Source organism: Paenibacillus glycanilyticus NBRC 16618, assembly GCF_004000805.1.
Classification (GTDB): Bacteria; Bacillota; Bacilli; order Paenibacillales; family Paenibacillaceae; genus Pristimantibacillus; species Pristimantibacillus glycanilyticus.
On sequence record NZ_BILY01000028.1, the window covers coordinates 1 to 57007 of the forward strand.

The 57007-nt window shown below is 53.0% G+C and carries 54 protein-coding genes and 2 riboswitches (1 of these 56 cut by a window edge); of the genes, 17 read left to right on the forward strand and 37 right to left on the reverse strand.

What is annotated here, in order from left to right; translation table 11 throughout:
* The 4 genes from PGL01S_RS20460 to PGL01S_RS31295 form a co-directional block, all read right to left on the reverse strand.
* A partial coding sequence (locus PGL01S_RS20460) for a peptidoglycan-binding domain-containing protein (protein ID WP_164775532.1) occupies positions 1-546 on the reverse strand: 546 nt, incomplete at its 3' end.
* 165 nt (positions 547-711) lie between these two features.
* Positions 712-1530: a GNAT family N-acetyltransferase gene (locus PGL01S_RS20465; RefSeq protein ID WP_127496430.1), complete on the reverse strand. Its 819-nt coding sequence runs from the start codon at positions 1528-1530 to the stop codon at positions 712-714.
* 123 nt (positions 1531-1653) lie between these two features.
* The gene (locus PGL01S_RS20470) at positions 1654-2172 is read right to left on the reverse strand and encodes a DUF3231 family protein (protein WP_127496431.1); all 519 of its coding nucleotides are present in this window, start codon (positions 2170-2172) and stop codon (positions 1654-1656) included.
* Positions 2173-2174: 2 nt separating this feature from the next.
* Positions 2175-2651 carry a WGxxGxxG family protein gene (locus PGL01S_RS31295; RefSeq protein ID WP_127496432.1) on the reverse strand — a complete coding sequence of 159 codons (477 nt, stop codon included), beginning with the start codon at positions 2649-2651 and terminating at the stop codon, positions 2175-2177.
* A 183-nt stretch (positions 2652-2834) separates the two neighbouring features.
* Between PGL01S_RS31295 and PGL01S_RS20480 the strand changes: the two genes are divergently transcribed.
* Both PGL01S_RS20480 and PGL01S_RS20485 read left to right on the forward strand, forming a co-directional pair.
* Entirely contained in the window at positions 2835-3539 is a 705-nt protein-coding gene (locus PGL01S_RS20480; protein WP_164775533.1) for a glycosyltransferase family A protein, read from the forward strand.
* A 74-nt stretch (positions 3540-3613) separates the two neighbouring features.
* The gene (locus PGL01S_RS20485) at positions 3614-3898 is read left to right on the forward strand and encodes an alpha/beta-type small acid-soluble spore protein (RefSeq protein ID WP_127496434.1); all 285 of its coding nucleotides are present in this window, start codon (positions 3614-3616) and stop codon (positions 3896-3898) included.
* Between the two features lie 30 nt (positions 3899-3928).
* Here the strand turns inward: PGL01S_RS20485 and PGL01S_RS20490 are convergent, their stop codons facing one another.
* From PGL01S_RS20490 to PGL01S_RS20505, 4 genes are all read right to left on the reverse strand, one after another.
* Entirely contained in the window at positions 3929-4351 is a 423-nt protein-coding gene (locus tag PGL01S_RS20490; RefSeq protein ID WP_127496435.1) for a DUF1284 domain-containing protein, read from the reverse strand.
* 65 nt (positions 4352-4416) lie between these two features.
* Positions 4417-4743, reverse strand: coding sequence for an MGMT family protein (locus PGL01S_RS20495; RefSeq protein WP_127496436.1), 327 nt, complete (start codon positions 4741-4743; stop codon positions 4417-4419).
* Between the two features lie 93 nt (positions 4744-4836).
* Positions 4837-6390, reverse strand: coding sequence for a DHA2 family efflux MFS transporter permease subunit (locus PGL01S_RS20500; RefSeq protein WP_127496437.1), 1554 nt, complete (start codon positions 6388-6390; stop codon positions 4837-4839).
* Between the two features lie 159 nt (positions 6391-6549).
* Complete coding sequence (locus PGL01S_RS20505; protein ID WP_373864167.1) at positions 6550-7944, reverse strand: aldehyde dehydrogenase; 1395 nt, start codon at positions 7942-7944, stop codon at positions 6550-6552.
* A 93-nt stretch (positions 7945-8037) separates the two neighbouring features.
* On the opposite strand from PGL01S_RS20505, the gene PGL01S_RS20510 reads away from it, so the two are divergent.
* Positions 8038-8688, forward strand: a complete 651-nt coding sequence (locus PGL01S_RS20510) for a lysoplasmalogenase (RefSeq protein ID WP_307719642.1) — start codon at positions 8038-8040, stop codon at positions 8686-8688.
* A 29-nt stretch (positions 8689-8717) separates the two neighbouring features.
* Here the strand turns inward: PGL01S_RS20510 and rlmN are convergent, their stop codons facing one another.
* Positions 8718-9788: a dual-specificity RNA methyltransferase RlmN gene (rlmN, locus tag PGL01S_RS20515; RefSeq protein ID WP_127496439.1), complete on the reverse strand. Its 1071-nt coding sequence runs from the start codon at positions 9786-9788 to the stop codon at positions 8718-8720.
* 346 nt (positions 9789-10134) lie between these two features.
* A riboswitch (cyclic di-AMP (ydaO/yuaA leader) is annotated at positions 10135-10330 on the forward strand.
* A gap of 109 nt (positions 10331-10439) precedes the next feature.
* A riboswitch (cyclic di-AMP (ydaO/yuaA leader) is annotated at positions 10440-10625 on the forward strand.
* A 121-nt stretch (positions 10626-10746) separates the two neighbouring features.
* Here rlmN and PGL01S_RS20520 point away from each other — a divergent pair.
* The 6 genes from PGL01S_RS20520 to PGL01S_RS20545 all read left to right on the forward strand — a co-directional run bounded on the left by PGL01S_RS20520 (position 10747) and on the right by PGL01S_RS20545 (position 18177).
* A complete protein-coding gene (locus tag PGL01S_RS20520) occupies positions 10747-11166 on the forward strand; it encodes a hypothetical protein (RefSeq protein ID WP_127496440.1) in 420 nt (139 codons plus the stop codon).
* Between the two features lie 141 nt (positions 11167-11307).
* Complete coding sequence (gene kdpF, locus PGL01S_RS31620) at positions 11308-11385, forward strand: K(+)-transporting ATPase subunit F (protein WP_201003172.1); 78 nt, start codon at positions 11308-11310, stop codon at positions 11383-11385.
* Between the two features lie 27 nt (positions 11386-11412).
* Entirely contained in the window at positions 11413-13092 is a 1680-nt protein-coding gene (gene kdpA, locus PGL01S_RS20530; RefSeq protein WP_127496441.1) for a potassium-transporting ATPase subunit KdpA, read from the forward strand.
* A 45-nt stretch (positions 13093-13137) separates the two neighbouring features.
* Positions 13138-15147, forward strand: a complete 2010-nt coding sequence (gene kdpB, locus PGL01S_RS20535) for a potassium-transporting ATPase subunit KdpB (RefSeq protein ID WP_244935681.1) — start codon at positions 13138-13140, stop codon at positions 15145-15147.
* A gap of 24 nt (positions 15148-15171) precedes the next feature.
* Complete coding sequence (gene kdpC, locus PGL01S_RS20540; RefSeq protein WP_127496443.1) at positions 15172-15774, forward strand: potassium-transporting ATPase subunit KdpC; 603 nt, start codon at positions 15172-15174, stop codon at positions 15772-15774.
* A gap of 75 nt (positions 15775-15849) precedes the next feature.
* A complete protein-coding gene (locus tag PGL01S_RS20545) occupies positions 15850-18177 on the forward strand; it encodes a histidine kinase (RefSeq protein WP_127496444.1) in 2328 nt (775 codons plus the stop codon).
* Here PGL01S_RS20545 and PGL01S_RS20550 read toward each other — a convergent pair.
* Both PGL01S_RS20550 and PGL01S_RS20555 read right to left on the reverse strand, forming a co-directional pair.
* Positions 18149-18838 (reverse strand): NAD-dependent epimerase/dehydratase family protein, encoded by a 690-nt coding sequence (locus tag PGL01S_RS20550; RefSeq protein WP_127496445.1) that lies wholly within the window; start codon positions 18836-18838, stop codon positions 18149-18151. The genes PGL01S_RS20545 and PGL01S_RS20550 overlap by 29 nt on opposite strands.
* A 112-nt stretch (positions 18839-18950) precedes the next feature.
* The gene (locus PGL01S_RS20555; protein WP_127496446.1) at positions 18951-20003 is read right to left on the reverse strand and encodes an NAD(P)/FAD-dependent oxidoreductase; all 1053 of its coding nucleotides are present in this window, start codon (positions 20001-20003) and stop codon (positions 18951-18953) included.
* A gap of 225 nt (positions 20004-20228) precedes the next feature.
* On the opposite strand from PGL01S_RS20555, the gene PGL01S_RS20560 reads away from it, so the two are divergent.
* The 3 genes from PGL01S_RS20560 to PGL01S_RS20570 are packed head-to-tail and all read left to right on the forward strand — an operon-like array spanning position 20229 to position 23228.
* Positions 20229-21206 carry an iron-hydroxamate ABC transporter substrate-binding protein gene (locus tag PGL01S_RS20560; protein WP_127496447.1) on the forward strand — a complete coding sequence of 326 codons (978 nt, stop codon included), beginning with the start codon at positions 20229-20231 and terminating at the stop codon, positions 21204-21206.
* A 4-nt stretch (positions 21207-21210) separates the two neighbouring features.
* Positions 21211-22224 (forward strand): FecCD family ABC transporter permease, encoded by a 1014-nt coding sequence (locus PGL01S_RS20565; protein WP_127496448.1) that lies wholly within the window; start codon positions 21211-21213, stop codon positions 22222-22224.
* Positions 22221-23228, forward strand: coding sequence for a FecCD family ABC transporter permease (locus tag PGL01S_RS20570; protein WP_127496449.1), 1008 nt, complete (start codon positions 22221-22223; stop codon positions 23226-23228). The genes PGL01S_RS20565 and PGL01S_RS20570 overlap by 4 nt, the downstream gene beginning before the upstream one ends.
* 48 nt (positions 23229-23276) lie before the next feature.
* Here PGL01S_RS20570 and PGL01S_RS20575 read toward each other — a convergent pair whose 3' ends face one another.
* Positions 23277-23990, reverse strand: coding sequence for a helix-turn-helix transcriptional regulator (locus PGL01S_RS20575; protein WP_127496450.1), 714 nt, complete (start codon positions 23988-23990; stop codon positions 23277-23279).
* Between the two features lie 119 nt (positions 23991-24109).
* Here PGL01S_RS20575 and PGL01S_RS20580 point away from each other — a divergent pair, with 119 nt between their 5' ends.
* Entirely contained in the window at positions 24110-25543 is a 1434-nt protein-coding gene (locus tag PGL01S_RS20580; RefSeq protein ID WP_127496451.1) for an MFS transporter, read from the forward strand.
* Positions 25544-25570: 27 nt separating this feature from the next.
* Here the strand turns inward: PGL01S_RS20580 and PGL01S_RS20585 are convergent, their stop codons facing one another.
* The 10 genes from PGL01S_RS20585 to PGL01S_RS20630 all read right to left on the reverse strand — a co-directional run bounded on the left by PGL01S_RS20585 (position 25571) and on the right by PGL01S_RS20630 (position 35166).
* Positions 25571-27427: an LTA synthase family protein gene (locus PGL01S_RS20585; protein WP_127496452.1), complete on the reverse strand. Its 1857-nt coding sequence runs from the start codon at positions 27425-27427 to the stop codon at positions 25571-25573.
* 25 nt (positions 27428-27452) lie between these two features.
* The gene (locus PGL01S_RS20590) at positions 27453-28115 is read right to left on the reverse strand and encodes a TetR/AcrR family transcriptional regulator (RefSeq protein ID WP_127496453.1); all 663 of its coding nucleotides are present in this window, start codon (positions 28113-28115) and stop codon (positions 27453-27455) included.
* Positions 28116-28228: 113 nt separating this feature from the next.
* Entirely contained in the window at positions 28229-28966 is a 738-nt protein-coding gene (locus PGL01S_RS20595; RefSeq protein ID WP_127496454.1) for a hypothetical protein, read from the reverse strand.
* A gap of 19 nt (positions 28967-28985) precedes the next feature.
* Positions 28986-29660, reverse strand: a complete 675-nt coding sequence (locus tag PGL01S_RS20600; RefSeq protein ID WP_127496455.1) for a polymer-forming cytoskeletal protein — start codon at positions 29658-29660, stop codon at positions 28986-28988.
* A gap of 19 nt (positions 29661-29679) precedes the next feature.
* Positions 29680-30309, reverse strand: a complete 630-nt coding sequence (locus PGL01S_RS20605; protein WP_127496456.1) for a YhbD family protein — start codon at positions 30307-30309, stop codon at positions 29680-29682.
* 150 nt (positions 30310-30459) lie between these two features.
* The gene (locus tag PGL01S_RS20610) at positions 30460-31713 is read right to left on the reverse strand and encodes an MFS transporter (RefSeq protein ID WP_127496457.1); all 1254 of its coding nucleotides are present in this window, start codon (positions 31711-31713) and stop codon (positions 30460-30462) included.
* A gap of 2 nt (positions 31714-31715) precedes the next feature.
* On the reverse strand, positions 31716-32147 hold the full coding sequence (locus PGL01S_RS20615) for a MerR family transcriptional regulator (RefSeq protein ID WP_127496458.1): 432 nt from the start codon (positions 32145-32147) through the stop codon (positions 31716-31718).
* Between the two features lie 219 nt (positions 32148-32366).
* Entirely contained in the window at positions 32367-33335 is a 969-nt protein-coding gene (locus PGL01S_RS20620) for a quinone oxidoreductase family protein (RefSeq protein WP_127496501.1), read from the reverse strand.
* 109 nt (positions 33336-33444) lie between these two features.
* The gene (locus tag PGL01S_RS20625) at positions 33445-34149 is read right to left on the reverse strand and encodes a hypothetical protein (RefSeq protein WP_127496459.1); all 705 of its coding nucleotides are present in this window, start codon (positions 34147-34149) and stop codon (positions 33445-33447) included.
* A gap of 15 nt (positions 34150-34164) precedes the next feature.
* The gene (locus PGL01S_RS20630) at positions 34165-35166 is read right to left on the reverse strand and encodes a phosphotransferase (protein ID WP_127496460.1); all 1002 of its coding nucleotides are present in this window, start codon (positions 35164-35166) and stop codon (positions 34165-34167) included.
* A 146-nt stretch (positions 35167-35312) separates the two neighbouring features.
* On the opposite strand from PGL01S_RS20630, the gene PGL01S_RS20635 reads away from it, so the two are divergent.
* Positions 35313-36164 (forward strand): pentapeptide repeat-containing protein, encoded by an 852-nt coding sequence (locus PGL01S_RS20635; protein ID WP_127496461.1) that lies wholly within the window; start codon positions 35313-35315, stop codon positions 36162-36164.
* Between the two features lie 30 nt (positions 36165-36194).
* Here PGL01S_RS20635 and PGL01S_RS20640 read toward each other — a convergent pair whose 3' ends face one another.
* The 8 genes from PGL01S_RS20640 to PGL01S_RS20675 form a co-directional block, all read right to left on the reverse strand.
* Positions 36195-37013: an SDR family oxidoreductase gene (locus PGL01S_RS20640; protein ID WP_127496462.1), complete on the reverse strand. Its 819-nt coding sequence runs from the start codon at positions 37011-37013 to the stop codon at positions 36195-36197.
* Positions 37014-37123: 110 nt separating this feature from the next.
* Positions 37124-37705, reverse strand: a complete 582-nt coding sequence (locus PGL01S_RS20645) for a TetR/AcrR family transcriptional regulator (RefSeq protein ID WP_127496463.1) — start codon at positions 37703-37705, stop codon at positions 37124-37126.
* Between the two features lie 205 nt (positions 37706-37910).
* On the reverse strand, positions 37911-38963 hold the full coding sequence (locus tag PGL01S_RS20650) for a hypothetical protein (protein ID WP_127496464.1): 1053 nt from the start codon (positions 38961-38963) through the stop codon (positions 37911-37913).
* The gene (locus PGL01S_RS20655) at positions 38960-40735 is read right to left on the reverse strand and encodes an HSP90 family protein (RefSeq protein WP_127496465.1); all 1776 of its coding nucleotides are present in this window, start codon (positions 40733-40735) and stop codon (positions 38960-38962) included. Before PGL01S_RS20655 ends, PGL01S_RS20650 begins: the two co-directional genes overlap by 4 nt.
* Before the next feature lie 187 nt (positions 40736-40922).
* Positions 40923-41780 (reverse strand): M15 family metallopeptidase, encoded by an 858-nt coding sequence (locus tag PGL01S_RS20660; protein WP_127496466.1) that lies wholly within the window; start codon positions 41778-41780, stop codon positions 40923-40925.
* An 85-nt stretch (positions 41781-41865) separates the two neighbouring features.
* Positions 41866-42963: a sensor histidine kinase gene (locus PGL01S_RS20665; RefSeq protein ID WP_127496467.1), complete on the reverse strand. Its 1098-nt coding sequence runs from the start codon at positions 42961-42963 to the stop codon at positions 41866-41868.
* Positions 42947-43657: a response regulator transcription factor gene (locus tag PGL01S_RS20670; protein ID WP_127496502.1), complete on the reverse strand. Its 711-nt coding sequence runs from the start codon at positions 43655-43657 to the stop codon at positions 42947-42949. Before PGL01S_RS20670 ends, PGL01S_RS20665 begins: the two co-directional genes overlap by 17 nt.
* A 430-nt stretch (positions 43658-44087) precedes the next feature.
* Positions 44088-45263, reverse strand: coding sequence for a YhgE/Pip domain-containing protein (locus PGL01S_RS20675; RefSeq protein ID WP_127496468.1), 1176 nt, complete (start codon positions 45261-45263; stop codon positions 44088-44090).
* 176 nt (positions 45264-45439) lie between these two features.
* Here PGL01S_RS20675 and PGL01S_RS20680 point away from each other — a divergent pair, with 176 nt between their 5' ends.
* The gene (locus PGL01S_RS20680) at positions 45440-46057 is read left to right on the forward strand and encodes a TetR/AcrR family transcriptional regulator (protein ID WP_127496469.1); all 618 of its coding nucleotides are present in this window, start codon (positions 45440-45442) and stop codon (positions 46055-46057) included.
* Positions 46058-46098: 41 nt separating this feature from the next.
* Here PGL01S_RS20680 and PGL01S_RS20685 read toward each other — a convergent pair whose 3' ends face one another.
* Positions 46099-47448 (reverse strand): phosphotransferase, encoded by a 1350-nt coding sequence (locus PGL01S_RS20685; RefSeq protein ID WP_244935678.1) that lies wholly within the window; start codon positions 47446-47448, stop codon positions 46099-46101.
* 340 nt (positions 47449-47788) lie between these two features.
* On the opposite strand from PGL01S_RS20685, the gene PGL01S_RS20690 reads away from it, so the two are divergent.
* On the forward strand, positions 47789-48853 hold the full coding sequence (locus PGL01S_RS20690) for an LLM class flavin-dependent oxidoreductase (protein ID WP_127496470.1): 1065 nt from the start codon (positions 47789-47791) through the stop codon (positions 48851-48853).
* Between the two features lie 47 nt (positions 48854-48900).
* Here the strand turns inward: PGL01S_RS20690 and PGL01S_RS20695 are convergent, their stop codons facing one another.
* The 4 genes from PGL01S_RS20695 to PGL01S_RS20710 all read right to left on the reverse strand — a co-directional run bounded on the left by PGL01S_RS20695 (position 48901) and on the right by PGL01S_RS20710 (position 54120).
* A complete protein-coding gene (locus PGL01S_RS20695) occupies positions 48901-49443 on the reverse strand; it encodes a TlpA family protein disulfide reductase (RefSeq protein WP_127496471.1) in 543 nt (180 codons plus the stop codon).
* Between the two features lie 15 nt (positions 49444-49458).
* Complete coding sequence (locus PGL01S_RS20700) at positions 49459-50154, reverse strand: cytochrome c biogenesis CcdA family protein (protein ID WP_127496472.1); 696 nt, start codon at positions 50152-50154, stop codon at positions 49459-49461.
* Positions 50155-50221: 67 nt separating this feature from the next.
* Positions 50222-53305: an S-layer homology domain-containing protein gene (locus PGL01S_RS20705; protein WP_127496473.1), complete on the reverse strand. Its 3084-nt coding sequence runs from the start codon at positions 53303-53305 to the stop codon at positions 50222-50224.
* Between the two features lie 50 nt (positions 53306-53355).
* Positions 53356-54120, reverse strand: a complete 765-nt coding sequence (locus tag PGL01S_RS20710; RefSeq protein ID WP_127496474.1) for a hypothetical protein — start codon at positions 54118-54120, stop codon at positions 53356-53358.
* Between the two features lie 431 nt (positions 54121-54551).
* Here PGL01S_RS20710 and PGL01S_RS20715 point away from each other — a divergent pair, with 431 nt between their 5' ends.
* Entirely contained in the window at positions 54552-55919 is a 1368-nt protein-coding gene (locus PGL01S_RS20715) for a dicarboxylate/amino acid:cation symporter (RefSeq protein ID WP_174806582.1), read from the forward strand.
* A 58-nt stretch (positions 55920-55977) separates the two neighbouring features.
* On the opposite strand, the gene PGL01S_RS20720 is transcribed toward PGL01S_RS20715, so the two are convergent.
* Positions 55978-56772, reverse strand: coding sequence for an aminoglycoside phosphotransferase family protein (locus tag PGL01S_RS20720; RefSeq protein ID WP_127496475.1), 795 nt, complete (start codon positions 56770-56772; stop codon positions 55978-55980).
* A 20-nt stretch (positions 56773-56792) separates the two neighbouring features.
* On the reverse strand, positions 56793-57007 hold the final stretch of the coding sequence (locus PGL01S_RS20725) for a sterol desaturase family protein (RefSeq protein WP_127496476.1). It continues 430 nt past the right edge of the window; only the last 215 of its 645 coding nucleotides appear in the window; its start codon lies beyond the right edge, outside the window; the stop codon is at positions 56793-56795.

Sequence of the window (57007 nt, forward strand, 5' to 3'; positions counted from 1 at the left end):
TGCTCCTGCTCCGCCGCCTGCACCGCCGCCACCGCCTGCTCCTGCGCCGCCGCCTGCACCGCCGCCACCGCCTGCTCCTGCACCGCCGCCTGCTCCTGCTCCGCCGCCAGCTCCTGCGCCACCGCCTGCTCCTGCGCCACCGCCTTGGCCAACGCCAAGACCTCTAGCTTTGCCGACACCTTTGGCGCTTACCTTTTTGCCGTATTTAGCCGTGTTGTACGAGTAAGTAATCGACTGGAATGTTTTTGCATCCACCGAGCCAGTCACCGGGAGGCCATGCGTTTTTTGATAATGCTTGACGCCTCTTACGGTTGTATTGTCATAATAACCGTTGATTTTGCCGGAATAGCTGCCGATTCCCTTAAGCATCCCTTGAATAACGTAGATGTCCGGTCCTTTGGCTCCTTTGCCGACCGCAAGAGTCGTTCCGGCACCGCCAAACATAAGTGCAGCAGACAAAACAACCGCACCCAGGATTTTTCCGGCCTTTTTAGCCTTCCCTTTATTCTCGTCCTCGCGGGAAGACAACATCCAATCCCATTTCATTTGTTACTACACCTTCCTATTCTCATTGAATTGTATTTCCACGCCTTACTATTCCCCAATTCAAAATTTCATACGGCACCTTTCGATATAAAAAATAACGGAAAGCTACCGCGCTGCCCGGTAACAACAGCAAACCCTCTCCGCTTAAGCCGGAGAGGGTTTGCTTTAGGATACGAACTTAACGTCGGCTACCTTGCCGCTTTCTACAAAGCCGATATTCTGATACACCTTATTGGAATCGGGGTTGGTCAAATCCGCATACAGCATGGGGATCCGGTTTTCTTGCACGATCAGGCCGCAGCAGGCGGCAACCGTCGCGCTCGCATACCCCTGCTTGCGCAGCTCCAGCGGCGTATAGACATAATTAATACGGGCATGGCGCGGAGAGCGGTGAGCGATATGCGCCATCGATACCGGCCTTTTATCAACAATCCATATGTATAAATTGCCTGTTGCAATCGTATTTTCCGCCGTTGGCAATTGGCTAGCCGGATGGACCTTGTAACCGTATGCGCTTTCCGCAAAGCCGGCCATGAAATCCGCGATTAGCGGAGCGTCCGAGGAAACGGTCAGCCGCAGTTCTCCCTCTACTTCCGCCGGATACCGGATGTCCGGACAATAATAAGCTTCCATCCCCATTTTGTACTCGGGGCGCACACGGTAGCGTACAGCGTACAGCTCCGCAAACAGCTTGGCATGCCTAGGCTCCGCCGTAATTCCGCGAAGCGAATATCCGGTAAGCTTCACCAGGCCTTTGAAGAGAAGGAGTCTTTGTTCCTCCGTAAGCGCCTCATCCACCCACAGCCAGGCATTATGACCAGGCGAACCGGCAAAAATCACGGAGCCCCCCGCGGCTCTATAGATAACCGAATGGCTCATCTCGCATATCCGGTGCAGCAAATTCATCTTTACCTCGTCTGGAATAAATAAGGGTGATCTTAGAGCATCCATAGCCTGCTCGCCAGGCTGCAATCTCTCCCACATCGCGAATTCTCCTTTCTTATATGGTTCGCGTCCAAAGAAATTCTTCCCAGTCTATATGTATCTGTTGTATTCGTCAATCCTGCAAAAAGCCCTGCTCGCTGAGCAGGGCTTTTTGCTTAATTTTTAGGCATGAACAGGCTCGGGGCGCTTCAGTTGGAGCGGTGGCGGGATCAGCCACCCTTTCTTTTTGGACATCTCCAAAATACGCAAGCCCAAGGCTGCCTTTGTCATGTGGTATTTGCCGAACAGCGCGCCAATATCTTCCCTAATCGAGATACCCATTGCCTGGCTGCAAGCCACAAGACCCGCCGACAGACCGCCGGCAATGCCAAAGGCGATTTCGTTATCCGCAAATCTTGCTCCCGCGGGAATATCTTCAAGCTTTACCTGCGGCCTTTCGGGCATCCCCGGAGCAGGCGTTATCCCGTTATGGGTAAGCAACGCGTCCAACTCAGTCGACTCCAGCCTTGACTGGTCAATAAGGTCCTCCAGGATCTTTTTGAGATCCTTATCGCCGGCATGGCTTAAATAAGCCTGACAGCAGGAAACGGCGCTTTTGGCCACCATAGACGCCTGCCATACGGCATAGATCTCACCGTAGTGCATCGGCTCGTCTTTTGGATTACCACTTAAAATCCCCATGCTTACGTACGCTCGCGATCACGGCTTCTAAGACCGAACAATCCGGCCAAACCAAGCAGACCAAGCCAGCCCCAGTCGTAATCGCGGTCGTTCGTGTTAGCCAAGGTGCGGTAATTGCCGTTTGTTAAGGCGCTTGTTCCCATACCTGTACCTGTAGTGCTTGTCGTGCTGTAGCTGTTCATTCGGTTTGTATTGCCAATGAAGCTGTTCCGGTTCGGATTATAACCGTTATTGGTGCTGTAGTTATTAGTGCCGAAGCCGTTCGTACCGTTCATTGTTCCGTTATAGTTGTTCGTACGGTTGGTTGTCGTGCTGTTGCCATCCGTTCCGTAAGTTCCGTAAGTCGTGGAACCGTAATGCGTGCTGCGGAAGTTGTCCGTTGCGACCTCATCTTTGGCTGACGCGGCAAAGGCTGGGACGGAAGCGGCAGACATAAGAATAGTTGCGGCGCACAGCGTGGAGAACAATTTCTTTTTCATTGGCGAAAACCTCCCTCGGATATTTGGTACATCCATAAGTGTGCTGTGCGGAAGGCGCGGATATTCTGCCAGATTTTTAACTGGAGGGAATGCGGCCTATATCCAAACCATTCCTTCCGAATACAGTAATCTCATATGCAAATGAGAGTTTATAAAATAAGGCTAGGAGGGGACAAGGGCGAGATGACCAAAGCCATTATTGTAGAAATCGAATTTAACAACCGCTCGAACAAGGGCGGTGTTTACAGGATTGGGCTAACCCCTCAATGGATTAAGTACCGGATGTCCATCTTTATGAAATATACGCTTCGAAGCCTGCTCAAGCAGACGAACCAGAGCTTCCATGCTTTTATCCGTTACACGGAGCGGACTAAGGGAATTATCCGTGCTGAGCTTGCGAAATATCCGAAACTGCCGCCGAATATTCGATTCGTAACCGATAAGCAATACGGAGAAAAGCTGCGGAGAACGGTCGGCGCAAGTTCTTCTTTCTACCTCGTTCGCCTTGACTGCGATGATACGTATCACCGCACCATGATTGACCAGCTTCATAAATACAAGCCAAAGCAAGGTACGCGGGCATTGATTAACCAGGCCGGCTACATTTATGACAGCGTGCGGCACCGGATGGCAACGGTTAGCAAATCCTCCCCGCCCTTTTATACGTGGATTTACAATTCCGAGCAATACTTTGGCGGCTTCCGATATAAGACGGACGGGCACGGCGGAGTCATTAAACATAGGCACGAGGTTCTGACCAAGTCAGGCAAACGGAATTACATGGTTGTCGTGCATAAAAAGAACACGTTAAATCAGAGGCTTCTGAACAGGCATACCTTTATTTCCAACAAGGCAAAAGTGGATGCCATTCTAGGCAAGTTTATTTAATGCTTCTCCTTCATAAATGCCGAGGCTGCAGGGAAAGGTAATACCGACAAATTACGATGAGGCGGTGCGGCGAAATGGGAAGACGAAGCAGAAGATTACTTGTTCCTGAAGCAGGGGCGGCCATGCAGACCTTAAAGGCAGACGTGATGCGCCAGGAAGGCTACGCGGTTGACGAGAACAGACCGGATGACGTGAAATACGAAGTAGCTAGCGAAATGGGAATCCGGATGAACCGCAATGGCGAGAACGGGAATATGAAAACCGAGGATGCCGGCCATGTCGGGGGAAAAATCGGCGGTGCCATGATCCGGGAAATGATCCGGATGGCGCAGGAGAAATTAGCAAAGCGGCAGCCTTAAGCTGCCGCTTTATTTTTTGCCTGAATGAGGTTAAGGCAACGGTCTTAGCATTTTGGCCCGCCGGATATGGGCAACCCCTTCCTGACATAAACCGTATGGCTCCCATGGACAATCGTAGCAAAGCCTGTGAATGTCATCCGGTTGAACAACGGCAGCAATGTTCCCGATCAGCTCCTCCCAGCTTAATCGATTGCCGGCCGCCAGCCCAAGCTCGCCTAATATTTCGCTGTCTTTCCGGTATACGCTTGGGTTATGGCAATGGTTCGGCTGGTCGGATGGAAAGGCCGCGCAGATCTTATCCGGGCCTTCGATAATTTCTATGATCGTCTTCGGGTCGTTCCGCAGCGTTTCATAAACGGCTGTCATGTTCGTGCAGAAGCTTTCCGAATATCCCTTGCCGCGGTATCCAAGCAAACAAAACAGATGATGCCCTCTTAACGCGATGCTTTGCATGGGAACTGCTCCTCCCCTTCATATGTTAACCCAATTTTACCACAAAGGTTAACATATGGGGAGAGTTATCTATCGGGAGGAATATCCGGTTCATGCCTGTATTCCTCCAGGTCAATCATTCCGTTAATCCCTATATACACGCCTTCGGCCTCCAGCATATGCCTCTGCAGCATCCGTGATTCGTCTTCCTGGATAGCGATTTCTCCTTTGGCGTTCACCACCCGATGCCAGGGAAGCTGATGGGCGCTGCTCAAGGAATGCAGGATACGCACGACCTGTCTTGCCCCGCGGCTGCTGCCTGCCAATCCCGCGATTTGCCCGTAGGTCATCACTTTCCCTTCCGGGATCCTCTTAATAATATCGACTACTCTCTGCGTATAAGGCTGTAACATAAGCGTTTGTCCTTTCCCCGTATACTCAAAAAGGATCAGTTCCACTAGCGTTGGCTAATGAAACTGACCCTATTCTCGGTTAATTGAATTCCATTATCCCATATGAAGCCCTTCGAGAGCCGCTTCCGGCTTGTCGGCCTGCGCGCTCTCTCCGGAATTTTTCTTGCCTCTGCGCAGCAGAAGCCCCAGCAAGGCTCCGGTTATAGCCACAAACACCATAATGCCGAAGGTGTAGTCAAACGCATCGACCGCCAAGGCGAGGAGCTGCTGCAGCTGCTCCGGACTCGCCTGCGCGGCGCCGCTTCCCGCGGTCTGATTCGTCAGCGCTTCGGGCGGCACGTTCGCTTCAACCATAAGCTTTGCAATCCGCTTCGTCAGAATTGTGACGAGCAGCGCTACCGCCAGCGAGCTGATTACCTGCTGCATCGCGCTCGTAAGCGAAGTAACCCGGCTGACCAGCTCCCGCGGCGTCTTGTTGATCAAATGGGAATTAAGCGGCATCATCATAAGCCCCATTCCCGAACCGGCCATGATAAGCGGCAGCAGCAGATCCTCTCTTCCCGTATGAATGTCGAGATTCGAGTATTGGAAGATTGCTCCGGAAACAAGGCTGAGCCCGATAACCACCAGCCAGCGGACCCCGATCCGGTCGAATAAATACCCGCCGATCGGCATCATGCAGGCTGAAGCCAGCGCTTGCGGGAACAAGGTAAGGCCGGTATCAAAGGCGCCGTAGCCGCGGCCCTGCTGAAGAAACTGAGGCAGCAGGAAAATCGCGCCAAACAGCGAGAACTGGACAATCCACTGCACCACAATGCCGAACGAGAAATCAACCGAGCGGAACACCCGAAGATCCAGCAGCGGATGCTTCGCGCGCAGCTCTACGAAAATAAAGACGATTAACGCGATGCCGCCAACGATAAGGCCGGTGAGCGTTTTGTCCGAGGTCCAGCTTTCGGCGCCCTGGTTAACGCCATAGGATAAAGCGGCGAAAGCGAGCGGCCCCAGAATCATGCCCGGAATATCCAAGCCGGCAAGCTTCTTGGTTGCCAGCTTCGGCAGACTCCATAGCCCAAACAATACGCTGATAATCCCTACCGGCAGATTGATTAAGAAGATCCAGCGCCAGGAATGGTATTCGACCAGCCAGCCGGACAGAATGGGGCCAATCGCCGGCGCCAGAAGGATCGGCACGCCAAGCATGCCCATGACCTGCCCCACCTTATTGGGCGGACTCAGCCGGTAAACGTACGCCATCGCAACCGGCAGCACGAATCCGCCGCCAAGCCCTTGAATAACTCGGAACATAATCAACGTCTGCGGGTCGTTCGGCAGCGCGCATAGGAGCGAGCCAATCGTAAAGAGAATAACCGAAGTCAGAAAAACCGTCTTGGCGCCGAACCGGTCGGACAGCCAGCCTGCAAGCGGAATGACGGCGGCTTGCGCCAACATATACCCCGTTACGGTCCATTGCAGAGTGGGAAGCTGCGTATGGAAATCCTCCACGAGCTTCGATAAAGCTACGTTCATAGCCGTTGTATCGAGAATAACCATAAAACAACCGAGAATAATCGCGACAAGCGGAAGCAGAATGCTTTTCATGCTGAAATCCTGCTCCTGCGGGTTATCCGTTAACCGTTGTTCCATCCGTATAACCTCCTACATGGAATACCCCATTACGCCAAGGTTGAGAAGGACAACGGCAGTCTGTAATGGTAGTGTGCAATCCCATGTTACTGAGCAAAATAGGCGAAGTCAATCGAATTTTTGGTAAAAAATGCATAAAACGTTTTCAGCTTTATTCCGCTATTTCATCAGCCGCCGGATGATCGAAAGTCCGCCCTTGGCCGACGGATAACGGAAGGCGAAATCGAATCGGGTCGTTTGCTTCAGGACGCTTTTCATATGGGAAAAGGTCTTGAAGCTGTATTCGCCATGATAGGCCCCGATACCGCTCTCGCCCACTCCGCCAAACGGCAAATACGGCGTCGCCAGATGCATAAGCGTATCGTTGATGCATCCGCCGCCAAACGGCACCGCTTCGGTCACCCGCTTCTGAATAGCCGCGTTCTCGCTGAACAGGTAGAGAGCAAGCGGCTTCGGACGCGCATTGATCTGATCAATCGCCTCCTGCAGCTCGTCATAGACCAAGACCGGCAGAATCGGACCGAAAATCTCCTCCTGCATGACCGGCATATTCCAGTCCACGCGGGCTAATACGGTAGGCTCGATCCGGAGCGCCATCTCGTCTGCCCCTCCACCCATGACAACCTCCCCTTCGCGAAGGAAACCTGCAAGCCGACGGAAATGCCTCTCCGAAATGATTTTGCCGTAATCCTTATGCTCAAGCGGATTCTGGCCATAGAACTTCGTTACCGACTTGCGGAGCTGCCGCAGGAACTCCTCCAGCACGCTGTGATGCACGAGCGCGTAATCGGGCGCGATGCAGGTCTGCCCGGCGTTAATGAATTTGCCGAAGGCAAGCCGTCTAGCGGCCAGCTTGAGATTGGCGTCATGATGCACGATAGCCGGGCTTTTGCCCCCAAGCTCCAGCGTAACCGGCGTCAAATGCTTGGCTGCCGCCGCCATGACCTGCTTGCCGACGTTAACGCTGCCCGTGAAGAAAATTTTATCGAACGGCAGGTCCAGCAGCTCTTTGCTTACTTCAACTCCGCCTTCCATAACGGCTATGTAAGAAGGGTCAAACGTATCCTGAACAAGCGAAGACATGACCTCCGATACGGCCGGAGACAGCTCCGAGGGCTTCAGGACTGCGGTATTGCCCGCCGCTATAGCCCCGACAAGCGGCGCCATCGCAAGCTGGAACGGATAGTTCCACGGAGCGATAATAAGCGCGGTGCCAAGCGGTTCCGGCACGATATACCCCTTGCTGCCCATGTGGGTGAGCGCCGTTTTGACCTTGGCGGGCTTCATCCACCGCTTCAGCCGCTTCTGCACAAAAGAGATTTCCTTCAGGACAAGTCCAATCTCGAGCATATAAGACTCCTGCTCGCTCCGGTTCAGGTCAAGCCGAAGCGCCTGCATAATCGCATCCTCGCGTTCCGTGACGGCCTGGCGCAGCTTGGCCAGCTGAGCCTGCCGGAATTCGAGACTCCGGGTTGCCCCCGTTCCGTAATAATGCCGCTGCTTCTCCAGCAACGCTTGAGCTGTATTCGTGTTCGAGTTCAAGTTCATATTCATGCGATACCCCGCCTTTTTTCGATATAAATCCGGACTTGCAAAATGAAATTCTATGCTATAGTTAGGAAAAAGGAGCGATGCCGATTGAACAAAATGCTGCCTGCCCTTATTCTGCTTACAGGCTTGCTTTACATTTTTATCATTCCCGCTGAACCGCATGCCGTCAAGCTAATTTTCAAAGCGATTCCGATGCTTCTGATCATCGCTTATGCTTACTTGCAGTCCGCTCCAAACGGTAAGCGGTTTCAATGGATCCTGCTGGCCGGTCTTGTCTTCAGCGTGGTTGGCGATGTTACCCTGGGTAACTTCGTTGTGGGACTGTCCGCCTTTTTGATCGGCCATTTGTTCTATTTAAGCGGATTTTTCGGGCAATGGCGATTTTCCTTCTGGCGGCTCGTCACTATTGTTCCGATCGGCGCGTATGCCGTATATATGGGCTACGAGCTGCTTGATGCGCTTGCGAAATCGGGGGACGACGCTCTGAAAATCCCCGTTCTTGTCTATGTAACGGCTATTTCGCTGATGGGCTGGTCGGCTATGATGTCCGGCAACGCATGGGCGATTGCGGGCGCCCTGCTCTTTATGGCCTCCGACTCCATTCTCGCCTGGAATAAGTTTATTTCGGATATTGCCGGGTCAGACGTGCTCATTATGACCACTTATTATGCCGCCCAATTCTGCATCGCCACCTGCATCGGATACCGGAGCCGCACCGCTCCTAAGCAAAAAGCCATGATCCTCTGATCATGGCTTTGATTATGCCCGCCCGGTTGTCAGCCGGCTTTTTCCTTGTTCATCTGCTTGCTGCGCAGCTGGCCGCAAGCCGCGTCGATGTCGGCGCCATGCTCGAGGCGGACGCTGACGCTGACGTCTTGTTTTTTGAGCGTATCGTAGAAGCCCTTAATGGAATCGTTCTCGCTGCGCTGGTATTGGCTATGCTCGTCAACCGGATTGTAAGGAATCAGGTTCACGTTCACGAGGGAGCGGCGGCGGTCGCCCACCAGCTCCGCAAGCTCAAGCGCATGCTCCGGCTGGTCGTTGACGTCCTTGAGCAAAATATATTCCAGCGTAATGCGGCGGTTCGTCCGCTCCAGATAATAATCGATCGCATCCATCAGCTTCTCGATCGGAATCGCGCGGTTGATCTTCATAATCCGCGTCCGCAGCTCGTTATTAGGGGCATGCAGCGATACGGCGAGGTTAACCCCTTGATCCTTGTCGGCAAACTCCCTGATTTTGTCCGCGAGACCGCTTGTCGATACCGTAATATGGCGCGGTCCGATAGCCAGACCTTTATGATCCTTGACCGTTGTAAGGAAGTCGTTTAGGTGAATAAAGTTATCGAACGGCTCGCCAATGCCCATGACAACGATATGGCTGACCTTCTCGCCTTGGCCTGCTTCGTCAAGATGGAGCTGAATCTTCATAATCTGCTCGACAATCTCGCCGCTTGTCAGATCCCTGCTCTTCTTCAGCAGGCCGCTGGCGCAGAAGCTGCAGCCGATGTTGCAGCCCACCTGCGTGGTTACGCAGACCGACAAGCCGAACTTATGGCGCATCATTACCGTCTCGATCAGGTTGCCGTCATCCAATTTAAGCAGCAGCTTGACGGTACCGTCCTTCGACACCTGCTTCGTATGCTCAACCAGCGTCTGGATCGCAAAGTTCTCCTCCAGCAGCTTCACGCAGTCCGGATGAACATCCGTCATATCCGCAAAGCTCGTAACCCGCTTCCGGTACAAGTATTCCCACACCTGCGTCGCCCGGAATTTTTTATGCCCGCGCTCGCCAAGCCAAGCCGTTAATTGATCTAATGTAAATCCGTATATGGATGGTGTACTCATCGTTTTTCCTCTTTTCGTGAAACGCGGCCAAAACAAAACCGCATACTGCTCCTATTGTCCCAAAATTAGCTGACGAAAACAAGGGGCGAAAAAGTCCAATCGTTCCAGAATACGTCCATTCCTCCCTCTTATCTGGCAGCCCGGATAAACCAATTTAGGCTTGGCATATACCTAAGTTTCATAACGAATTGCAGCATTCGGGAGATATAAGGTCCAAGAAGGAGCATGGTAGAGTTCCCTCCAAATGTAAACGCTCTAACCAAACTCCTTGTCAGAATTAGACAATATGCCGCCTCTACGGTTCATTTACAACTTCGGCCGTCAGGCGTAATATACGATTCAGCAAATGTAACAATCGCTGAGTTTCCGTTAAGGGAAACGGGGGAACCAATCGATAAGCGGCATGGCAACGGTGTGAGAGCCGGCGCGGCATGCTTATCCGGGGTGAATCCGGGAAAAGGCTGCGCGCGGCCGAACCCGGTAGGGCGACTCTCACCGTCCGAATCCGTCAGCTAACCTCGTAAGCGATGAAAATGCAACTGCCCATTAGGCAGGGCATTTTCCAAGTAGAGAGGATGATGTGATCTTGTGACCTTTAAAGGCCGCGGGGATCTTTCCTCTGCGGCTTTTTCTCATGCCATTTTTAATCAACTGTCTTTATCGCTTAATCCCCTTCGCGGGGAACGGGGGAACCAATCGGACAAGCGGCTGTTCCATACAGCCAGCTTGTCCACGGGGTGAATCGCCGAAGCAGCGCGGGACGCGCGGCATCGGCGTAGGGCGACTCTTACGCCCGAATCCGTCAGCTAACTTCGTCAGCGTACCAAGAGAGGCAACGATGATCGTGAATATAGGCGCGGTTTATTTTCTGCTGCGCTTATAAGCCGCGTGAAGAGTCCCTCTTCCGCGGCTTTTTTGTTTGTCGTTGATTCCTCTAACGAAAAGAGGAGCGTAAACCATGGACGATTATATACTCGTCTCCGCACCCAACGTGCAGGGCGAGGATTTCATTAAACAGCTGCTGCGCCGGCATATCCCGTTTGCCGCCATCGTAAACAACAAGACCGAATACGAGCGGATGCTGGAGCTTGGCGTATCCACGATCATCGTCATTAATACAACCGATGAAGCCACCTGGCGTGTTCCGGAGCTCCCCATCGGACGGATCTTTTTATTCGAAAGAAGCTTGAACCTGTGCTGCCGTTATATCCAGATCTGCCGCAGCTGGACATCCAAATCGATCTGCGTCGTTACGGACAGCGCGAATCCCCGTCTGATCTATAAAGGGATGGGCGCCAATTACGTCATTCATTCCAGCCATGCGGATACTTCCTTTTTAATCATAAACGACCTCATGGCGAGCCAAGATAATCGGTAAGGTCGAAAGTTATTCGCCATTCTTTTAGGAGGAATTTGCTATGCAGGATATCTATATGGTGCTGCTTCTGGCAGCGATATTCATACTTTTCGCCGGCTTTATGCAATGGTGCGACCGGGCTATTCAAGAGGAGGATAAGCGATGATCGTCACGTTAGTGCTTGCCCTGTTTCTTTTTCTTTACTTGATTTACGCCTTGATCAATCCGGAGAAATTTTAAAACCTTATCGATCGCTGGGAGGCCACAATGGATATTTTACAGCTCATTATCGTGATTGGCGTGCTCGTACTGCTCGTCAAACCGCTCGGAACCTACGTGTACCACGTGTACTCGGATCAACCGAACCGGACCGACCGTTTATTCGGCGGCATAGAACGGTTCATCTATAAAGTCATCGGGCTGAAATCGCGTGACGGCATGACTTGGAAAAAGTACGCGTTAAGCTTCCTTCTTACGAATATCGTGCTCGTCGCGCTCAGTTATCTGATTCTGCGGCTGCAGGGCAGCCTTCCGGGCAATCCCAACGGCATCGGCGCTATGGAAGAAACGCTGTCGTTCAATACCGTCATCAGCTTTATTACGAATACGAACCTGCAGCATTACAGCGGCGAAACGGGGCTGTCCTATTTCTCGCAGATGGCCGTCATCATGATGATGATGTTCACCTCGGCGGCTACCGGCTTCTCGGTTGCGATTGCTTTTATCCGCGGCTTAACGAGCAGAGGCAGCACAATCGGCAATTTCTTTACCGATTTCGTGAAATCCCACACGCGGATTTTCCTGCCGCTCGCAACGCTTATTACGCTGGTTCTCGTAGCTCTTCACGTGCCGCAGACGCTGCAGCCTAACGTAACGGCCGCAACGCTGGAAGGTGCAACTCAAAGCATCGCCATCGGGCCGGTTGCTTCGCTGGAATCGATCAAGCATCTGGGTACTAACGGAGGCGGCTTTATGGGAGCTAACTCGGCGCATCCTTTCGAGAATCCAAGCCCGCTGACGAACGTGATCGAGATTTTGTCCATGTGGGCGCTGCCTGCTTGTCTTCCTTATGTATACGGCCGTTTCGCCGGCAACCGCAAGCAAGGCTGGGTTGTGTTTGGCGCCATGATGTCGTTGTTCCTGGTATTTCTCGCGACGGTCTACACGGCTGAGCTGCATGGCAACCCGGTACTGAACAACCTTGGCGCAGACGCCTCGCAAGGCAGCATGGAAGGCAAGGAAGTCCGGTTCGGCATTGCCCAGTCCTCCCTCTTTACGGCGGTGACGACGGCGGCTACTACCGGTTCGGTCAACAACATGCATGATACGCTGACTCCGATCGGCGGTCTTGTTCCGCTGGCGGAGATGATGCTGAACGTCGTGTTTGGCGGCAAAGGCGTTGGTCTCGTCAATATGCTGATGTACGCGATTCTTGCCGTCTTTATCGCGGGACTAATGGTCGGTCGGACACCGGAGTTTCTTGGACGGAAAATCGAACCGAAGGAAATGAAGCTGATCGCGATCGCGATTCTCGTCCACCCGTTTATCATATTGGCGCCAACCGCCATTGCTTTCCTGACGGATCTTGGCCAGGGTGCCATTACGAATCCGGGCTTTCACGGCATCTCGCAGGTGCTTTATGAATACACTTCTTCGGCTTCGAATAACGGCTCCGGCTTTGAAGGTCTTGCCGACAATACGCCGTTCTGGAACATGACGACCGGCCTTGTCATGCTGCTTGGACGGTATGTATCGATGATTGCCATGCTGGCTGTTGCCGGATCTCTGGTCCGCAAAAATACCGTACCGGAGACGATCGGCACATTCCGGACGGACAACGTGCTGTTTGGTGGCATTCTTGTAGGAACCGTCGTTATAGTTGGCGCGCTTACGTTCCTGCCTGCCGTTGTACTTGGACCTATTGCAGAGCATTTAACGATTCGCTAACGGATAAGGATGAGGTGAATAACCGTGACCACACAACGTAAATCTATGCTGACCTCGGCGATTATAAGTCGCGCGGTGAAGGACAGCTTTCTGAAATTAAATCCGCTGACCATGATGAGAAATCCCGTCATGTTTGTCGTTGAGGTCGGCACGCTTGTCGTCCTGCTGATGACGATCTTCCCCGGCTATTTCGGAACGGAGGGCCGACTCGGGTTCAATCTGACGGTCTTTCTGATCCTGCTGTTCACCGTCCTGTTCGCTAACTTCGCGGAAGCGCTGGCCGAAGGACGGGGCAAAGCCCAGGCGGATTCGCTCAAGAAGAGCAAAAAGGATATTACGGCAAACAAAGTAACGGGCTCCACAACAAAGCAGGTGTCGTCAACAGAGCTTCGCAAAGGCGACATCGTCATTGTCTCCGAAGGAGAGATGATTCCGGGTGACGGCGAGATTATCGAAGGCCTTGCCTCTGTCGACGAGTCGGCAATCACGGGTGAATCCGCTCCGGTGATCAAGGAAGCCGGCGGCGACTTCAGCTCGGTAACGGGCGGCACCCGAGTTGTCAGCGACCGGATCAAGGTCCGGATTATGAGCGATCCCGGCGAATCGTTTATCGACCGCATGATCTCTCTTGTTGAAGGCGCGAAACGCCAAAAGACGCCTAACGAGCTGGCGCTGAACACGCTGCTTACCAGTCTGACGCTGATCTTCCTGATCGTTGTGGTTACCCTTGCCCCAATCGCCAAATACGTTGGCGTAGAGCTCGATATTCCGGTGCTTATCGCCCTGCTGGTCTGTCTTATCCCGACTACCATCGGCGGTCTGCTGTCGGCAATCGGGATCGCCGGCATGGACCGCGTGACGCAGTTTAACGTGCTGGCCATGTCCGGTAAAGCGGTAGAAGCAGCAGGCGACATTAATACGATGATTCTGGATAAGACCGGTACCATCACGTACGGCAACCGGATGGCCAGCGACTTCCTGCCCGTCAAAGGCGTAACCGTTCAGGAGCTTGGCGAGTGGGCGGCGGTCAGCTCGGCTAAGGACGAAACGCCGGAGGGCCGTTCCGTGCTGGAGCTGATGAAGACCAAACAGCTGAGCTATCAAGCCCAGCTTGCCGAGAATGCGCAGGTCATTGCGTTTACGGCCGAGACCCGGATGAGCGGTCTGGATCTTCCGGACGGACGCAAAGTACGCAAAGGCGCCGTCGATGCCGTGAAGAGATGGGTAGCTTCCCAAGGCGGCACCGTGCCTTCCGATCTCGACGCTACCGGCGAAGGAGTTGCCGTGCTTGGCGGTACGCCGCTCGCCGTTGCGGTTGATAACCGCATCTATGGAATTATTTATTTGAAAGATACCGTGAAGCCTGGCATGCAGGAGAGATTCGAGCAGCTTCGCCGCATGGGGATCAAGACCATTATGTGTACCGGCGACAACCCGCTGACAGCCGCAACGATTGCCCGCGAAGCCGGGGTTGACGATTTTGTGGCGGAGAGCAAGCCGGAGGATAAAATCGCGCTGATCCGCCGCGAGCAGGCGGCAGGCAGTCTTGTTGCGATGACGGGCGACGGGACAAACGACGCTCCGGCGCTTGCCCAGGCCGACGTTGGCCTTGCCATGAACAGCGGTACGGTTGCCGCGAAGGAAGCGGCCAATATGATCGACCTGGATTCCGACCCGTCCAAAATTATCGAGGTGGTTGCAATCGGCAAGCAGCTCCTGATGACGCGCGGCGCGCTGACGACCTTTAGCATCGCGAACGATATCGCGAAATATTTCGCCATTATTCCGGCCATGTTTATGATCGCGATCCCTCAGATGGACGCCTTGAACATTATGAAGCTTGGCTCGCCTTCTTCGGCGATTCTGTCCGCGCTTATCTTTAACGCGATCATCATTCCGCTGCTCATTCCGCTCGCTATGCGCGGGGTGCAGTACAAACCGATGAGCGCGTCGAAGCTGCTAAGCAAAAACCTGCTGATCTACGGACTGGGCGGCGTCCTGGCCCCGTTTGTCGGCATTAAGCTGATCGACCTGCTTGTTCATGTATGGATCTAACCGATCTGAAAGGATGAGATAATCATGACGAACTCCACATCTTCATCGGGATCAAACGGCTCTCTCTTTATGATTGCCCTAAGAGCCAGTATCGCGTTTATTCTGCTATGCGGCATTATTTACCCGCTCGTGTCAACGGGCCTTGCCCAGCTGCTCTTTCCCCATCAGGCGAACGGCAGCCTGATCAAGGATTCGAACGGCCGGATTATCGGCTCCTCCTTGATCGGGCAAAGCTTCACCGACCCTGCTTATTTCCAAGGACGGGTATCCAGCATCGACTATAAAGCGGAAGCATCCGGCTCCAACAACTACGCGCCTTCGAATCCCGACATGCTTCAGCGGACCAAAGATTCGATTGCCGCCTGGCAGGCTGCCAATCCCGACGTCCCGGTCAGCCAGCTTCCCCTTGCGCTGATTACCAACTCCGGCTCGGGTCTTGATCCGCATATTACGCCGGCATCGGCCGAAGTCCAAATCCCCCGCATCAGCAAGCTGACCGGTCTATCGGCGGACACGCTGAAAGAGCTGGTGAAAAAGCATACCGACGGACGGGATCTTGGCGTCTTTGGCGATCCCCGCGTGAATGTGCTGGAGCTGAACATCGAATTAAGCCAGCTCCGCAAGTAAGGTTAAGCCCCGCCTGCCCGCAAATGGCGCAGACGGGGCTTTCCCGAGGTTTACGGAGAGGAGGAATGAGCGAGCATGAACGACAGCTATCGCCGCAAAACACCCGAAGAGCTTCTGAAGGCCATAACGAAGCTGCATCACGGACGGCTCAAAATTTATATCGGTGCCGTCAGCGGGGCCGGCAAAACGTATCATATGCTGCGAGAAGGCCAGCAGCTTCGGAAGCAAGGCATCGACGTAGTCACCTGCGCCGTCTCCACGATGCAGCGGCCGGAGACGATGGAGCAGCTTGCCGAGCTGGAACGAATCCCGAGCATTCATTGGCAAAAGGACGGGATAGAGCGCAAAGATCTTGATATGAAGGCTATTAAAGCGCGCAATCCCGAGGTTGTGCTCGTGGACGGCCTTGCTCACCGAAACCGGCCGGACAGTCCCCTTCCCACCCGCCTCGACGATATTCGTCACTTGCTGGAATGCGGCATCAGCGTGATTACAACGCTTAACGTGTACGAGCTGAACGGCGTATCGGACCTGGCCTTTCAGCTGACCGGCATCGAGGCCGAGCATACCGTTCCCGACGATATTCTGGAGCTGGCCGATGAAGTCCGATTAATCGACGTATCGCCGGAAACGATTCTAACCCGCTTGAATGAGGGGCATTTGCGCAACGCAAGCTCCCCTCATTTGCTGCTTAGGGGCAATCTCGGCAAGCTGAGAGAGTTAGCGCTGCGGCTGATGGCGGAGGATGTAAACGATTCGCTTGAAGATCACCGGAGACAGCAAGGACTGGTAGGTCCGTCCGGCGCCGCCGAGCGGATCCTGGTTGCCGCCCAATATCACTGGAACGGCTCGATCCATATCCGGAGGGGCCAGCAGGTTGCCAGAAGGCTGAACGGGGAGCTCCTTGTCGTATCCTTCGTCAAAGCGGAGAAAGCAATGACGAAGGAAGCAGCTGCGTTCAAGCGGTCCATTATCAAGCTTACCCAGAAGATTGGAGCAGGCTTTGAAGAGCTTGCCGTTCCCCATCTGCACCGGCGCCATCTGTCCGAGCAGATGGCGCGATACGCGATGGATCACGGCGTGACCCGCATCGTGCTCGGCCATTCAAAGCATACGCCGCTGCAGGAGCTGCTACACGGTTCGGTTGTTAACGGCATTTTGCGCTATGCGCGCCATATCGACGTCTTTTTCGTTGCGGACCGCACCGGAGCGGAAGGCGAGCGTATCCTGCCGGCCAGACATCGAACTACGCCGGAGCCCGTTTATAAAAGACTCAGCCCCACCCAGCAACAGCAAACCACGGAGCGGCTCAAGAGGGGCACCTTCAAGGTCTATATCGGGGCCGCGCCAGGCGTCGGCAAAACCTACACGATGCTGAGGGAAGGAAATGTCCTTCTCCGCAAAGGCATTGATGTTGTCATTGGGCTCCTCGAGACGCATGGACGCAAGGAAACCTTGGAGCAGATCGGCGATCTTGAGATGATCCCTAAAGCCACTATCCCTTACAAAGGAACGCAGCTTGCGGAAATGGATGTTCCCGCAATTCTGGAGCGTTTCCCGGAGGTTGTGCTTATTGACGAGCTGGCCCATACGAATGTGCCGGGAAGCGAGTACAAGAAGCGGTTCGAAGATGTCCTTGCCATTCTGGATGCCGGCATTTCGGTTATTTCAACCGTAAACGTCCAGCATCTCGAGAGCTTAAATGATGCGGTTGAGCAAATTACAGGCGTTAGGGTAAGAGAGACAATCCCGGACCGTATGCTTCGGCTGGCGGATGAGGTTGAGCTGATTGACGTATCGCCCAAAGCGCTGCAGGAGCGGATGCGGCAGGGAAAGATCTATCCGATGAACAAGGTCGAGGAGTCGCTTGGCGCGTTTTTTCAATTGGGCAATCTGATTGCCCTTCGGGAGCTGGCTTTACGCGAAATCGCCGATGACGTGGATGAACGGCTGGAGTCGTGGGAGAGAACGGGCGCGTTGCGCGGTCCCTGGCGGAGACAGGAGGTTATTTTCGTAGCCATAACCGATCTTGCCCAGGGTGAGCGGCTGATCCGCAGGGGCTTCCGCATCGCCTACCGGCTAAAAGCGGAATGGCATGTCATGGCCGTGGATAACGGCCAAGCGGATCGTGCCGCGACAGAACGCCGCTTGGAGGAGCTGCGGCAATTAACGGAGCAGCTTGGAGGTGCGTTTATCCGAAAAGAGATGAAGCAGACGCGCGATATTCCGGCTTTTCTGCTTACCCATGCCAACGCGCGAAAATCCACGCAGCTAATCGTTGCCCAGGAGAAAAAGGGCTGGCTTGCGCGGCTGTTCCGGCCATCCATTATGAAGAAGCTGCTGCAGGGCGGCCGGAACATGGACGTGATGGTGGTCAGCTGCCTTCCTTCGCAAGAGCAATAATATCCTTCGGATCAAGAATATGGCGGTCGTAATCGGTATATGAGGTCTGAATCATGGCGAGGCCCACCTGACGCAGCGTAATGAGATGGTTAGGGAAGAGCGGCCTTAGAATCGGGTACAGCCAGGTTAACGCTTTTGCCCACTTCGGAACCCTTACCTGTCCTTTGCTTGGGTGCATATAGCCCGGACGGAACATAAAGGCCCGGCGGAACGGCAGCTGCAGCAGGTGATTCTCGGTTCTTCCCTTCACTCTCGCCCACATGCTTTTGCCCTGCTCCGTACTGTCCGTCCCGCCGCCCGTTACGTAACAGAACACCATATCCGGGTTCAGGCTGGAGAGCAGACGTGCGACATGCATCGTGAGATCGTAGGTCACACGGGTATAGTCGGCCTCCGACATGCCGATGGAGGAGACGCCAAGGCAGAAATAGCAGGCATTGTAGCCTTTTAGCTCGTCTTGGATCGGGGTCAAATCATGAAAGTCCTTATGGATGATTTCCTTCAGCTTCGGGTGCGCAACGCCGCAAGGTCGCCGGGTAATGACAAGTACCTGCTCAACATCGGGGTGAAGCAGGCACTCCATCAGAACGCCTTCTCCCACCATGCCCGTCGCTCCGGTCACAATCGCTTTAATTTTTGGTTTCGCCGGCTTCTCTTCCATCTCTCGCATCTCTCCCTTATTTGCAATCACTACAACCATTATGGCATAGGCAATAAACAGGTACAAAAAAAAGGACGGAGCAGCTATCGGGCTGCTCCGTCCTTGCCTTGTATTAGACCATCATTTGCTTCACAAGCTCGCGGTTCCGTTCTTTGAATAATTCATTATGGGATGAGACCATTCCGTACTTATTGGCTTCCGGTTGAATGTAGGATTTCGCTCTGTTTACCGCATTCGCCGCATCCTGGAAACAGCCTGCAATAAGATGCAGCTTGCCGTCATGCATCAGGATATCCCCTGCCGCAAACATACCCTGTACGGAGGTTTCGCCGCTTGGATTGCCCTTCACATACCAATTGTCGACCATCTCGATATTCAGCTTGCTGTTCTCGAGCAGCGAGGAATCCCGGTCGTAACCGTGATTAATGACCACCTCGTCAATCGACAGACGGGATACTTCGCCGGACTTGCTGTTCGTCAGTTCCACGTGTTCAACAAGCTCATCGCCGGAATTTGCCAGCAGCTTCGTAATTTCGGTATGGAACAAGCATTCGACTTTCGGGCTGTTCAGCAGCGTCGTTACATTCGCTTCATGCCCGGACAAGGCCTCTTTGCGATAGGTAATATAGATCTTCTTCGCGAATGGCAGGAGCTCCATCGCCCAGTCCACGGCCGAATTGCCGCCGCCGGAGATCACGACGTTCTTGTCTTTGAATCTCTTCAATGACTTAACGGTATAGTGAAGGTTGGTTACCTCAAACTTCTCCGCGCCTTCAATTGCAAGCTTGGTCGGATTCAGAATGCCGCCGCCAACCGCAACGATAACGGTCTTCGAATAATGGATGCGTCCCGATGAGCCATGGAGCTCAAAGATATTGTCTTCGTTCTTGGTAATGGATTCGACCTTCTCATTCAGGACAACCTCAGGATCGAAGGTCAGCCCCTGTTTCACCAGTTGCTCGATCAGCTGCGCGCCTGGCGTTGGCGTTAAGCCTCCAATGTCCCAGATCATTTTCTCCGGATACACATGAACCTTGCCGCCCAGAAACGGCTGGAATTCGATCAGCTTTGTCTTCAATTCTCTAAGACCGCTATAAAAAGTCGAGTAAAGCCCCGCAGGACCGCCCCCGATTACCGTTACGTCATACAACTCTTCTTGCGTCATGAACGTTCCTCCTCGGAAAAGCACCGTCGTAATTGATTATCATTATCAACAGTATAAAGCTTTTGAGAATAATTTTCAATAAGCGGTTGACAATTGAGCGGAATCCCTATAATTTAGTAAATGGCGCTAATAGTGATAATCATTATCATTAAATGAGTGTTACATTGAGTATATCGCTTTTGTTGCTTATGTATTCCATTCCAATATAAAGGAGTTCACACACCCATGAAAAAAGCACTTATCTCCCTCATGATGCTCTTCGTTATTATTCTGAGCGCATGCGGCAACAACAACTCTGGTAATAATGCCGGATCAGGGAACACGGCGGCAACAAACAACGCCGGGGCGGCAAACGCGTCTCCGTCGGCCGACGCGACGACTGAAGCAACAGGCACGATTACGTTCCAATCGGAGAGCGGTCCTATGGAAGTGCCTGCTAATCCGAAGCGTATTGTCGATCTTTCTTCTTATACCGGCAGCTTGATTTCCCTCGGTCTCACTCCTATCGGCGTTACCTCCTGGGCGAAAGACAATCCCAACTTTGCCGAGCAGCTAAAGGATGTAACGGAAGTATCCGAAGATGATGTCGAGAAAATTCTCGAGCTTGAGCCTGATCTGATCATTGGCACGGAAACGACAAAAAATGTGGATAAACTGAAGGAAATCGCGCCAACCGTTATTTTCACCTACAATAAAGTCGATTACCTGCAGCAGCATATCGAAGTCGGCAAAGCCGTTAACAAGGAAAAAGAAGCAACGGCTTGGGTAGAAGACTTCAAAGCACGCGCCACCCAAATCGGCAAAGACATTAAAGCGAAAATCGGTGAAGATTCCACGGTTACCGTCATCGAGAACTACGACAAGGAATTGTATATGTTCGGAGATGCCTGGGGACGCGGCACCGAAATTCTGTACCAGGCGATGGGCCTGAAGATGCCTGAGAAAGTAAAAGAAATGACCTCGAAAGACGGCTGGTATGCTTTGTCCCTGGAGGTTCTTCCCGAATACGCAGGCGACTACATCGTCTTCAGCCAAAGCAAAGACACGGCGGGCTCCATTACGGAAACCGAAACGTACAAGAACATTCCGGCTGTGAAAAACAATCATGTTATCACGGCGGACGCTAGAGGCTTCTACTTCAACGATGCCTATACGCTTAATTATCAGCTGAACTTCTTCAAAGAGCAGTTCCTGGGGAACTAAGCCGATGACGCAGGAAACGAGACGACCCATTCCTTTTGCGTTTAAACTTTTTGCAGGGATCGTTTTCTTTGTTGCAATCTTCTTCTTGGCCATGGTGTTCGGCGCTGCCGACACCACGGTCCATGATACATGGCTGGCGCTGACGTCACCTCACGATACTAGTGAAAAGGTGACGCTTTTGCGCGAAATCAGACTGCCTCGCGAGATTGCAGCAATCTTTGTCGGTGCGGCGCTAGCCGTATCCGGCGCCATTATGCAAGGCGTGACCCGGAATGCTTTAGCCGACCCGGGGCTTCTCGGCTTATCGGCCGGAGCGAATGCCGCTCTTGCAGCAACGGTTGCGCTGTTCCCTCAAATCAATTATTTCGGCATTATGATTGCCTGCTTTATCGGCGCAGCCCTTGGCTCCATCCTTGTTATCGGAATCGGCGCGGCGAAGCGAGGCGGCTTCTCCCCTATTCGGATCGTACTGGCGGGAGCGGCTGTTTCCACGTTTCTGTACGCCGTTGCCGAAGGCATCGGCCTCACCTTCAAGGTGTCTAAGGATGTCAATATGTGGACCTCCGGCGGTCTGATCGGAACGTCCTGGGGGCAGCTTCAGACGATTGTTCCGGTCATCGTAGCCGGCATTCTTATAGCCATTGCCATGTCGAAGCAGCTTACCATCCTTAGTCTTAGCGAAGACGTAGCGACCAGCCTTGGGCAAAAAACCGGTCTGATCAAAGGTATCCTGTTCACCGTTACGATTCTGCTCGCTGGCGCTTCCGTTGCGCTTGTCGGCAACCTGGCTTTCCTCGGCCTGATGATTCCGCATATCGTGCGGGCTATTGTCGGACAGGATTATCGTTATTCCATTCCGATGTCCGTTTTTGCGGGTGCTTCCTTTATGCTCCTCGCGGATTTGATCGGCCGGACCATCAATGCGCCGTACGAAACACCGGTGGCGGCCGTTATTGCGGTTGTGGGCCTGCCTTTCTTCCTCATCATCGTTAGAAGAGGAGGCAAAGCGCTGAAATGATTTTATCGCACATGGTTCGAAAACAACGCATTATTCTCGGGGTCCTGCTTCTGCTTATCGTGGCGACCGTCATTGTAAGCCTTAGTCTCGGATACTCCACCTTAACCTTTAAAAGGCTGCTTCCGGTACTTTTGGGGGATGGCACGAAAAAAGAAAACTTTATTCTGTTCGACATACGGATGCCGCGCGTCATCATTACTTTGCTCGCCGGCATGGCGCTTGCCTTGTCCGGCTCCATTCTGCAAGGGGTATCCCGCAACGACCTGGCCGATCCCGGCATTGTTGGCATCAACTCGGGGGCTGGCGTTGCCATCACGGTCTTCTTCCTGTTCTTCCCGACGGAGGCCGGTCCCTTCGTGTATGCCCTGCCGGTTGTCGCCTTTATCGGCGGTCTGGCAACCGCGGTCCTTATAGCTCTTTTCTCTTGGAAAAAGCATGTCGGCATCCAGCCGGTCAGCATGGTGCTGACGGGCATCGGCTTCCAAATGGCGCTTAGCGGCGTCATGATCGTGCTCATCTCCTCGGCTGACCGCCAGAAGGTGGATTTTATCGCCAAGTGGATCGCAGGCGGCATTTGGGGAACGGATTGGGTCTTTATTAATGCCATGTGGCCATGGCTCGCCATCTTTATTCCGTTTACGCTCTACAAGGCAAACCGCCTTAACATTCTGGCGTTAAACGAACCCGTCGCGGTTGGGGTTGGCATCTCGCTGACCAGAGAGCGCCTTGTGCTGCTCTTCTCTGCGGTTGCGCTTGCGGCCTCCGCCGTATCCGTCACGGGCGGGATCGCCTTCATCGGCCTGCTTGCTCCGCATATCGCGAAGGCCCTGGTAGGTCCGCGAAATCAATTGTTTATTCCGATCTCCATTTTGTTTGGCGGCTGGCTGCTTGTTCTGGCCGATACGATTGGCCGTCAAATCGACATCGCGGGCGGATTGCCTGCCGGTATCGTGGTATCGCTGATCGGTGCGCCGTATTTTCTGTTCCTGCTGCTCAAGAAATGATTATAAAACTAACAAAAGGCTGCCCATGGGCAGCCTTTTGCAGCCTCCTCAGTTGTTCGTGATGATCCTCGCCTCGTAACGAATCACCCACTCTTTCCAGAAAGCCTGCAGGTCAAAGCTCTCGGGCCGCTCGAACCTCTCTCCGGTAACCGTCAGATCCTGTATGCGGGATAACCGGTAAGCTTGCATCCCCTGATTGCTTTCCCCAACGAGAAACCAGATACCGGCTTTGGCTACAAGGCCGTAAGGCTTAACGGCTGGGCTTTTTTCCGCGCCGTCACGGCTCCGGTAGCTAATCTTCACTGCGTAATGCTGCATAATCGACTCTTGAACCGCGGCAAAATGCGGCAAGGCCTTCTCTTCCTGCTGCCAGGAATCCGGGTCGATATGAATGCGTTGCCGGATCCAGACGGCATCCTCGCGGCTTTGCTCCGGCAGCGCCTGCATCAGCTTGAGCAGCGCGGAACGAAGGGCGGAGCCAATTCCGAGCTGATCCAACGATCCCTCCGCCGCATACAAGAACAAGGCCTGAATTTCCGGCGTCGTTAAGCCGTCAATCGGGCTTTTGTAATTAGGCGGAAGCGAGAATCCGCCACCGGCACCGGGATCCGCGTAGACTGGAACGCCAGACAAACTGAGCGCATCCATGTCGCGGTAAATCGTACGCTCCGATACCTCCAGACGCTCGGCCAGCTCCGCGGCGGTCTTCTTCCCCTCCAGCTGAAGCAGCATCAATATGGATATCAGCCGGTCAGCCCTCATGTCCAGCTCTCCTTCCGATAGTTAATCTTGCTCTTATTATTAATCACTGACAATAGATGTCAAGGTTGATGTTGTACACTAGCAGCATAATCCACCCTAAGAACGGAGCTCTGATTCCTATGCTACGGGCACCAATACGGTTACAGATACAGAAGTGGAATAATTGGCTTGGTCACCATCCCACTTTAAGAAGATTACAGCTTATTGCCCTGCTCCGCAGTATTGGACAAGGCTTTGCGGCGGTCGAGACAAGCTTATATTTGAGGGATCTCGGCTGGAGCGGAGCTTCGATCGGAGGATTGTTCGCGGCAGCCGGTCTATTCCGTACCCTCATCGTAACCTTTACCGCGGAAATTAACGCCCTTCTTGGTCCAAAAAAATATTTGCTGCTGTATGAGGGCTTAACGGGAGCAGCAGCCTTAATGGTTATCCTATCAAGCCGTACGGTGCCGCTATGCCTGGCCGTCATCGCTGCCGGCTTTGGCATGGGCCACAGCGGATCAGGAGGCCCGGCGGCCCCCATAGAAAGGCGATGGCTTGGCGCCTTCTCCCGCAAGCTGACCATCCTCTTCGGCAAGCATGCGCTGCTCGGCTATGCGGGGATGGGACTTGGAGCATTTATCGCCTGTCTGACTCCCCTGCTCCAGATCCGGCTGCCGAATCAGGAAGCCTATCGGCTGCTATTTATCGTCCCCGCTATATGTGCCTTTGCCGGCGGCGCGCTCATCCTCACCATTCAAGGCGGAGCAAGGCGCCGATCGGCTATGGGCGAGGAATCCCGCCTTGCGGCTTCCGCATCGGCAGCGCCGCCTCCTTCGGTCAAATCGGCCATAAGCAGACGTATGTCCTTACTGCTGGCTGCAGGAGTCATTATGCTGGGCTTCCTCACTCTCGTTGCTAGGGGAAGCGCCAGCTTTCCGCTGCTCTCGGCATTAATGCCCGTATTGCTCTTCCTGCTGCTTATTGCCCTAGCCATGATTCGGGTATCCGGCAGCTCGCCGGAAGAGATGGCCGGCATGATGAACATGGTACAGACGGTCGCGGTTACGCTGACCAGCACCATGAGTGCTTATTGGTTTTCCGAACGGTTTCGGGTATCCGCCACTGAGGTTGGATTGGTCATTGCTCTGTCTTATCTGCTAGCCGGGGCCTTGTCCTATGTCCTGATTCATGCGTCAGAACGAATGGGGCCAATCAAGCCGGTAGTCAGCCTGCAGCTGGCCGGCGCGGCATGCGTGCTTTTGCTGCCGCTCGCGCCTTCTTTTATTACAGCCGCGAGCCTCTATGCGCTATGCAGCATGTTCAATCTTGGCACGCGTGGCACCCGATACGCCGTTATGATGGACGAACAGCCAATAAGGAAGCAGCGCTCCCCGTCCTCGCGTTTAGCGTCTTTTCTTATCCGGCTTGGCGCCATTCTGTGGCCCGGTGCCTTTGGCCGCATGATGGATGAAGGCGAGCATATGCTTCCTTTCTTCCTGGCAGCTACCGTTCAGCTATTCTCCACCTGGCGATTCAGCAAAAAAGAACAAACAAAGGCCCCCTTATCCTAAGGGGGCCTTTGCCTTTCGCTTTAAATCCTATTTATGAGGAAGCTGCTGTACGTAGCTGTCCGATAAGTGCAGAAGCTCAAGCGCTCTATTGTACTCGTCTTCGGTTACGCCGCCTTCCGTCGTTTCCGTGCCGTCGACCACTTTGTGATTCGTGCCGTCTTTGTATTCGATACCCGGAACAAACAAGTTCTCGTTGTCGATTACCGAGCCGCTAGGCAGGAAGTGACGCATTGGAATCAGCTCGGAGCTTTGGTTCAGAAGATCTTCGCCGAAGTGAATCTGATTGGACAACGACGCGCCTACCAGGTTTGCAACGGTTGGCAGAATATCGATCTGACCGCCCACTTTATCCACTACGGACGGTTGAGTTACGCCCGGAACGTGCATAATAAGAGGGATATTGAACATTTCGGTATGACCGTAATCCGTGCCAAGCATTTCTTTCATGAGAGCTTTTTCGTTATCGTCCAGCGAATACAGAGGCAGACCTTGGTGGTCGCCGTACATGAGGACGATGCTGTCATCCCACAGACCGCTCGATTTCAGGCCGTCGATAAACTGGCCAAGCGCATAGTCCGCATAGTTTTGTGCTTTCAGATAACGGGTTACAAGGCTGTCATCCTTGAATTCCGCAGGAAGCTCAATCCGGTATTTCGAAGTCGGAATGTTGTAAGGGTGATGCGCGCTCATCGAGATGACTTGCGCATAGAACGGCTTATCCGCCTGATCCAGCTTCGCAAGCTCAGGAAGAGTCTTCGAGTACAACACTTCGTCCGAAGCGCCGAAGGCTACATGGTCTTCGTCGCCATAGAAGGCTTGATCGTAATATTTATCCCAGCCAAGAGCCGAGTACAGCTCCGTACGATTCCAGAACTCAACCGCGTTCGTATGGAACGTTGCGGTATAATAACCGTTCTCTTTCATCAGCTTCGGCAAGCTTGGCAGTGCTTTGTCGACGTTAACGTCTGTCGCTGCTTTATGCTTAGGCACGTACAGCGATGTATTCACCACATACTCCGCGTCGGAAGTCGTGCCTTGGCCGACCATCGTATAGAAGTTTTTGTAATGCGTAGCTTCTTGAACCAGCTTGTTCATGTTCGGCGTAATTTCAACGCCGCCAACTTTCAGGCCGATCAGGAAATCCTGGTACGATTCCATTTGAAGAATAATGACGTTTTTGCCTTTCGCGGCGCCAAAGTATTTCGGCGATGCCTGCTCGGTAATGCCTTTGAGCTCATCGATCTTGGCCTGCGTAATTTGGTTTATCGGCGTAATCGGCTCTTTCTCCATCATTTTATCAATGATGTTGTATACTTCGTAATCGAGAAGACCCATCTCTTCGGCCTGCTTGTTCTCGTTCATGCTCGCGCGGTTCGGCCATACGTTCACCAGGCAGACGACTACGGACAGGGCGAATACCGCCATCCACGCTTTGCTTCTTACCGGGCGCAGCTGCGCATCCTGGCGTGCTTTCCGGAATCTTGGCAGAATCAGAACGACCGAAATAACGATAATATCAAGGAAGATAAGCAGATAATAAGGATCCATCAGCGAGTAGGTGCTTTCCCCTACCTCAGCCATTTTGTTGGCTTGGCTTAACGCATCCGTATTGACGATAATGCCGTAATATTTGTAATACATCAGTATGGCGAAATATAAGGCCGTAAACAGTAAATTGACAATCATGTAGTAAAGCATCTTGCGCTTGCCGGCAAAAAACTCAATCAGGCAGAATACCGCGACAAAGAACGGAATCTCCGTCATAATGGTCAGCCACGAGAACCCGTTGCCGAAGACGACATCGCGGGCAACGATACTTTTGATCAACAGGATAATAACGAAATAATAGAATCTTCTATTTAAAAATCTAGTTATTAAAGACACCCTAGTCATCACCTTTCATTGTATTTCATTGGGAATCGCACAAAAGAACCTTCGGCTTTTTCTCTGTAGCAGAAGGAGCTCTCCATAGATCTATTGTAAAATCCACATTCTCTTCCATGTGTTTATAAACATCCGGTTCGTTCAGGAGCTGTATCCCAACCGATTTGCTCATAATCGCATGCAAGGTCGTGGACAAGAATTGTCTCGACGCTATCCGGAAATCGAGCGCGCGAATCTCGCCTTTCTCGTGCCGGTCTCTCAGAAACTTCTCAAAAATGGCGCACTGCTCGCGAATCAGCGCCGTTAATTGCTCGGCTTCCTCGAAGCCCAGCAGGTCATTCTCCCGGAACAAAATCCGGGTTAAATCCATGTCTTCCGTAAACAGTTCGTACAAACGGCGCTTAATGGTGATCATCGCGTCCCGCAGGTCGAGATCCTCGATAACCCGTTGTATCTGCTTTATTCCTTCTCTGCGGTGCTCGAAGCTCTCACGTAGCAGCACCGCCATAATCTCCCGCTTGCCGCCCGGAAAATAATGATAAAGGATACCGTCTCCCATCCCGATCTTCCTCGTAATTTCTCGTACCGGGGTGCCGTGGTATCCTTTTTCCGCAAATAATGATTTTGCTGCTTCCAATATTTTTTCTCGTGTCTCAGCGGCCTGCTCTTTTCGGATGTTGCGAGTCATCGTCGCCACCTCCTTACTTCGTAAGCGTAAATTTCACTGAACGATCGCACAGCGAAATTTTAGCGCAAGGCCGAGGTGATGTCAATCGGTCTGCCAAAACATCACAAAATCGCCTAAACTTTTCGGTTATCTCTTACGACGGCGTCTTTTCTTTTTTCGAAATGTTCCTTGAATTCGACAAGTCCAATCTCGCAGCCGGGTCCGATCACAACTTGGTTCCCTCTTACTATATCAGCAATCGTATTTTCCAAATAGATATGATCTCCTTCCATAACTGAGACCGTTAACCTAGCGCTGGAAGAAGGTTTGAAAAAGAAGCTGAGCGGATGCAGCCACTTGGCTTTGCGAACTATTATATGTCCTCCGCCTATCTCATGTGCCTTGCAGTCCCGGTACAGATGAATTTGGAGCTTGCCCGCATTCAGCAAACCGCCGATTTCAAAGATGCCCCGCGCCGTAAACTGCTCGGCCTCGCAGTCGCCCAAGGTGTGCAGCATGCCCCTCAGCTTGATTTGCTCACTGTAGACATGATTCTTCGATTCTATCGTGCCCGCTATATTCAGCTCCCGCAGCTGAGTAGTCCCGCCAACGCTGACCGTGCCTGAAGTCTTGAGCTCTCCCCCGCGAAGTCCGCCCGATACCTCGCAAGTACCCACAATGTTCATTTTATCGGCCGCTACCGTTCCGTCTACCTCCAGCGTGCCCACGCAGCTAAGCTTGGCGCAGCTTGTATCTCCTTCAATCATGCCTTCTCCGACAATTTTGACGCTGTTGTAGGTACCGCCCATGACGCTGGAGCTGCCCGTGATTCTTAAGTTTCTTATTTCCTTTCCGACCGCCTGCTGATTCATCAGATCTCCTCCTTTTCCGTTATCTTTGGACATGCTTGATGATTTTGGAGCTGCTATGCACATCAAGGCTTTCCTTATATTCCACGCTGCCGATGGTACAGCCCGGTCCGATTCGGACGATTCCCCCGCGCACGATATCCGCCGTCGTATACTCCAGATAGACGTTGTCCCCTTCTATGACTTCCGCGCTCAGCTTGTTGGCGAAGGGTCCCGGAACGGACTGCAGCCATTTGGCGAACCCTTTGCCGGGCTGCTTGCCGACATGAATGCTCTCGCCGCCAATCTCGTTGATATGACTGCTTCCCTGCAGCGTCAGCTTTATTTGACTCGCATTCAACGAATCGATGTCCATCCGGCCGTTTGCTTCGAAGATCTCGGTCTCGCAGCTGCCCTTCACCGTTACCATGCCGTTCATGCGCATCTGTTCGCCCGTGACGGGTCCGCCAAAGCTTACTTTGCCTTCAATGTTAAGCTTGTCGGCATGCAATCCCCCACGGATTGAAGACATGCCGTTGATAGAAGCCGTTACCGCCCTTACATGCCCCTGAACGTCGCCCTTGCCGTTAATCGACAATTCATAGCAGCGGACATCTCCTTCAATCTTGCCAACTCCCTCAATCTTCGCCAGATGAACGTCTCCGCCCCCGGATCTGCCGATTCCGGTAATAAGTATTTTTCGTTGTTTATCTCCCATTGTACGTTTCACACCTCCGTCATATCGCCATTAGCTTCAATTTTAATTGCTCGATCATAGCCGGCACATCCACTCGGAGAATGATCTTTACTCCGCTTTCGAAATGAATTTCGCCTCCGGATGGGACAAGAAGAAAGACGGACACGCCCATTTTGCGAAGCAGAATCAACTCGCATTGCTGCTCCTTGAACTTCTTGTAGTGCTCGAGGAAGGTTGGCAGCATCGTTTTGCCCTCATCCAGGCTGATCTCCCCCGTCTGCAGGCAGTAATCCAAAATATAGACGCATAAGGTCTGCTCAAACGTGTACATTTCCGATTGTCCGATATAGGATTCGGCTGCTTTTGAGGCGCTTAGTGAAACAATGTTTCGTTCTATTAATTCCTTCATCGATATCGAAATGGCCTTTGAGGCCGGCGAGAACATATCCGCCAGCTCATCCAAGGAAAGATCGTCCTTCATGTTAACGATTTTATCGATTCGGTCCAGGATCTTCTGCTTTGGAAAAAAGGTCTCTTGCCCCGTAAAAGCCGACTTGCGGATAAACCATTCCTCCGGCAGCAGGTTCTTCCGCTTCCAGCGGTACAGCTGCCCGTAAGAAATACCCGTAAGCTCCAATAAATCTTTCTTGGATATTAGTTCTTCCTCCATCATTCCGCCCCCTTCGCTCTCAATATAACATAACATTGTTACGTTGTTAAGTCAAAAAGGAAGCCGCCCGCAGAATTAGGCTTCTGCAAGCGGCTTATTTTTACTCTCCCCTCAGTTCCCAGGGTTCATACAGACAGCTTTGAAATCCTTTTAATGGCCGCCCGCATGGTCGACATGCTTCACATGCTTATGGTTCGCTAAGATGAACAAGACCGAAACGATAACAAAACCTGCCCCCACATAGAAAGGAATATGCGGGTTGAACCATTCCGCCAGCTTGCCGGCGAAATAAGGGGCAATCGCGCCCCCGATAAACCGGAGGAAGCTGTAGGCCGCCGACGCCGTCGAACGCTCGACGGGAGCGGCATTCATGACGCCAGTTGTAATCAGGGTATTATTGTTGCCCAGCAAGGCCCCGGCAAAAATAACGCTGGCGATAATGACCCATTGGGTATCCGTCCAGATGGCCATCGCAAGCAAGGTAAGACCAAACAACGTCAGCATAACCGCCATCGATTTGACCGTACCGAATTTGCGCTGCAGCCATGGCGCCATGAAGACGGAAGTAACGGCCAGCAAAATCCCCCAACCCAGGAACACGTAACCAAGCTCGTGGATGCCAAGCCCCATCACGAACGGCGCATAAGCCATAAGCGTGAAGAAGCCGAAATTATAGAAGCAAGCCGTCAGGCCAAAGACGACAAGCGGACGATGCCGCAATGCCCGGAACGGATCAAGCAGCGATGTTTTCTTCGCCGGTGCGGACGATGCCTTGGGAGCTCCCGCTGTTTTGGGCATCATAAAGATAATCGCCAGGAAGGCAATAACCATAAGACAGGCAACGCCGATAAACGGACCTCTCCATGAGATGGAGCCCAGCTCGCCGCCAAGCAGCGGACCTACCGAAATCCCGATGCCAATCGCGGCTTCATAAAGAATGATGGCTTTTGTCACGCCGCTTTTGGACAAGGATACGATAGCGGTTAACGCCGTTGCTACGAAAAACGCATTGCCTAGACCCCAGCCGGCCCGATAGCCGACAAGCGCCCAAATATCGTTCGACATCCCGCCAAGCAGCGAGAATACCGCGATAATGACGACGCCAAGAAGAAGCGTCCATTTGATTCCCAGCCTTGAGGTCACTACGCCGGTGATCAGCATCGCAACCGCCATAACGGCGTTATAGCTGGTGAACAGCAGGCTTACTTCACTGGCCGATGCCTGCATTTCTTCCGCAATAGCTTTCAGGATCGGATCGACAAGACCAATCCCCATAAAAGCGATGATGCCTGCGAAAAAGACGGCCCAGACCGCCCGGGGTTGATTAAAGAACCCGCCTTTTTCAACGGATAAAGGTTTATTGGCAGCAGACGCTGTCGGTTGAGATGAATTTGCCACGCTCATTCTCACTCCTGTTTATATTTCTTTTTGGCTTCGTTGATTCTGTCTTTAAGCTGGTGAATTTCCGACCGCATGCTCTTCATCTTCTCCAGCTTCTGGTCAAGCAGCTCCAGCTGCTTATCTACCGTCTGCTCAAGCTCGTCAATCTTCTGAAGACGGAGCCGGGTGTCCTCCGTCTGCCGGATTTCATCGCGCTGGTTAATGAATTCCTCGCTCATCGCCACGTATTGCTGCAACTCCTGCAAGGAGAAGCCCAGCACGTCGCGCGCGTTAATCAGCTTCTTCAGCCGCTCGACATGGAAGTCGGTATACAAGCGGAAGCCGCCTTCACTGCGCTCCGGCGGAGTCAACAAGCCCAGCTCTTCATAATAACGAAGCGTGCGTTTCGTTAAACCAACCATTTTCGCAACATCCTCGATTTTGTAAAAGATCTTCATCGCCTCTTTCCTTTACTCTCTCTGCTAACTACTCTACACCCAAGTTAATGTTGACGTCAACGTTAACTTTGGAAAAATGACAAAGCTGGTGCCATCTTCCTCCGGGATAAAATTAAGATGCCCTTCGCTCCGCGGACTCATTCCGCGCTAGGCATAACAGAAAAGCCGGAGACGCCTCTAATGATTGCGTCCCCGGCTTCGCCGATCCCTTATTCGATGTTAGGGAACAAGAATAATCTTGCCCGTGCTTTGACGGCTTTCGAGCAGCCGATGGGCGTCCGCGCCTTCCGCAAGCGGAAAAGCTCTGGGCTGCTCCAGCTTCAGACTACCGTCCCGAAGCCAGCCGAACAATTCGTCCGCCCGGCGGATGCGGTCTTCACGCGACGTGACATGATTCCATAGATCCCCGCCCGTTAACGTTTTCGACGTATCCATAAGCATTCGCGGGTCTACAAAAGCCGGGTCTCCTCCCGCCATGCCGAAGAAAACAACCGCCCCTTTTATCCTCACAGCCGTAAAGCTGTCCATTAACGTAGAACCAACAGAGTCATACGCAACCGATACTCCTTCGCCGCCGGTTGACCAGTTCTTTGCCGCATCTACCCAATTGCTGCCGTAGAGCAGCGCTTCGTCGGCACCCGCTGCTAGCGCCGCTTCCCTTTTCGCTTCGGAAGAGACAAGCCCCAGCACGCGCGCGCCCTGCCGCTTCGCAAGCTGCACGAGCAGCTGTCCGACGCCGCCGGCGGCGGCATGGACAAGCACTTCGTCGCCCGTCTGTACGCGATAGCTGTCACGGGTCAAGTAATGCGCGGTCATGCCCTGCAGCAGTACCGCGGCCGCAGTCTCGAAGCTGGTATCGTCCGGAAGCGGTATCGCCTTCTCCGCCGGTACCAGCACCAGCTCCGCATTGGCATGCGGTACATCGCAGAAAGCGATCCGGTCGCCCCGCTTCAATCCGCCTGCGTCCGGACCGGCCTCCTCCACGAAGCCCGCTCCCTCGTAACCCAAAATATAAGGCGGATTCCCCGCCAGATGATAATTGCCCCGCCTGCGGTAAATGTCCGCGTAGTTCAGACCGGCGGCTTTCAGCCGCACCAATACGGTTCCCGGCTTTACCTCCGGCGCGGGAATTTCCCTGTACGCGAGCACCTCCGGCCCGCCAAACGTTTCAAATACCAATGCCTTCATGCTATTCATCCTGCTGCCTCCGCATACGTGCTTAATATTACTCTTATCTTCCCCGGTTGAAGGTTAAATCTTCATCAAATTTAAATCGATCATCCGCATTTCAACGCAGCTACTTCGTAGCCATCATAATGCTCCCGAAATCGGTTGGATCATCAAAGGTTTTGCTCGCCACAGCTTTTCCTTCACCGTTGAGAGCTTCAATCTTGTACGGCTTATCCGCTGCAGCCGGAAGGAGGGCATACCAGATTCTCTGCTGTACGCCTTCGCTAATGATCTTGGCGTTATATTCTCCGGCTGCCTCGCCGCCTACGGTAACTTTGACGCCAGCTACAGCGCTATTCGCAAGCTGTCCGTAAATTATCGGGAACGGGCCATTTATCCCTTTATACTTCGGTATACTCATGAAGTCTAAAGCTTCATTCTGATCGGCAGCAGCGGAATAGCTATAATTTCCACCATAGACCCATTTCCAACCCAGCAAGGTTTTCCGAACGAATTCAAGCCCCAGATTGTTTCCTTCTTTCTGTTCATTCAGCTTATTAAACAGCAGGAAACCTCCGGCAACAGGCTCCCGGTAAATGATATGGGTCCTTGCGTCGTTCCTGAATTTCCGAACGGCTTCCTCCGGGGTATTTCCCAGCGGAATTTTAATCGTTCCTGATATACCCGACGCGCGCGAATATCTCCAATCCGCGATACCACCGGGCCGGTCATAAGCATACACAAATCCAATAAATAAAACTAAACATACCGCTATAGCAATCGCCGTTCTCATGAGCCATATTTGTCTGCCCGTTCGTATTTTCGGATACATGATTGCCTCCTTGCTTTATGTTTGCGAAGCATGCTGAACCAATCCCGCCGAGCGGAATTCCTCCAGGAATTCATTCAGCCAGTCCTCGCCGTAATCAAGCGCGCCGGACTGGGTCGGGACGAAGAGGACATCAAGGCTCATGATCCAAAAACGCCGGACAAGCACAAACAGCTCCACTGCCTGCTCATCCTTTTCGGAAAAAGGCCTTACGCTACGGTATCCGGCCAGCAAGGCCTGCCACAGCTGCTCCTTGTTATCGGCGGATTGCCGCTTTCTGCTCCGGACTTGGGCAAGATCGTACGCCCGCCAGCCGGGCGCCGACCACTCAAAGTCAAAATGGGTGTAGCGTCCGCCCGTCTCAACGGCATTATTGTTGCCATGCATATCGCCGTGGCAGATGCCCCAATCCAGCCCGTCCGCTGCGGCGGAAGCAACTCTATCCTGCAGGGCATCGGCATATTCGCGGAGAAATACCGCCGCCGGATGCTCCTTGCCTATATGGCGAATAATGCGCTGCAAGGATTCCTCCACCAAAAACTCCGTATTCAGCTCCCGGCGCGGAAGCTCTAGCCTGACCCGATCCATCGCCAGATGGAGCTGCGCGGCCGATTGCCCAAATGCGTAACAGCTATCCTCGTCCTGCAGACGGTTCTCAACGCCTTCCACATACTCGAAAAGAACGGCGATCCGCTCCCCTTCCGGCGCGGCAATAACCGAATAGCGGGTGCCGTCCGCCTTTCTAACCGGCCGTGCTATCGAAGCTTGCGATCCCGCCAGCAGCTCTTCCAATTGACCAAGAAGCTCCATCTCATACGCGGCTTCTTTCTTCCCAATCTCCTGCCGGTAGATTCTTAATATATAGGTTCCCTTTTCGGTTTGCACGCGATAGGTATCATTCAAGCCGCGGAGCCAATACACGCATTGGGCCCACGGGCCAAGCTCATACTGCCCGCTAAGGCCGTTCATCAAATAGTCGGGCGCCAGCACCGAGCTGACAGCCATCGGCTGATTGGTCATTTCACATCGGTCCCCTTCCCTATTTCAGTATCTCTATCATAAACGAGCATCACTTCCACATAAAGGAATTTAATTGTTTTATCCGTTTCTATCACGCTCTCCATCCGTTAAGATAGTAAGAGTAGACCCTACAAGGAGGGAATAATATGATCCCTGACCGCAAGCACCTTCGCGGGGATTGCGACAATTGCTTTGGGTTATGCTGCGTTGCGCTCCCTTTTGCCGCTTCGGCGGACTTTGCCATAGATAAACAAAGCGGACAGCCCTGCCGCAATCTGCGGAACGATTACCGCTGCGGCATTCATGCCAAGCTTCGTCAGCAGGGCTTCCGGGGCTGTACGGTGTACGACTGCTTTGGAGCCGGGCAGAAGCTGTCGCAGCATACCTTCGGCGGGCGCAGCTGGCGGGAAGAGCCCCAAGCAGCAAAACTTATGTACGAGGTCTTTCCCGTGATGTGGCATTTGCAGGAGCTGCTCTGGTATTTAGCTGAAGCGCTTGAGAATCCAGCTGCCCAGCCGCTTCGATCGGAGCTGCGTGCCGCATGGGAAGAAACGGAACGCCTTACCGGCTTGGATGCGGAAGCTTTGCTTAAGCTGGATTTTGCCGCTCACCGGGCCGAAATGAATACCCTGCTGCTGAAGACAAGCGAGGTCGTACGGGCTAAAGCACCAAAGTCCAAGACCGATACCCGAAGAAAAAAACCGGTCGGACGCGGTGCCGACCTTATGGGCGCCAAGCTGCAGAACGCCGATCTTCGCGGCGCTAATTTGCGCGGGTCGTATCTCATCGCGGCCGATCTCCGCGGGGCCGACCTTCGTCATGCCGATCTGATTGGCGCCGATATGCGGGATACCGACCTGAGCGGGGCAGACTTAAGCGAAAGCCTGTTCCTTACCCAAGTTCAGCTCCAAGCGGCAAAGGGCAATGCGGACACCAAGCTTCCGCCCGCGCTTAGCCGCCCCGACCATTGGAGCGGCAAAAAGCCGGCCACGTCCTAAGACGAGACCGGCTTTTCTCCCTGCACCGCATTATTGATATTGCGCTGCAATCCGTTCCAAATATTCCTCAATCGGCAGCGATTTTCTCATTTCCGTCAATTGATGGGCAGCTTCTCCGACCAATGTGCGGAACTGCTTGCTTTCTCCCAAGGCCAGACGGGCGATGGCATCCACAATCGTCTGCGGATCATCCAGCTCGCCTTCGGAAGATTTAGCCATCATCCCTTTTACTTTCGCGGTAATGTCGTCATAATCGGTAATCTCTTCGCTGTGGCCCCAGGCGATCTTGCTCACAAAGTTATTGCCCGACGATCCGCCCTGCTCCACCAGTCTCAGCTCAATCCCAAGCGGCTTCAGCTCGTAATACAAGCCTTCGATTAAGCCTTCCAGGGCAAACTTGGACATGTTATATAAAGAACCCGTCGGCACGGCTGTCGTTACGCCCATAAACGAGCTGATCGTAATGAACATCCCCGACTTATTCGCGCGAAAATGCGGGAGCATTGCGCGAATGACGTTAATGGGCCCACGCACGTTAACGCCGAACTGCCAGTCGATTGTCTCTTCCATCGCCAGCTCCAAGGCGCCATAAGCGCCAACGCCGGCGTTATTGATGACAACGTCAATCCGTCCAAAAGCTTTAATCGCATCGGCTACCGCAGTCCGGACCTGCTCCACATCCGTAACATCCAGCTTAAACAGCTTCACATTGCTGTACTGCGTCAGCTCCGTCTCGTTCTCCGGCGTACGCATCGTAGCCGCCACATTCCAGCCCAGCTTGGCAAAATGGATCGCTGTCAGCTTGCCTAATCCGCTGCTTGTTCCCGTAATCAAAATCGTTTTATTCATTATGATTCTCTCCTCTAATTTTTAGTTTTAGATCGAACGTTCATTCTAGTGAATTCAGAAGCCGGCCATGGAAGACCGCGACAGCGGAAGCGTGCTCGTCATTGATCGCGCTATCCTCTAATTGCTCCCTGCCAGCATATTTCTATCGCCTGCCGAATCCCGGCTTCGGTTAAATCCGAATTGCCCTGCAAATAACTTTTCACCATGTAGACCATGGAGCCGTAATGCATCTGGACAAGCAGCTTGGGGTCCATTTCCCGGAACAGTCCTTGCTCCATAGCGTCCGCGTAAAGCTTGTTCATCGGCGCGCACCAGCCGCCGTTATAGGCTTTTTGCTTCACCTCTTCGTAAATATACGGCGAGAAGGAGTACTGCTCGATGAACTGGAAGCCCTCCGGATACTGCCGGCTGGTCTCGATTACGCGTTCCCAGCCCCAGATGAACCGCTCCCGGATCGTTCCTTCCCGGTTCAAGCCTTCCTGGACGAATTGGCCGTTATACGCAACGATAGCCGTGTACAGCTCGTTAATAATTTCTTCCTTGCTGCTGAAGTAATGATAAATGCTGCCCGTCGATACTTTAGACTCCTTGGCGATAAGCGCCATCGAAGTAGCTTGAAGCTCCTTGCGGATAATGATCTGCAGCGTTGTCTCAAGCACGGCTTTCTGCACTTTGTTGTATTGTTCGAACATGTTGCTTCCTCCAACAAGTTAAGATCCACTAGATAGAACGTTCATTCTAGTGCAATTATGTACCTTGCGACTGTCGCTGTCAACTGGTAAGGAGTAGTATGCCTCGCTTTCCGGCAATTACTCAAGCTCTAACGAACGTATCGTTAGAGCCCGCGACAAAAAAAGACGGCTGCCCTAAGCCATTCGGCTTGGGAGCAGCCTATTCTCATGTTCCGTAAGCGGCCTGCAGGCGTGCAGCCATTTTTTCTTTCTCCCGCACCAAGTCCTCTACGAAGGTATTGCCGTTACGGCGGTTAAACGCTTGAGCCAGACGCTCGATCTCTTCATCCAGCCAGGCTAAAGTGACGGTCTCCGCCTCGGCAAGCTTTTTCCTCCGTTTGCCCTTGCTCCATTCCTTCAGGAAAATACGGACGGACAGCATATATTGCAGCCGGTCCCATCCAACCTTGCTGCCTAGACCTAGCCGGATCGTCTGCTCATACAGCTTGACGGCCTTTGGCATATCCGTTACGGTGAAAAACTGCAGGAAGGTGCCGTATTCCTCCAGATAGGACGGCCCTTTAAGGGCACGGTAGGCTTTTTTCGCGGTCTCCAATGCCCGGTCGTATTCCCCAAGCCTAAGCAGCGGCATCATCATTTCGCTGTACGTGCTCTCCGGGATCGATCGGCAGGACAGCTTGCCATCAAGGATAGGCTTCAGCGATTGGAGCCCTTTTTTGTGATGATTAATCGCAAAATGATAGCTGCCGAACATGTTCTGCTCGCAGGCGCTGCAGTCCGACAACGAATCCCGCTTCGCCGCTCTCCAGCTCTTGTAGTAATCTGCCGCTTCGGCAAGCTTCCCCTGCCATAGCATGAGACTAACCCGCTTCTGGTAGTAAACCCGGAGACTATAACCGTAAGCGATGCATTTTTCCTTAAAATCCTCGTAAATCCGCTCAATCTGCTCCAGGCTTAATTCCGGCATCCGCCACACATACCCAAGCACCCATTTATAATGCCACATGATATAAAAGTTCGAATACGCGCCCGGATTCTTCTCGAATTTGGACAAGCACCAGGAGAAGGAGACCAGCATCCGCTCCGGACAACCGCATTCCGGTGCCGCATTGGAGTAGTCCATTCTCGCGTGATAAGCCTCTTCTTCCGTCATATACCGGTCGGCGACACGAATCATCTCCTCCAGAACGGCCAGCTTCTGCTTACCGTCCGGCATGGACCATGTCGAGCGCCTCAGCTCCTGAAAACGGTTCTTCATCGGCCGACCTCGGCGTTCCGGTCAAGGCCCATATTCATGAATTGGAGCAGCGACTCGTTCATCAGCCTCAGCTCCTCGCTGCTCAGCGGGTGGTTCCCCATTAACAGAGCCTGCGTATATAACAGCTCGATGCTGTTCTGCTGGAGCTTAAGATCTCCGGATGCGATCGCCTTGCGGACAATCGGGTTATTGTAGTTGAAGCATAGCCTTGCGTAAGGCTTCTCGTACAACTCATCCTTGATCACGTGTATAACCTCGGCAAACAACGGATTCGCCTGCTCTTCGCTTTCCTCCATCATCTTGAAGAAGTTGACCTCCTGATTAATGTTGAAGAGGACGGGAATGTCCGCAGGCTCGAACCATTTGATCAGCGAACGGCATTGATAAGGCGCTAGCAGCCGGTCCGCCAGGTCCAGAAAAGGCTGCACTTCATCCCGCTCGCTCCGGCCAAGCGATTCGAACCGGCTGGAGAAGCTCAGAATATCGAGCACGCTGACCTGCACCTGTTCGTCAATGGAGGGAAGCCTTCGAATCAGCTCCAGATCATGGACATAACCGCCGTTGATAACCATCATGTTCTGGGCCTTCGCCACGCGGGCTACCTGCCTGAACTCGTCAAAGCTGGAAGTCACCATAATATGACGGTGATTGCGCAAAATATCGGCCATCTTCAAATCGCCGTAGGACGTTTCGAAGCTTAAATGCAGGATAAACAGCTCATACAGCTCATCGTCCTCGGCAGCCATCGTTTTAAGCGAGGCATAATGAATAAGGACAATCCGTGCGAACAACTCCGGATCTTTGTCGGCGAGTTCGATCAGATAACGCTTGATGCAGACGCCAAGCTCATCCCGCACCGCGTAGAAAAGGTCATTTTCCTGGAAGGACTCCCTCGATGCCGTTGGCCGAAGGCTGTTTGTGTTAATGATGCCATTGACGAAAAAGGCCCACGACGGCAGCATATTGTTCATTTTGTCCGACAGCAGGACGCGCTTCAGGTACGCCTTATGACGTTTCTCGTCCTGCAGGCTGACGGAATAAGGCAATATATAAGCAATCCCTTCCGTGTCTCCGATCAGAGACTTCAGAGGAATAATATCCATCGGCTTCTCGTACTCGCTGTCCTCGATATAGGAGATCGCTTCTGCTTTGCCCATTCGCCAAGGAGGAGTCGTATCGTTGATTTGCCGGCTGTCCTTGTCCTCCGTCAGCACGATTGGCGTCTCCAAATATTTGCCGAACCGCTCGAGCTGCTGGTACATCTTGTACCACTCGGCGTATTCCTCGTATTCCGGCTTCAGCTTCAGATACACCGTCGTTCCGATCGGAACCGTTCTCTTCAGCTTATTCGTGACATAGGTGCCATCCGGCTTGCCGCGCCATTCCAGCGAATCTCCCTCGAGGGCGGACCGGGTAATGAGCACAATCTCGTCGCTGATGACGAAGCAGGACAGAAGGCCAACGCCGAACTGGCCGATATAATCGTCCGCCGCATCCTGATCCGCCTTTTTTGTTGTGCTTCCTATCCGCGCCAGAAACTGTTCGATTTCCGATTCCGTAAGACCGATGCCGTTATCCATGAAAGAGATTGTATGCGAGGACGGGAATAGCTCTACCGCTACCTTCCCCTCCGTTATATGTCCAAGTCTCTTTCTCGCCGTCACCGCATCCACCGCATTCTGAAGCAGCTCGCGGACGAATACGCCCGGATCGGAATACAAATGATTGGATAAGAGATCAATAATGCCCTGCAGATTCACTTGAAAATTCATATTGCCCAAACTCTCACCTCACGGTTCATTTCTCGTTTTCCTACTATAAGCCAACAGTACAGTATGAATATCGTCAGGAACAAGGGCACTTATAAGTATAAAAAAAGAAGCGCGCCAAAGCGCAACTGTAAATACGGTTTTTCCCGTTCTACAGTTGCGCCTTCGGCGCGCTTTACAATAACTTTATCTAGGCGTACATCGTTACGATTACGCCGTCGTAATTGTTGCCGGATACCTCGTACGGCTTGCCGTTCCGCACTTGGACGGTGGCGCCGCTTCCGACCATCGGGTAGTAGGCGACGGTATATTTTTGACCGCCTGCCGTGATTGACATGGCCTTCGTTTGCTTCAGCTTGTCCAGATACTGCTCCAGCGTCAGATCCTGCTTATACATGATGGCGCTATGCGCTTTCCCGACGTAACGGAAATGCCAAGGTTCATATTGAATGCCCGTGATATCTTCTTTCCCTTTCGGATACCGCAAAATAAACCCGTATTCCCACGCGTGCTTTTTCAGCCATTTGCCTTCCTCGGCTTCGTCCATCTTTGCAGTGGTTGAACCGATATCCAGCGATAAGCCGAGATTATGCTCGCTGTGGTAAGCAGGAAGCGCATAGTCATGCCCCATATCGCGGTACAGCTGGTCTTGCTTTTCCGCGTCGCGGTAGCCGCTGCTGATGAGAAAATGCTCCACACCGTCTTTTTTCGCTCCTTCCACCATCTCGCCAAAGTCCTTTGCCACCGACTCGGACAGCTGAATCGACGGATCTAGCAGGCCGTAGCCTTGCACCAGATCCGGGCGATCCGATAGCGAGACGATATCCGAGCGTATTCCTTCCGGATGCAGAGCATAGTCGTTATTCACAAGGAGCAGATCCCCCTTATACATCTGCTCCTTGCTTACGGTTATCATCTTGCTGTCTTGCTGCGGCAGCGACCCGTTTTCTATATCAACCTTGTCTTCCCCGGCGCTTTTCACATTAAGCTGCGAGATCCCGTAACTTAACAGGATGACAAGGATAAACGCAAAAACCCACTTCCTCATGGCCCCATTCCCCTTTGCTTTGTTCATGCAACTAAGGATATAGGACACAATTTAAAAAGAAGTGGGGTAAAAGTTAAAGTTTTTCTTAAATCGGCAGCTTAACCGTAAATACGGTACGGATCGTGCTGCTCTCGGCCGTTATGGTGCCTTGATGCTGCTCGACGATATTTTTGACGATAAACAGCCCTAGCCCCGTGCTTCCTTCGGGAGAACGGGCGCGGTCGCCGGTGTAAAACATGTCGAACAGATGCGGCAGATCCTCCGGCTTGATCGAATCGCCGTAATTGATAACCTCCAGAATGGCATGACCGTTCTCGGTTCTTCCCTTGATGTCGACATATTCGCCATCCTGACCGTAACGGGCGGCATTGGTCAACAAATTTTCGAATACCCGGGCCAGCAGCTCGCCGTCCGCCTCCATCACGAGATGGGGAGGAAGGTCCAGCCTTGCCGTCAGGCGGCTCTTCACAAACACCGGGTACAGCTCTTCGCTTAGCTGCATCAGAAGCTCGGACAAGTCAATCTGCTTCTTGTCCAGCGTCAGCATGCCGTAATTCATCCGGGTAACCTCGAACAGCTCGTCCACCAGCCGCTCCAGCCGCTGCGATTTGTTAAACGCGATAGCGGCAAAATGCCGGACCTGTTCCAGGGAGAGCTGCTCGTCGCGCAAAATAAAGTCCAGATAGCCAAGCACGGAGGTGAGAGGCGTTCGCAGATCATGCGCGAGATTAAGGACGAGCTGGTCCTTGCTGCTCTCGGCGAAATCTCCACGCTCCACCGCCTTTTGCAGCATCTCGCCCGCTAGGTTCAGGTCTCCCGCAATAACGCCAAACTCATCGTCGGAAGGAACCAGCACCCGCCCGGTGAAATCCCCGTTGGCAAGCCGGTGAATGCCGGTCGAGATTTCCTTGAAATAAGAGACGTATGGCTTGGTGAACAAATAAAAGAAGAAGAACGATAACGGCAGGAAGAAAATCAGGAAGAAATTCAAATCGCCAATATCGTTAAGCCAGCTGCGGGCCTGAACGATCGGATCGTCCGCGTAACGGATTCGCTGATTATAGTAAGATTTCAGCAGCCTGTAGATCAGGTAGGTCACCGCTCCCGAGATGAGCAGGCTCATGACGAACAGCTCGATCATGCGGGTACGGAAGCTTCGTAATTTTTTAGCCTTGGAAGGCATAGCCTACCCCCCAGACCGTCTTGATCCATTGCTGATGCTGCTTGTCCTCGCCAAGCTTCTTGCGCAATGTCCGGATATGAACCATTACCGTGTTGCCGCCACTCTCGTAATAAGCCTCGCCCCATACTTGCTGGAAAATATGCTCCGCGCTGAATACCTTCTTCGGATGGCTGGCCAGCAGGTGAAGGATATCGAACTCCTTCGGAGTCAGATCAATCCGGTCATTGTACAAGGTAACGGTGCGCTGCTCCTGGTCAATCGTGAGCCCTCCCGCCACTATCGCGGAAGACGCATGACTTGGTGCGGCTACCGGCTGATTCAACTGCCTGAAGCGTCGCAGCTGGGCGTTTACTCTGGCGAGCAGCTCCATCGGGTTAAACGGCTTGGTCATATAATCGTCGGCGCCCATAACGAGGCCGGATATTTTATCGAAATCGGAAGTCTTGGCGCTTAGGAAAATAATCGGCATCCGGTATTGCTGCTCCCGAATAACGCGAACGACTTCGTAGCCGTCCATATGCGGCATCATAATGTCGAGAATAACCAAGTCGATTGTATTCGTCTGCACGAGACGGACGGCTTCTCTCCCGTCAGCGGCCTTCAGCAGCTGGTAGCCCTCCTTGCCCAGGTGGAGCGCAATCAGCTCCGCGATATCAGGGTCATCCTCCGCAATCAAGATCGTTGTGCGCTGCATCCCCATTGCAAATCATTCCTTATCCAGTTTCTTGTTTATTCCAACTCTTATTGTAACCTCTTGGACGAGCCATTACACGAAGTAGTTGCACCTTGGGCTCCAAACCGCGAGGAGAGGGCTGTTTCCGCCTCGCGTCCCCGCGCTCATCCCGCTGTAAGACGGTTTTTCCATCTTATTCGGTCGTTTCCTCCCCGCGTCCCCACACACATCCCGTTGTAAGACGGTTTTTCCGTCTTATTCGGTCGTTTCCTCCCCGCTTCCCCAAGCACATCCCGCTGTAAGACGGTTTTTCCGTCTTATTCGGTCGTTTCCGCCTCGTGTCCCCGCGCTCATCCCACTGTAAGACGGTTTTTCCGTCTTACAGCGGGAGCGCGGCGGCACGGGCAAAATAAAAACGCCGTCCCCAAATGGGACGGCGTTTCACTTTCCATTATATAGAGGCGGCGTTTTGCGACGCTGCCGCTTTTCCTTTTTTCACGCCTGCGGCAAGCAGCAGAACCAGGCATCCGCCCGCAATGCTCCACAGGACTGCCGCGTTCGAGCTAACGGCATCCAGCCCGCCGAAGTACATGATTTCCCGAAGTCCGCCCGCTACGAAGCGAAGCGGTGTCCACGAGTACAGCAGGTTCTGCGTCGCATCCGACAGGAATTCGACCGGCATGTTCAGAATTGGCATCGAGAAGAACATAAGCAGGACGAGAATCGCCATCGCCGGGAAGCCAATCCAGTTGAGCAGCATCGATTGCAGCAGGTAGAACGCCGAACCGCTCAGCCATAAGAACAGCCATGTATCGGTTGCATGCGAAAGCTCCATTCCGTACCAAGCGTTAGCCATCCATACGATCAGGCCGGAAGCGGCGCCGATCAGCACCAGGCCAATGACCGGCTGCATCAGGTGAGCCGGCCATTGGCGGCCGGCCGCCTTTTTCGCATTATTGCTGGCGAGGAACAGGATCATTGCCGTCACCAGGCTGCCAATCCACATAATTTGCGTGAGCAGCCCAGGCGCGTTGCCGCTTGCGTTATTAGCGCCAACCGGATGAACGGCTTCTTCCCTCACTTGAATAGGTGCGAGCAGTGCCGCTGCCGTAGCAGCCGGGATCTGCTCGGAGCGCTGGGATAACTGCTCAAGCGCCGATTTTGACAACTCGAGGGATACCATCTTCATTACTTGACCGAGTCCTTGCTTCACAACCGTTGCCGCCTGCGCGTTCATGCCTTCATTACTTATGATTTGCACGGTTGCAGGAGCAGGCGCAGGACCCATCATTGAGGCTACTCCGGCACTCAAATCCTTCGGCAGCACAAGCGCGCCGTAATAATCGCGCGAGTCCAGCCCTTTGCGCGCTTCTTCTTCCGATCCGACAATCTTCCAGCTGATTGGCAGCTGTGTATTAGAGGTCAGCTGCTGCTTGATCATTTCGCCCACGGCCAGCTTATCTCCGGTTGGAAGATCAACAGGTTCATCCTGCACGACCAAAGCCACCGGCACATCATGCGGTTTCGAACCAAGCACGGAACCCATCATCGCAAGTCCAAACACCGTAAGCACAAGCGTAATGATCAGTACGCCAAGCCATAACATTTTTTGTTTAAAAATATTCATAAATCTCCATCTCCCATCTCTATATAAATGAACATTGTGTTGATTAATGATCACGTTGTTAATTATAATGAGAGACAAAGGAAACACAATAATCATTCCTCACCTTACTGTTTATTACTCACCACTTCGGGGGGCAGTGTTCATTATCGCCGCAAAAATCGCAGAGGGAGGCCCTCATGTCCGAGAAAATCGACCGGAGAAAAGCTAAAACAAAGCAGCAGATCCATGATTCGCTAATGGCTCTTATCGCCGAGAAAGGCGTGGAGCATGTAACGGTTACCGATATTACAAGCCATGCCAACCTGAACCGCGGAACCTTCTATCTGCATTACAAGGATGTGCCCGATGTCCTTCAGCAGCTCAAGGATCATGTGTTCAAGAGCATTGAGCAGTACGTGGTGAAGCTCGACTTCCGCACGGCAATGGAATACGCCGACCGCCGGGTGCCTTACCCGCTTGGGGTGCGGATTTTTCAGGAGTTTGCGAAGCATGCCGATTTCTTGAAAGTGATGTTTGGTCCTAAGGGGGATCTCTCCTACGCCATTCAATTCCGCAAGCTCATGGCCCGGCATATTTACCAGAAGATCGATATTCCCGAGGCCGCTAATCTTAAGATTCGCCGGGATTACGTGGTTGCTTATATGACCTCCGCGCATTTCGGCATGCTTATGCATTGGATAGAATGCGACCTGGATCAAACGCCGGAGCAGATGGCCTTCATTATGATGAACATCGTGAACTTTGGCCCGCTGGTTTCGTTTGGAATAAAAGAAATGCCTCCTGCCAAGTCGTAAAAAGAAGAAGAGCCTCCACACCCCGTGAAGGCTCTTCTTCTTTATCGTTCATACTCGGAATACCACTTCGGCACCAAACGCTCAAAGCCGTCATGGTCCTCCCATACTTTATTTACCCGGGTCAGCATATCGTCCAGCTCCTCCGGGCGTACGCGAAGAATCCAGACGATCGAGGACAGAATCGTCAACGCTATATAAAGCGAATATAAGGCCCAGAAGGAATCCTCAAGCCCCCCTTCCCCGTAATAGCCGTCGATCTGTCCAACCGCAAACGGAATGCTGGCCTCCACGCTGAAAAAACCCGCCTTCAGAAATTCATGCACGGGATCTCCCCAGTCAAACCGGTTCACATCAATGACGCCTGATAGCCGACCATCCTTCACGATGAGGTTGCCGGTATGAAAGTCGTCATGCTGAAGCTTGCTCGGGCGCCCCTTCAATAAGCCAAGATTCGCTTCAATAAAGGTAAACAGCTTCTCCTCGAAAGCAATCGTAACGCCGCTTTGCTCATAGCCCTCCCGGTACCGCCTGTATTTCGCAAGTACGCGGGTTTCCCAAGGCTCGATAGATGCCGGCGCCTCAATCCGATTGATTTTGCGCAGCTCAGCTCCCGCTTGCAGACCAATCTCATACTGCCGGCTTGCGCTTAAGGCCGGAAGCTCGTCTATCGCATCGCCGCCTTTAATGTAAGTCAGCAGCATGTAGCCAAGCCCCAACTCCTCCAGCTTCCCTATCGCAACCGGCAAAGAGCACATAACCTCTTGCTCCCGCAGCTGCTCAAGGACCCGGAATTCCTGCTGCTTCCTTGCTTCCTCTTCGAGCGCATAGGTTCTGAGCACATACACCGCCTGTCCAAGACGATCGCAAACGGTATACTTGCCGTCGCCGGAGTAGCCTTTCTGAATGGCCTCCAGCTTCATATCGTCTTGCAGCTCCGGTATGGCCGATAGCCATTCATTCATGTCTGGCCCTCCTTCCGGTAAAAAGCTTATAAAATCATCCGCATGAGCGCGGATATATAACGCAAGCCTGCGAAGACTGTCCGGCACCCCCGCCTTAAACCGTCTGTAGCAATCTTCAACCTTCAGGCGCAGCTTATTATCCAGCTCGAGATCTTTAAAAGTTACTTCGCTTAAGGCACGGCCTTGCTGCACCGCATGCAAATCAAGCAACAATCGAAGCTCTTCCAGACTGCCGTGCATCGTCTCCGCTCCGAAAAAACGGAGTGCCTTCCAGACGCCATCCGCGTATCCGGGCTGGCTGAGTACATGGGCGGACCAACAGTACAGCTCCATTGACGAATGCTTGGCATGGTCGTACCAGGCGCTGAACATAAACAAAGCTTTTTGCGGACGGTTAAGTCTGGCAAGCGCCTCGGACTTTACCGCCATGCTTTTACCTCGGATTTGATCAGCCACCGGCCGTATGCAAGCCCTCCTTAACTCGTCGTCCCCAAGCACATTGAACTGCTTCCTGCTCATCGCAACCAACAAAGAAACACCCCTTTTCCACACAAAAGATACGCAAGCAAATGGAAAATGTTGCACCCTGAGTTTAGCGGTTTTCCGCTCGTCCGCAACATGGTTCGGACGAACTTGGCAAACAATACAGATACCTGTTTTTGTACCGTTCTTCTCAGTTCCCATATCTTTTTCAAGAAAACCCGCTTACTATAATTGAGAAACTGTTAAAAAATTAGTACACTAGAAGAAATAAAGGAGGCGGACTTATATGACCGAATCGGCAAACCATTTTGAACTTGGCATTAGTACCTTTCTGGAAGCAAAACCACATCCGGGCATGGGCGGGGCTTACAGCCACGCGGAACGGATCCGCAATAGCGTGGAAGAAATGATTCTGGCCGACCAGGTTGGCCTTGATGTATACGGAATCGGGGAGCATCACCGGCAGGATTACGCGGCAAGCGCTCCGCATGTCATTCTTGCGGCTGCGGCCGCGCAGACGAAGCATCTCCGTCTGACCAGCGCCGTTACCGTATTGTCGTCCGACGACCCGGTGCGCGTGTACCAAGGCTTCTCCACCGTTGACGCGATCTCGAACGGCCGTGCCGAAATTATGGCGGGCAGAGGCTCGTTTATCGAGTCGTTCCCGCTCTTTGGCTACAGCCTCGAGGATTATGACGAGCTGTTCGACGAGAAGCTGGAGCTGCTGCTCCAAATTACGAAGGAAGAGAAAGTCAGCTGGCAGGGCAACCACCGCGCCGCAATCGATAACCTAGCCGTCTACCCGCGTGCGGTGCAGGACCCGCTTCCGGTCTGGATCGCAACAGGCGGCAACCCGCAGTCGGCAATTCGCGCGGGCGTGCTTGGCCTTCCTGTCTGCTTCGCGATCATTGGCGGCATGCCGGAGCGATTCGCTCCGCTTGTTGAGCTTTACAAGGAAGCTTATACCCGTGCCGGCCATGATCCTAAAAAAATGCAAATCGGCACGCACTCGCATGGCTTCGTCAGCGACACGGATACAAGAGCAACCGAGCTCTTCTACCCTGCCCAGCAGGCGATGATGAACGTCATCGGCCGCGAACGCGGCTGGCCGCCATATACCTTCGAAGCTTACGATGCGGCTCGCAGCATGCGCGGAGCGCTTTATGTCGGCGAGGCGGAATATGTAGCGGAGAAAATTATTTTGCTGCATAAGAACCTGGGCTTAACCCGCTTCTTCCTGCATGTCGACACCAGCTCCATTCCGCATAAGGATATGATGCGCGCCATTGAGCTGCTTGGCACCAAAGTAGCGCCGATTGTCCGCAAGGAGATCGCTGCTTCGGCAAAATAATGGATTAGGCATAAAAAAGTGCGGGCCTGCGAAGGCTCGCACTTTTTCTATGGGAAAAGCGGATCAATCGCCGCCCGCATTTCCTCTTCCGTCATATGGCCAACCCTTCTGAAAACCACGTCGCCCGATTCGTTCACGAGAATAGAGACGGGAATCGATTTGATGCCATAGGCATACGTAACGCTTTTATCCGAATCCAGCACCACCGGGAAATGATATTGCTTCTCCGCGATATATTTGGCCACTTTCCCCTGTTCCTCCCCGACGTCAACGGATAGGACAACAAGTCCTTTATCCTTATAATCCTGATACACCTTCTCCAGCGCAGGCATCTCCTTGTCGCACCATTTGCACCAGGTCGCCCAGAAGTTGATGTAGACGGGCTTTCCTTTCAGACCCGACAGCGTTACTTCCTTGCCGTCCAGATCCTTCAGCGTAAAGTCATCCGCCGGTTCTTTGGCTGCTTCCGTCTTCGTTTCCGCTGCCAGGGCAGCAGCATCCGTCTTGATCCCGTAGTTTTGTGTCACGTAAAGCGAGAGCAGCACGAACGCAGCAACGGCTCCGATCAGAATCCAGGTAGATTTTCTCACGGCTTGCCCACCTCCCTATAGTTGAATAAGCCCGGCATACTTGCTGAATACCTCCAGCTGATTCGTAAACACAAGAACGCCCATCAGCATCATAACGGCTCCGCTAACAAGCGAGATTTTCGGGAGATGCTTCGTCACTTTTCGAAGGTACGCGGATAGGTTATCGATCAGCACGGCAGAGAGCAGGAACGGAACCGCGAGCCCCAGCGCGTACATCGAGAGCAGGAGTACTCCCTTCCCAAGGGTCGCCATGCTTCCGGCGTAGATCAGAATGGAAGACAGAATCGGCCCGATGCAAGGCGTCCAGCCGACGGCGAAGGCCATGCCCAATACGAGAGCTCCCGCTTTTTTCCCCGGTGATCCGCTTGGCAGAAACCGTTTCTCGGAATAGAGCAGCTTGATTCGCAGCAGCCCCGTCATATGCAAGCCAAAAACAACGATTAGAGCTCCGCCGATCTGCTGCACAAGCCGCATATGCTCGGATAGCAGCCGGCTGACGGAGCTGACCGATATCCCGAGCAGGACAAACAGAATGGAGAAACCAAGAATAAACAGCGCCGTCTGCGAGATAACCGTAAGCTTATTGGGGCTGTTCTTCAGATCGGTGGCCGAGGTGCCCGCGATATAGCTGAGATAGACCGGAATAAGAGGGAGAACGCAAGGCGATAAAAAGGACAGCAGTCCCGCCGAAAAAGCCAATAAAATATCCATTATTTTTCACCGCCACGTGGAAAAAGGGGCGGCCAAGTCGGCCGCCCACCTCTTCTTCGAGTTTCTATTATTGGGACAACAGGTTATACAGCACTTGCGCCGCTTCCGCTCTTGTCGATACGCCTTCCGGATTCAGCTTATTGCCGCTTCCTTTAATAACGCCAGTCTCGACAAGCGTTGTAAAGGCCGTTTGCGCATAACCGGCAATATCGGCAGCATCCGCATAGGAGGCTACGGTTGCGCCTGTTTTGGCCGTTGGCAGCTCGCCTAATTGCTCAAGCGAACGGTACAGCAGCGTGAACAGCTCTTGGCGCGTAATTTTGTTATTCGGATTAAACTTGTTATCGCCCGAGCCTGTTGCGATGCCAAGACGCTTCGCAGCCGCCAGGTAATTCGTGTAGTACGTATTTCCTGCGTCGGCAAAGTTCGCCGCGCCTGCCGCTTCCGGCTCGATTCCGTATGCCTTCAGCAGGAAGACGATGAATTGTCCTCTTGTCAGCTCCGCATTTGGACTGAAGTGATCGGCATCGGTACCGCCGGTAATCTCGCGGGCAGCCAGGAAGCTGACCGCATGATGGAACCAAGCTGTTGCCGGCACATCCGCGAAGCCTACTTTATTGAAGCCGATAATGTATTGCGAGAAGTGAGTGGTTGCGAAATCTACGGTTCCCGTTGCTGCATTATAATGACCGCGAATCGTTTGCAGCTCGCCGGAATCCGCAAGGTAGTACACCACGATAGATTCGGCATTCTCGCCGGCTTTCAGCGTGTACGGGAGACTTACCTGCACCTTGCCGCCGCCGAAGCTCGAGATTTGCTTATCGCCTGCAAAGAGGGACAAATCGTACACCGGACGGTCGCCCAATACGGCCTTGCCCTCTTCCGTCAGTTCGAATTGAGACACAATGAAGCTAATATCGCCCGACAATGCGTTAGCGCTAATGCTTTTTACCGCTTTCGAATCAAACGTTACGCTACCAATCGCCAGATCCGCCTGCACCACTGCTTTGGTGCTTGATGCTATCGAATTGAAGGAGTCTCTTGGAATCGTCAGCTGCGTGGAAGTCGTATCCGCGGTTCCAGCCACCTGGAAGCCGATAACCGCCTCTTTGCCCGCTGCTTCCGCTTTGGATGCTTTCGTAATCAGGCTTGCTACATCGCTTGCCGACACTGCCGCGACCGTCTCACCTGTTGCCGGATCAGTAGTACCCGTAACCTTAACCGTGTTCACCGCATCGACAGGCACTGGTGTTGGTGTTGGCACCGGTGTTGATGGTGTCGATGGTGTTGGTGTTGGCGTTGGCGTTGGTGTTGGCGTTGGTGTTGGTGTTGGATCAGTGCCAACATAAGCCGGAACAACCACGTCTACCGCCTGACCAGCCGCATAAGGAACTGCTGTTGGTCCGGTTTGAGAATTTGTTGGACCGTTATAACCGTTCTTCGCCGCGTATCTGACGGAGTACGTACCAGCGGCAAGACCTGTGATGGCATTGCCGGATACGGCTGTATACGCCGAGTCCGCCGCGCTTTTCAGCTTGTATTCCAACGCTTTGTTTGTTGTGCCCGTGATTTGACCGTTATTGTTTGCGCTTGAAGTTGGCGCTACGCCAGTCAGACCGGTTGGCGTTGCTTCCAGGCGCGTGAGTAATTTATTCAGCGCGTTCGTGTAATTCGTATGATTGCGGATCGTGCCGTCAGCTACGGCATAATCCGGCTGAATGTTTTTCCAGGTGTACATCAATTCCACGTGGCCAAGGATTGGCGCTTTGCTGCCGTCGGCGTTCACGTTGTCCTTGTTGTAGGCAAACAGGTAAGGAACCTGCAGCTTGTTTGCAACAACATTTGTGCCGTTATCTTTCGTATAGTTTACGTTATTCGTAGTAGGTAGATATTGGGTCTTAATATTAGGCAGATACGTATTCACCAAATCCACATACAGCTTTGCCAACGGATGGTTCGTATCGCGCACCTGCAGGAAGCTGCTGTTATGCGGATCCGCGCTTGGATCAAGCACCGAGATGCCCGCATCCAGCTTCGTGTCCCAGAAGTAGACTTTGTCGACGTTGTACTTCTTCGCGTACTCATTAATGAAGCGGATTGCCGCCTGCGTATTCGGGCACCACGAGCCGCCGAACAGAATGACATAGTTGCCTTTGCTTTGCAGCAAATGAGTCAGCTCATTGTAAGTGACATGCTCGTAGACAAGCTCGCCGTCATCGCCAACGACTTGACCGTTTTCCTCGTGCGTCGGGAAGATGTCGCGTCCTACCGTTTGGTCCTCGTGCTTGTTAAACGCCGGAGCGATAAAATCCCAATTGGTGAGGCTGTCGTAATCGGCAGCAGGCACTTTATTAAATACATTCAGAACCTGTTCCTTATAGCTGTCGACCTTCGCCGTATCCAGCGTATCGCCGTCGTTAGGATCGGCTGTCAGGAAATCGTTCCAAGTATAATTCGCGGAAGAACCGTGCTTCTCGAGCGAAGCGATGATCGGCGCGGCGTTGCCTTCGCCGTCCTTGTGATCCTTGTCATAGATGAACAGGAACGGAGACTCGATTTTTTTCGCCTCGCCGCTCGCAATGACCGTAGACGGCGCCGTTACCGTATCACCGCTTTCCTTTTGCGGGGACTTCTTGCTGTAAGTGATCGTGGCATCGGTATTGGCGCTGAGGTTCGTCAAATACTTGTCCACCAGTTCTACATACAGCTCGTTGAAATCATAGAAGTTCGTTGTGTTTGTCGTTCCGGAGGTTACCACCTTGGTATACGGAGCAGCCTGCTGCTCGGCAATATCAACCGATTCGCCATCCAGCTTCGTATCGAAGTTGTAAATGGTGTCTACACCGTATTGCTTCGCAACCTGGTTGATGAAGCCGATATCCGCCTGCGTCTCATCGCTCCAGGCTCCGCCGAACAAGACGGCATATGTACCTTTGCTATCGAGCAGCGTAACCAGATCCTCGTAAGTAACCGTCTTGAGAATATGGTTCGCGTCGTTCAAATGCGGGTAAACATCACTGAAATAATCATAATGGCTGACAGCGCTATTAAAGTTGCTTACTTCCGCGGCGCGTGCCGTGCCGGCCTGGAAGACCGGCAGCACTAACGCGGAGGCGAGTAGAACGGATAGTGTACGATTAAAAGTTTTCATGTGTATATACTCCTCTCCCTATTTAACCCATTCGTCTTGCAAAAAGCCGATTAGCAGCTTTCTTCGCCGTCTACCGCGCAATCCTCATCCGAAGACGAAGGAGCCGGAGAAGGGGACGTGGAGGATCCGCCAGAGGAGCTTGTCGAGCCGGAAGAAGATGAACTGTTTGCCGGAGCTTTAACAGCAGGCGTCTTAGGCTGGGACTCTTCTTGCTTGACAAACGTTACTTTTTTGCCCGAATCATCCGATTGGCTTGCGGCAGGCGCCGAAGCTTCCGGTTTGCTTGCTGCCGGCGTGGATTGGGCCGGTTTGGCGGCTGGAGCCGGCGTTGCTGCGGGAGCAGCTGAAGTGCTGGACGGCTTAGTGGATGCCGCTGGCTCGGCAGCTTTAGCTGCGGCTGGTTTCGAAGCTGCAGGTGTAGATGTCGGAGCCGGAGTAGAAGCGTTTTGAACGGCTTCCGTGGTGCTTGCTTTGGCTGTTTGCGCTACTGCTTTCGTCTCTTCCGCAGGTGCGGCAGCCGTCTGTGCCGATTGAACCTCGGCAGCTTGAACGGCCGGCTCTTGAGCTTGCGTCTCGGCCGCTGCGGTTGTTACTTCCGGTGTCGCCTGTGGTTCAGCTACTACAGCCGTATTGGCAGCGTCTGCTTGCGGCTGCTGTGCAACAGCCGGTGCTGCAGGCTCTTGAGCCTCCGCTGCAGCCGGCTCCGTGCCGGAGGTGTCCTTGTTCGCGTAAACGGCAGCATATGTCAGCGATGAGAAGACTACGGCTGCGGCTACGAAAGTAACTGTCAATTTGGAGCTAAACCATTTTTTCATGATGAAACTCATCCTTTCCCCTTTGGTTATAGACGGCTCATTCAGTAATCAGGCATAAAAAAAGATCCAATGCCCGCATCTAGTGATGCTTGAGCATTGAATCTCTGGAGGTCCAGTCGACTAATTTCTTATCCAAATTACGTTATGATATTCCGATTTCTAACCCTATCTTAGGATGTAAAAGATTGGATGTCAACTATTTTTTAATAATTTCCCATAGAAATAGTCGGATTTATTTAATTCTAAGAGCTTATAAGTTTTTTCTTAATAAACATGACTTAGAATTCTCCGGATTGAAACGCGCTCCGCCAAGGACGGCGATAGCCGTTTCACCTTGTTCTAATAAAAACGATTGACAATTGCCTCTAACGTTTGTAAATTATTGAATTGTAATTCCTATCAAACAACTTGGATTAGGGGGTAATGGTAAGATGGATAAAATAGATAACAACCTGTTGCTGGCTATCGAGACGAACTGGTACAGCTTTGTTACCGCAATCTTCGTCTTTGCTTTTCTGTATTTCCTGGCACGCAAGCGTGTCGGCTTCGGCACGCGGGTGCTAGTCGGATTAGGGCTGGGGCTGGTCGTCGGGATCCTGTTCCAGAGCCTTGATTCCCTGGAGATCAAAGGGATCACCACCTTCGGCAGCATTTATATCAGCTTGATCCGCATGCTCGTTATTCCGCTTGTTTTCGTTCTTGTATTAAATAGTATCGCTTCGCTCACAAGCCTGGACTACCTGCGCAAAATCGGCTTCAAGACGTTCGCCTGGTTCCTTGGCACAACCGGCATCGCATCCGTTATCGGCTTACTGACCGCTCTGGTATTTAACCCGGGCAAAGGCATCCAGCAGCCTGCCGCAAGCGATGCGGCAACGCGCGAGATTCCGACTTTCTCCGATGTTATTCTCAGCCTTGTCCCTTCCAACCCCGTTAGCGAAGCGGCGGACGGCAAGGTTGTTCCGATCCTGATTTTCGCGATTTTCCTGGCCGTAGCCATCATTAAGGTTGGTTCGAAAAACGAAGAGGCCGTCAAGCCAGTCCGCGATCTTATCAAATCGGCTACCCAGGTCCTGCATCAGGTCGTTAAATTCGTTATCCGCCTTACGCCATACGGCGTATTCGCCCTGATTGCCGGCGTTGCGGCCAAATACGGCTGGGATACCCTGCAGGAGCTGGGCAGCGTTATCGTCACCTCGTATGTCGCCCTTATCATTCATTTTGTGCTTGTGTTTGGCGGTCTGGTGCTCTTCGTCGCGAAGGTTAACCCTCTCAAGTTCTTCAAGAAGGTCTACCCGACGGTTGCCGTAGCCTTCACGACCCGAAGCAGCTATGCTACGCTGCCCATTAACCTAGAGGTCATTACGAAGCGTCTCCATGTCTCGCCGAAAATCGCGAGCTTTGTTGCACCGCTTGGCGCATCCGTTAACTTCAACGGCTGCGGCGGCGTATGGCCTGCGATTGTTGTCGTCTTTACTTCGCAGGCATTTGGCATTGAGCTTGGCCTGACCGACTACATCGTGCTTGTATTCGTAAGCATCATCTCTTCCATTGGCGTTGCGGGCGTTCCCGGACCGGCTGTTATTTCGACAACGGTTGTTCTTACCGCGCTTGGCCTTCCGCTCGAGGCGCTTGCGATTGTTGCCGGCGTTGAAGCTTTAATCGACATGGCCCGCACGGCCGTTAACGCAACGGGTACATCGGTTACCGCTCTGCTCGTAGCCAATTCCGAAGGCGAATTCGACCGCGACGCATTCAATAACGACGACGATGAAGAAATCGCGTTAAACGCTGTGTAAGCAGAGAACAAAAGCGAAAAGCCGCCTTTTCCCGCATAATACGGGAAAGGCGGCTTTTTCATTTGCAGGCTTCCAGCTGCCGGTCAATATAGGCCAGCAGCCATTCCCGCTCGCCGGGAATTTGCTCGCGCAGTCTTGCCGCGGCTACCGGTAAACGCCAGCGGTCAATTGCGGCCCTATCCGCTCCCGTCAGCCTGCAATATTCGGACAAATACGCCTCGTTCAGCCGCTGTCCCGTTTCCGGAGGGATAGACAGCGGAGGCATGGAAACAAACGGCGACAAGAACATCATGGAGGTTCTCGCCGCGTCGCATAGCGGATCGCCCGAATTGGCATCGATCCAGTCGATCACGGTCAGCCGCCCTCCCGCCTGGAGCACGTTATCCGGATGAAAGTCGCCGTGACAGACGGATTCGCCTTCCGGCAGACGCTCCAGCTCCGTCAGCACCGGCTCCACCCGATCGTCCAGAAAAGCTGCGGACTGCCTCACAAACATAGCCATCCGATCCTTCTGCCTAGGCAGCCGGGATGCCCTGCAGCGGTGAATATCCGCATGCAGTTGGGCCAGGAGAGTACTGTAATGTTCCGCCTTATCCATATCGTGCAGCATCAGGGCCAAAAGGGATGGCCCAGCGATCTTCTCGTAGACCAGCCCGCTTCTCCCATCCACCTCGACCTGTCCAAAAACCTCAGGCGCAGGTACGCCTGCCTTATAAACGGCCTTGCCGATCTCCGTCTCGTAATGAAGCCAGTCCTTCGGGATGTTCCCGTAATAAAGCTTCACGACCTGCCCTTCGCCCCATTCGTAGACCTCGGCGGTCATGCCTTTCCCGATCAATTGCCCTGCAGTCATCCTTGTCCTCCTTCTTGCGGTCAGGACGACATCGTCCGGCCGCGGTTTTCCAGGTTTTTTGCGGTGGCGCTTGTGGGTACGTCCTTCTCTTCTTTAAGCGTTCCGAAGAGAGCATCCACAAGCGGCGTCGATACGCCATACCAATAATTCTCGTTCTTGAAATGATGGAGCAGATGCATCCGCTTATTCCACTTCCAGAATCTCGTCTTGGGCTGGATCGGCCGGTGCGCGACAT

Excerpts from the sequence above, each read along its gene's own strand:
- PGL01S_RS20690 (WP_127496470.1), top strand. The coding sequence starts at position 47,789 with ATGACCGAATCGGCAAACCATTTTGAACTTGGCATTAGTACCTTTCTG.
- PGL01S_RS20550 (WP_127496445.1), bottom strand. The coding sequence starts at position 18,838 with ATGGAAGAGAAGCCGGCGAAACCAAAAATTAAAGCGATTGTGACCGGA.
- PGL01S_RS20680 (WP_127496469.1), top strand. The coding sequence starts at position 45,440 with ATGTCCGAGAAAATCGACCGGAGAAAAGCTAAAACAAAGCAGCAGATC.
- PGL01S_RS20520 (WP_127496440.1), top strand. The coding sequence starts at position 10,747 with ATGGACGATTATATACTCGTCTCCGCACCCAACGTGCAGGGCGAGGAT.
- PGL01S_RS20670 (WP_127496502.1), bottom strand. The coding sequence starts at position 43,657 with ATGCAGCGCACAACGATCTTGATTGCGGAGGATGACCCTGATATCGCG.
- PGL01S_RS20470 (WP_127496431.1), bottom strand. The coding sequence starts at position 2,172 with ATGGGGATTTTAAGTGGTAATCCAAAAGACGAGCCGATGCACTACGGT.
- PGL01S_RS20625 (WP_127496459.1), bottom strand. The coding sequence starts at position 34,149 with ATGTATCCGAAAATACGAACGGGCAGACAAATATGGCTCATGAGAACG.
- PGL01S_RS20630 (WP_127496460.1), bottom strand. The coding sequence starts at position 35,166 with ATGACCAATCAGCCGATGGCTGTCAGCTCGGTGCTGGCGCCCGACTAT.
- PGL01S_RS20665 (WP_127496467.1), bottom strand. The coding sequence starts at position 42,963 with ATGCCTTCCAAGGCTAAAAAATTACGAAGCTTCCGTACCCGCATGATC.
- PGL01S_RS31295 (WP_127496432.1), bottom strand. The coding sequence starts at position 2,651 with ATGAAAAAGAAATTGTTCTCCACGCTGTGCGCCGCAACTATTCTTATG.
- PGL01S_RS20600 (WP_127496455.1), bottom strand. The coding sequence starts at position 29,660 with ATGGGAGATAAACAACGAAAAATACTTATTACCGGAATCGGCAGATCC.
- kdpB (WP_244935681.1), top strand. The coding sequence starts at position 13,138 with ATGCTGACCTCGGCGATTATAAGTCGCGCGGTGAAGGACAGCTTTCTG.
- PGL01S_RS20620 (WP_127496501.1), bottom strand. The coding sequence starts at position 33,335 with ATGAAGGCATTGGTATTTGAAACGTTTGGCGGGCCGGAGGTGCTCGCG.
- PGL01S_RS20655 (WP_127496465.1), bottom strand. The coding sequence starts at position 40,735 with ATGAATTTTCAAGTGAATCTGCAGGGCATTATTGATCTCTTATCCAAT.
- PGL01S_RS20480 (WP_164775533.1), top strand. The coding sequence starts at position 2,835 with ATGACCAAAGCCATTATTGTAGAAATCGAATTTAACAACCGCTCGAAC.
- PGL01S_RS20640 (WP_127496462.1), bottom strand. The coding sequence starts at position 37,013 with ATGAATAAAACGATTTTGATTACGGGAACAAGCAGCGGATTAGGCAAG.
- PGL01S_RS20575 (WP_127496450.1), bottom strand. The coding sequence starts at position 23,990 with ATGAGGGCTGACCGGCTGATATCCATATTGATGCTGCTTCAGCTGGAG.
- PGL01S_RS20675 (WP_127496468.1), bottom strand. The coding sequence starts at position 45,263 with ATGAATATTTTTAAACAAAAAATGTTATGGCTTGGCGTACTGATCATT.
- PGL01S_RS20700 (WP_127496472.1), bottom strand. The coding sequence starts at position 50,154 with ATGGATATTTTATTGGCTTTTTCGGCGGGACTGCTGTCCTTTTTATCG.
- PGL01S_RS20490 (WP_127496435.1), bottom strand. The coding sequence starts at position 4,351 with ATGCAAAGCATCGCGTTAAGAGGGCATCATCTGTTTTGTTTGCTTGGA.
- PGL01S_RS20465 (WP_127496430.1), bottom strand. The coding sequence starts at position 1,530 with ATGTGGGAGAGATTGCAGCCTGGCGAGCAGGCTATGGATGCTCTAAGA.
- PGL01S_RS20650 (WP_127496464.1), bottom strand. The coding sequence starts at position 38,963 with ATGAAGAACCGTTTTCAGGAGCTGAGGCGCTCGACATGGTCCATGCCG.
- PGL01S_RS20495 (WP_127496436.1), bottom strand. The coding sequence starts at position 4,743 with ATGTTACAGCCTTATACGCAGAGAGTAGTCGATATTATTAAGAGGATC.
- PGL01S_RS20720 (WP_127496475.1), bottom strand. The coding sequence starts at position 56,772 with ATGACTGCAGGGCAATTGATCGGGAAAGGCATGACCGCCGAGGTCTAC.
- PGL01S_RS20565 (WP_127496448.1), top strand. The coding sequence starts at position 21,211 with ATGACGCAGGAAACGAGACGACCCATTCCTTTTGCGTTTAAACTTTTT.
- kdpF (WP_201003172.1), top strand. The coding sequence starts at position 11,308 with ATGATCGTCACGTTAGTGCTTGCCCTGTTTCTTTTTCTTTACTTGATT.
- PGL01S_RS20560 (WP_127496447.1), top strand. The coding sequence starts at position 20,229 with ATGAAAAAAGCACTTATCTCCCTCATGATGCTCTTCGTTATTATTCTG.
- PGL01S_RS20590 (WP_127496453.1), bottom strand. The coding sequence starts at position 28,115 with ATGACTCGCAACATCCGAAAAGAGCAGGCCGCTGAGACACGAGAAAAA.
- PGL01S_RS20605 (WP_127496456.1), bottom strand. The coding sequence starts at position 30,309 with ATGGAGGAAGAACTAATATCCAAGAAAGATTTATTGGAGCTTACGGGT.
- PGL01S_RS20610 (WP_127496457.1), bottom strand. The coding sequence starts at position 31,713 with ATGAGCGTGGCAAATTCATCTCAACCGACAGCGTCTGCTGCCAATAAA.
- kdpA (WP_127496441.1), top strand. The coding sequence starts at position 11,413 with ATGGATATTTTACAGCTCATTATCGTGATTGGCGTGCTCGTACTGCTC.
- PGL01S_RS20685 (WP_244935678.1), bottom strand. The coding sequence starts at position 47,448 with ATGGCGGTAAAGTCCGAGGCGCTTGCCAGACTTAACCGTCCGCAAAAA.
- PGL01S_RS20635 (WP_127496461.1), top strand. The coding sequence starts at position 35,313 with ATGATCCCTGACCGCAAGCACCTTCGCGGGGATTGCGACAATTGCTTT.
- PGL01S_RS20555 (WP_127496446.1), bottom strand. The coding sequence starts at position 20,003 with ATGACGCAAGAAGAGTTGTATGACGTAACGGTAATCGGGGGCGGTCCT.
- PGL01S_RS20715 (WP_174806582.1), top strand. The coding sequence starts at position 54,552 with ATGGATAAAATAGATAACAACCTGTTGCTGGCTATCGAGACGAACTGG.
- PGL01S_RS20595 (WP_127496454.1), bottom strand. The coding sequence starts at position 28,966 with ATGAATCAGCAGGCGGTCGGAAAGGAAATAAGAAACTTAAGAATCACG.
- PGL01S_RS20485 (WP_127496434.1), top strand. The coding sequence starts at position 3,614 with ATGGGAAGACGAAGCAGAAGATTACTTGTTCCTGAAGCAGGGGCGGCC.
- PGL01S_RS20505 (WP_373864167.1), bottom strand. The coding sequence starts at position 7,944 with ATGAATATGAACTTGAACTCGAACACGAATACAGCTCAAGCGTTGCTG.
- PGL01S_RS20660 (WP_127496466.1), bottom strand. The coding sequence starts at position 41,780 with ATGAGGAAGTGGGTTTTTGCGTTTATCCTTGTCATCCTGTTAAGTTAC.
- rlmN (WP_127496439.1), bottom strand. The coding sequence starts at position 9,788 with ATGAGTACACCATCCATATACGGATTTACATTAGATCAATTAACGGCT.
- PGL01S_RS20500 (WP_127496437.1), bottom strand. The coding sequence starts at position 6,390 with ATGGAACAACGGTTAACGGATAACCCGCAGGAGCAGGATTTCAGCATG.
- PGL01S_RS20510 (WP_307719642.1), top strand. The coding sequence starts at position 8,038 with ATGCTGCCTGCCCTTATTCTGCTTACAGGCTTGCTTTACATTTTTATC.
- PGL01S_RS20645 (WP_127496463.1), bottom strand. The coding sequence starts at position 37,705 with ATGTTCGAACAATACAACAAAGTGCAGAAAGCCGTGCTTGAGACAACG.
- PGL01S_RS20580 (WP_127496451.1), top strand. The coding sequence starts at position 24,110 with ATGCTACGGGCACCAATACGGTTACAGATACAGAAGTGGAATAATTGG.
- PGL01S_RS20615 (WP_127496458.1), bottom strand. The coding sequence starts at position 32,147 with ATGAAGATCTTTTACAAAATCGAGGATGTTGCGAAAATGGTTGGTTTA.
- PGL01S_RS20705 (WP_127496473.1), bottom strand. The coding sequence starts at position 53,305 with ATGAAAACTTTTAATCGTACACTATCCGTTCTACTCGCCTCCGCGTTA.
- PGL01S_RS20545 (WP_127496444.1), top strand. The coding sequence starts at position 15,850 with ATGAACGACAGCTATCGCCGCAAAACACCCGAAGAGCTTCTGAAGGCC.
- kdpC (WP_127496443.1), top strand. The coding sequence starts at position 15,172 with ATGACGAACTCCACATCTTCATCGGGATCAAACGGCTCTCTCTTTATG.
- PGL01S_RS20710 (WP_127496474.1), bottom strand. The coding sequence starts at position 54,120 with ATGAAAAAATGGTTTAGCTCCAAATTGACAGTTACTTTCGTAGCCGCA.
- PGL01S_RS20570 (WP_127496449.1), top strand. The coding sequence starts at position 22,221 with ATGATTTTATCGCACATGGTTCGAAAACAACGCATTATTCTCGGGGTC.